General features: G+C 70.6%; 58 protein-coding genes (2 of these 58 only partly in view). 35 read left to right on the forward strand and 23 right to left on the reverse strand.

Translation table 11 applies throughout. The features are described from left to right. A protein-coding gene (locus QRX60_RS12505; RefSeq protein ID WP_286000941.1) for a DUF7507 domain-containing protein crosses the window boundary here: on the forward strand, positions 1–19 show its final stretch. Its footprint begins 4,445 nt before the window's first position; the window shows 19 of its 4,464 coding nt (coding positions 4,446–4,464); its start codon lies beyond the left edge, outside the window; it ends in the stop codon at positions 17–19. A gap of 160 nt (positions 20–179) precedes the next feature. Further along, a complete protein-coding gene (locus QRX60_RS12510) occupies positions 180–863 on the forward strand; it encodes a CAP domain-containing protein (protein ID WP_408630228.1) in 684 nt (227 codons plus the stop codon). 6 nt (positions 864–869) lie between these two features. Here QRX60_RS12510 and QRX60_RS12515 read toward each other — a convergent pair whose 3' ends face one another. The 3 genes from QRX60_RS12515 to QRX60_RS12525 form a co-directional block, all read right to left on the reverse strand. Beyond that, positions 870–1,874, reverse strand: a complete 1,005-nt coding sequence (locus QRX60_RS12515; protein ID WP_286000943.1) for a cation diffusion facilitator family transporter — start codon at positions 1,872–1,874, stop codon at positions 870–872. 17 nt (positions 1,875–1,891) lie between these two features. Beyond that, entirely contained in the window at positions 1,892–2,350 is a 459-nt protein-coding gene (locus QRX60_RS12520) for a DUF742 domain-containing protein (protein WP_286000944.1), read from the reverse strand. Positions 2,351–2,778: 428 nt separating this feature from the next. Continuing rightward, a complete protein-coding gene (locus tag QRX60_RS12525) occupies positions 2,779–5,007 on the reverse strand; it encodes a (Fe-S)-binding protein (protein ID WP_286000945.1) in 2,229 nt (742 codons plus the stop codon). 153 nt (positions 5,008–5,160) lie between these two features. Between QRX60_RS12525 and QRX60_RS12530 the strand changes: the two genes are divergently transcribed. The 3 genes from QRX60_RS12530 to QRX60_RS12540 are packed head-to-tail and all read left to right on the forward strand — an operon-like array spanning position 5,161 to position 6,503. Continuing rightward, positions 5,161–5,490: a DMT family transporter gene (locus tag QRX60_RS12530; protein WP_286000946.1), complete on the forward strand. Its 330-nt coding sequence runs from the start codon at positions 5,161–5,163 to the stop codon at positions 5,488–5,490. Next, positions 5,487–6,047 carry a TetR/AcrR family transcriptional regulator gene (locus QRX60_RS12535; protein ID WP_286000947.1) on the forward strand — a complete coding sequence of 187 codons (561 nt, stop codon included), beginning with the start codon at positions 5,487–5,489 and terminating at the stop codon, positions 6,045–6,047. The genes QRX60_RS12530 and QRX60_RS12535 overlap by 4 nt, the downstream gene beginning before the upstream one ends. Positions 6,048–6,068: 21 nt before the next feature. After that, positions 6,069–6,503, forward strand: coding sequence for a GNAT family N-acetyltransferase (locus tag QRX60_RS12540; protein WP_286000948.1), 435 nt, complete (start codon positions 6,069–6,071; stop codon positions 6,501–6,503). On the opposite strand, the gene QRX60_RS12545 is transcribed toward QRX60_RS12540, so the two are convergent. The 4 genes from QRX60_RS12545 to QRX60_RS12560 form a co-directional block, all read right to left on the reverse strand. Then, positions 6,481–6,828, reverse strand: coding sequence for a GNAT family N-acetyltransferase (locus tag QRX60_RS12545; RefSeq protein ID WP_286000949.1), 348 nt, complete (start codon positions 6,826–6,828; stop codon positions 6,481–6,483). The two genes, QRX60_RS12540 and QRX60_RS12545, sit on opposite strands and share 23 nt — an antisense overlap. Further along, entirely contained in the window at positions 6,825–6,986 is a 162-nt protein-coding gene (locus tag QRX60_RS12550) for a DUF397 domain-containing protein (RefSeq protein ID WP_286000950.1), read from the reverse strand. The genes QRX60_RS12545 and QRX60_RS12550 overlap by 4 nt, the downstream gene beginning before the upstream one ends. Before the next feature lies 1 nt (position 6,987). Next, positions 6,988–7,827, reverse strand: coding sequence for a helix-turn-helix domain-containing protein (locus tag QRX60_RS12555; RefSeq protein WP_286000951.1), 840 nt, complete (start codon positions 7,825–7,827; stop codon positions 6,988–6,990). Positions 7,828–7,910: 83 nt separating this feature from the next. Next, entirely contained in the window at positions 7,911–8,444 is a 534-nt protein-coding gene (locus tag QRX60_RS12560; protein ID WP_286000952.1) for a YbhB/YbcL family Raf kinase inhibitor-like protein, read from the reverse strand. Between the two features lie 174 nt (positions 8,445–8,618). On the opposite strand from QRX60_RS12560, the gene QRX60_RS12565 reads away from it, so the two are divergent. The 7 genes from QRX60_RS12565 (at position 8,619) to QRX60_RS12595 (ending at position 15,639) form a co-directional block, all read left to right on the forward strand. Next, positions 8,619–9,389, forward strand: a complete 771-nt coding sequence (locus QRX60_RS12565) for a DUF4097 family beta strand repeat-containing protein (protein WP_286000953.1) — start codon at positions 8,619–8,621, stop codon at positions 9,387–9,389. Between the two features lie 28 nt (positions 9,390–9,417). Continuing rightward, positions 9,418–9,651: a hypothetical protein gene (locus tag QRX60_RS12570; RefSeq protein WP_286000954.1), complete on the forward strand. Its 234-nt coding sequence runs from the start codon at positions 9,418–9,420 to the stop codon at positions 9,649–9,651. 67 nt (positions 9,652–9,718) lie between these two features. After that, positions 9,719–11,170, forward strand: coding sequence for an alpha/beta hydrolase (locus QRX60_RS12575; RefSeq protein ID WP_286000955.1), 1,452 nt, complete (start codon positions 9,719–9,721; stop codon positions 11,168–11,170). Between the two features lie 256 nt (positions 11,171–11,426). Further along, on the forward strand, positions 11,427–13,295 hold the full coding sequence (gene dnaK / locus QRX60_RS12580) for a molecular chaperone DnaK (RefSeq protein ID WP_286000956.1): 1,869 nt from the start codon (positions 11,427–11,429) through the stop codon (positions 13,293–13,295). Beyond that, entirely contained in the window at positions 13,292–13,999 is a 708-nt protein-coding gene (grpE, locus tag QRX60_RS12585; protein ID WP_286000957.1) for a nucleotide exchange factor GrpE, read from the forward strand. Before dnaK ends, grpE begins: the two co-directional genes overlap by 4 nt. A gap of 36 nt (positions 14,000–14,035) precedes the next feature. Beyond that, positions 14,036–15,208 carry a molecular chaperone DnaJ gene (gene dnaJ, locus QRX60_RS12590; protein ID WP_286000958.1) on the forward strand — a complete coding sequence of 391 codons (1,173 nt, stop codon included), beginning with the start codon at positions 14,036–14,038 and terminating at the stop codon, positions 15,206–15,208. A 5-nt stretch (positions 15,209–15,213) separates the two neighbouring features. Further along, positions 15,214–15,639: a heat shock protein transcriptional repressor HspR gene (locus QRX60_RS12595; protein WP_286000959.1), complete on the forward strand. Its 426-nt coding sequence runs from the start codon at positions 15,214–15,216 to the stop codon at positions 15,637–15,639. A gap of 64 nt (positions 15,640–15,703) precedes the next feature. On the opposite strand, the gene QRX60_RS12600 is transcribed toward QRX60_RS12595, so the two are convergent. The 6 genes from QRX60_RS12600 to QRX60_RS12625 form a co-directional block, all read right to left on the reverse strand. After that, positions 15,704–17,263, reverse strand: a complete 1,560-nt coding sequence (locus tag QRX60_RS12600) for an ABC-F family ATP-binding cassette domain-containing protein (RefSeq protein ID WP_286000960.1) — start codon at positions 17,261–17,263, stop codon at positions 15,704–15,706. Positions 17,264–17,507: 244 nt separating this feature from the next. Continuing rightward, the gene (locus QRX60_RS12605; RefSeq protein ID WP_286000961.1) at positions 17,508–18,041 is read right to left on the reverse strand and encodes a DUF305 domain-containing protein; all 534 of its coding nucleotides are present in this window, start codon (positions 18,039–18,041) and stop codon (positions 17,508–17,510) included. Further along, complete coding sequence (locus tag QRX60_RS12610; RefSeq protein ID WP_286000962.1) at positions 18,038–18,787, reverse strand: lytic polysaccharide monooxygenase; 750 nt, start codon at positions 18,785–18,787, stop codon at positions 18,038–18,040. The genes QRX60_RS12605 and QRX60_RS12610 overlap by 4 nt, the downstream gene beginning before the upstream one ends. Positions 18,788–18,932: 145 nt before the next feature. Further along, complete coding sequence (locus tag QRX60_RS12615; protein WP_286000963.1) at positions 18,933–19,649, reverse strand: dienelactone hydrolase family protein; 717 nt, start codon at positions 19,647–19,649, stop codon at positions 18,933–18,935. 53 nt (positions 19,650–19,702) lie between these two features. Next, positions 19,703–20,806 carry a globin domain-containing protein gene (locus tag QRX60_RS12620; RefSeq protein WP_286003572.1) on the reverse strand — a complete coding sequence of 368 codons (1,104 nt, stop codon included), beginning with the start codon at positions 20,804–20,806 and terminating at the stop codon, positions 19,703–19,705. Between the two features lie 352 nt (positions 20,807–21,158). Continuing rightward, positions 21,159–22,334: a globin domain-containing protein gene (locus QRX60_RS12625; RefSeq protein ID WP_286000964.1), complete on the reverse strand. Its 1,176-nt coding sequence runs from the start codon at positions 22,332–22,334 to the stop codon at positions 21,159–21,161. Positions 22,335–22,656: 322 nt separating this feature from the next. Between QRX60_RS12625 and QRX60_RS12630 the strand changes: the two genes are divergently transcribed. From QRX60_RS12630 to QRX60_RS12645, 4 genes are all read left to right on the forward strand, one after another. Further along, complete coding sequence (locus QRX60_RS12630) at positions 22,657–23,142, forward strand: MarR family winged helix-turn-helix transcriptional regulator (protein WP_286000965.1); 486 nt, start codon at positions 22,657–22,659, stop codon at positions 23,140–23,142. 100 nt (positions 23,143–23,242) lie between these two features. After that, entirely contained in the window at positions 23,243–24,430 is a 1,188-nt protein-coding gene (locus QRX60_RS12635; RefSeq protein WP_286000966.1) for an MFS transporter, read from the forward strand. Positions 24,431–24,526: 96 nt separating this feature from the next. Continuing rightward, complete coding sequence (clpB, locus tag QRX60_RS12640; RefSeq protein WP_286000967.1) at positions 24,527–27,121, forward strand: ATP-dependent chaperone ClpB; 2,595 nt, start codon at positions 24,527–24,529, stop codon at positions 27,119–27,121. 189 nt (positions 27,122–27,310) lie between these two features. Further along, the gene (locus QRX60_RS12645; RefSeq protein WP_286000968.1) at positions 27,311–28,075 is read left to right on the forward strand and encodes a type III secretion system chaperone family protein; all 765 of its coding nucleotides are present in this window, start codon (positions 27,311–27,313) and stop codon (positions 28,073–28,075) included. Here QRX60_RS12645 and QRX60_RS12650 read toward each other — a convergent pair. Then, positions 28,072–28,773 carry a hypothetical protein gene (locus tag QRX60_RS12650; RefSeq protein WP_286000969.1) on the reverse strand — a complete coding sequence of 234 codons (702 nt, stop codon included), beginning with the start codon at positions 28,771–28,773 and terminating at the stop codon, positions 28,072–28,074. The genes QRX60_RS12645 and QRX60_RS12650 overlap by 4 nt on opposite strands. Positions 28,774–28,844: 71 nt before the next feature. Here QRX60_RS12650 and QRX60_RS12655 point away from each other — a divergent pair, with 71 nt between their 5' ends. The 11 genes from QRX60_RS12655 to QRX60_RS12705 all read left to right on the forward strand — a co-directional run bounded on the left by QRX60_RS12655 (position 28,845) and on the right by QRX60_RS12705 (position 37,282). After that, on the forward strand, positions 28,845–29,678 hold the full coding sequence (locus tag QRX60_RS12655) for an SDR family NAD(P)-dependent oxidoreductase (protein WP_408630229.1): 834 nt from the start codon (positions 28,845–28,847) through the stop codon (positions 29,676–29,678). 75 nt (positions 29,679–29,753) lie between these two features. Continuing rightward, positions 29,754–30,494, forward strand: coding sequence for an ABC transporter ATP-binding protein (locus tag QRX60_RS12660; RefSeq protein WP_286000971.1), 741 nt, complete (start codon positions 29,754–29,756; stop codon positions 30,492–30,494). Further along, a complete protein-coding gene (locus tag QRX60_RS12665; protein WP_286000972.1) occupies positions 30,494–32,941 on the forward strand; it encodes an ABC transporter permease in 2,448 nt (815 codons plus the stop codon). The genes QRX60_RS12660 and QRX60_RS12665 overlap by 1 nt, the downstream gene beginning before the upstream one ends. 27 nt (positions 32,942–32,968) lie before the next feature. Then, positions 32,969–33,532, forward strand: a complete 564-nt coding sequence (gene pyrE / locus QRX60_RS12670) for an orotate phosphoribosyltransferase (protein WP_286000973.1) — start codon at positions 32,969–32,971, stop codon at positions 33,530–33,532. Between the two features lie 80 nt (positions 33,533–33,612). Further along, positions 33,613–34,176 carry an RNA polymerase sigma factor gene (locus QRX60_RS12675; protein ID WP_286000974.1) on the forward strand — a complete coding sequence of 188 codons (564 nt, stop codon included), beginning with the start codon at positions 33,613–33,615 and terminating at the stop codon, positions 34,174–34,176. Further along, positions 34,167–34,751: an Asp23/Gls24 family envelope stress response protein gene (locus QRX60_RS12680; protein WP_286000975.1), complete on the forward strand. Its 585-nt coding sequence runs from the start codon at positions 34,167–34,169 to the stop codon at positions 34,749–34,751. The genes QRX60_RS12675 and QRX60_RS12680 overlap by 10 nt, the downstream gene beginning before the upstream one ends. Next, positions 34,748–35,104: an Asp23/Gls24 family envelope stress response protein gene (locus tag QRX60_RS12685; protein ID WP_286000976.1), complete on the forward strand. Its 357-nt coding sequence runs from the start codon at positions 34,748–34,750 to the stop codon at positions 35,102–35,104. Before QRX60_RS12680 ends, QRX60_RS12685 begins: the two co-directional genes overlap by 4 nt. Beyond that, positions 35,101–35,412 (forward strand): hypothetical protein, encoded by a 312-nt coding sequence (locus QRX60_RS12690; protein WP_286000977.1) that lies wholly within the window; start codon positions 35,101–35,103, stop codon positions 35,410–35,412. Before QRX60_RS12685 ends, QRX60_RS12690 begins: the two co-directional genes overlap by 4 nt. 69 nt (positions 35,413–35,481) lie before the next feature. Then, on the forward strand, positions 35,482–35,919 hold the full coding sequence (locus QRX60_RS12695) for an Asp23/Gls24 family envelope stress response protein (RefSeq protein WP_286000978.1): 438 nt from the start codon (positions 35,482–35,484) through the stop codon (positions 35,917–35,919). Between the two features lie 299 nt (positions 35,920–36,218). Then, complete coding sequence (locus tag QRX60_RS12700; RefSeq protein WP_286000979.1) at positions 36,219–36,611, forward strand: DUF2784 domain-containing protein; 393 nt, start codon at positions 36,219–36,221, stop codon at positions 36,609–36,611. A 14-nt stretch (positions 36,612–36,625) separates the two neighbouring features. Further along, positions 36,626–37,282, forward strand: a complete 657-nt coding sequence (locus tag QRX60_RS12705) for a TrmH family RNA methyltransferase (protein WP_286000980.1) — start codon at positions 36,626–36,628, stop codon at positions 37,280–37,282. Here the strand turns inward: QRX60_RS12705 and QRX60_RS12710 are convergent, their stop codons facing one another. Beyond that, positions 37,283–38,257 (reverse strand): cellulase family glycosylhydrolase, encoded by a 975-nt coding sequence (locus tag QRX60_RS12710; RefSeq protein ID WP_286000981.1) that lies wholly within the window; start codon positions 38,255–38,257, stop codon positions 37,283–37,285. It lies immediately after the preceding gene. Positions 38,258–38,339: 82 nt separating this feature from the next. Continuing rightward, the gene (locus QRX60_RS12715; RefSeq protein WP_286000982.1) at positions 38,340–40,478 is read right to left on the reverse strand and encodes a molybdopterin-dependent oxidoreductase; all 2,139 of its coding nucleotides are present in this window, start codon (positions 40,476–40,478) and stop codon (positions 38,340–38,342) included. A 71-nt stretch (positions 40,479–40,549) separates the two neighbouring features. Here QRX60_RS12715 and QRX60_RS12720 point away from each other — a divergent pair, with 71 nt between their 5' ends. After that, on the forward strand, positions 40,550–41,548 hold the full coding sequence (locus tag QRX60_RS12720) for a glycoside hydrolase family 76 protein (RefSeq protein ID WP_286000983.1): 999 nt from the start codon (positions 40,550–40,552) through the stop codon (positions 41,546–41,548). A 9-nt stretch (positions 41,549–41,557) separates the two neighbouring features. On the opposite strand, the gene QRX60_RS12725 is transcribed toward QRX60_RS12720, so the two are convergent. The 3 genes from QRX60_RS12725 to QRX60_RS12735 all read right to left on the reverse strand — a co-directional run bounded on the left by QRX60_RS12725 (position 41,558) and on the right by QRX60_RS12735 (position 45,169). Then, entirely contained in the window at positions 41,558–43,072 is a 1,515-nt protein-coding gene (locus QRX60_RS12725) for a hypothetical protein (protein WP_286000984.1), read from the reverse strand. A gap of 123 nt (positions 43,073–43,195) precedes the next feature. Further along, on the reverse strand, positions 43,196–44,062 hold the full coding sequence (locus QRX60_RS12730) for a LacI family DNA-binding transcriptional regulator (RefSeq protein WP_286000985.1): 867 nt from the start codon (positions 44,060–44,062) through the stop codon (positions 43,196–43,198). 69 nt (positions 44,063–44,131) lie between these two features. After that, the gene (locus QRX60_RS12735) at positions 44,132–45,169 is read right to left on the reverse strand and encodes a LacI family DNA-binding transcriptional regulator (RefSeq protein WP_286000986.1); all 1,038 of its coding nucleotides are present in this window, start codon (positions 45,167–45,169) and stop codon (positions 44,132–44,134) included. 107 nt (positions 45,170–45,276) lie between these two features. Here QRX60_RS12735 and QRX60_RS12740 point away from each other — a divergent pair, with 107 nt between their 5' ends. The 7 genes from QRX60_RS12740 to QRX60_RS12770 all read left to right on the forward strand — a co-directional run bounded on the left by QRX60_RS12740 (position 45,277) and on the right by QRX60_RS12770 (position 50,913). After that, on the forward strand, positions 45,277–46,293 hold the full coding sequence (locus QRX60_RS12740; RefSeq protein ID WP_286000987.1) for a substrate-binding domain-containing protein: 1,017 nt from the start codon (positions 45,277–45,279) through the stop codon (positions 46,291–46,293). A 14-nt stretch (positions 46,294–46,307) separates the two neighbouring features. Continuing rightward, a complete protein-coding gene (locus QRX60_RS12745; protein ID WP_456298885.1) occupies positions 46,308–47,285 on the forward strand; it encodes an ABC transporter permease in 978 nt (325 codons plus the stop codon). Then, positions 47,282–48,091 carry an ATP-binding cassette domain-containing protein gene (locus QRX60_RS12750; protein WP_286000989.1) on the forward strand — a complete coding sequence of 270 codons (810 nt, stop codon included), beginning with the start codon at positions 47,282–47,284 and terminating at the stop codon, positions 48,089–48,091. Before QRX60_RS12745 ends, QRX60_RS12750 begins: the two co-directional genes overlap by 4 nt. A gap of 2 nt (positions 48,092–48,093) precedes the next feature. Next, a complete protein-coding gene (locus QRX60_RS12755) occupies positions 48,094–48,948 on the forward strand; it encodes a PfkB family carbohydrate kinase (protein WP_286003573.1) in 855 nt (284 codons plus the stop codon). Further along, entirely contained in the window at positions 48,945–49,580 is a 636-nt protein-coding gene (locus QRX60_RS12760; RefSeq protein WP_286000990.1) for a nucleoside/nucleotide kinase family protein, read from the forward strand. The genes QRX60_RS12755 and QRX60_RS12760 overlap by 4 nt, the downstream gene beginning before the upstream one ends. A 2-nt stretch (positions 49,581–49,582) precedes the next feature. Beyond that, on the forward strand, positions 49,583–50,323 hold the full coding sequence (locus QRX60_RS12765) for an SDR family oxidoreductase (RefSeq protein ID WP_286000991.1): 741 nt from the start codon (positions 49,583–49,585) through the stop codon (positions 50,321–50,323). 176 nt (positions 50,324–50,499) lie between these two features. Next, the gene (locus QRX60_RS12770) at positions 50,500–50,913 is read left to right on the forward strand and encodes a VOC family protein (protein WP_286000992.1); all 414 of its coding nucleotides are present in this window, start codon (positions 50,500–50,502) and stop codon (positions 50,911–50,913) included. A 2-nt stretch (positions 50,914–50,915) separates the two neighbouring features. Here the strand turns inward: QRX60_RS12770 and QRX60_RS12775 are convergent, their stop codons facing one another. From QRX60_RS12775 to QRX60_RS12790, 4 genes are all read right to left on the reverse strand, one after another. Next, on the reverse strand, positions 50,916–51,584 hold the full coding sequence (locus QRX60_RS12775) for a DedA family protein (RefSeq protein WP_286000993.1): 669 nt from the start codon (positions 51,582–51,584) through the stop codon (positions 50,916–50,918). A 141-nt stretch (positions 51,585–51,725) separates the two neighbouring features. Then, on the reverse strand, positions 51,726–52,547 hold the full coding sequence (locus QRX60_RS12780; protein WP_286000994.1) for a YceI family protein: 822 nt from the start codon (positions 52,545–52,547) through the stop codon (positions 51,726–51,728). Further along, positions 52,544–55,150, reverse strand: coding sequence for an MFS transporter (locus QRX60_RS12785; RefSeq protein ID WP_286000995.1), 2,607 nt, complete (start codon positions 55,148–55,150; stop codon positions 52,544–52,546). The genes QRX60_RS12780 and QRX60_RS12785 overlap by 4 nt, the downstream gene beginning before the upstream one ends. After that, positions 55,147–55,398 carry the end of a MarR family winged helix-turn-helix transcriptional regulator gene (locus tag QRX60_RS12790; protein ID WP_286000996.1) on the reverse strand. The gene runs 279 nt beyond the window's last position, so 252 of the gene's 531 nt are visible here — the last part of the coding sequence; the start codon falls outside the window, past its right edge; the stop codon is at positions 55,147–55,149. Before QRX60_RS12790 ends, QRX60_RS12785 begins: the two co-directional genes overlap by 4 nt.

Genomic DNA, 55,398 nt, shown 5'->3' on the forward strand with positions numbered 1-55,398 from the left:
CACCGTCCGAAGCGGCTGAACGGAGTAACGCCGAAGCGTCCGATTGCCGCGGAATTCGTGTCGGTCGTCGAATGCCCGGCGAAGAAATGTGACCAGTGCGTTCGCAGGGTTCTCGCTGTAATCGTTCCGTGATACGTTCTCGCGCCGTGTCCCCCATTGGTGAACGTGCTCGCGTGGTGATGGTGTCACTCAGTGTGCTGCTCGGCGTTTTCTCCGCCGCGACAGGCACCTGGATGGCGACCGCCGAAGGAAACACCGCTGAGCTCGGCGCCGCGGCCCTGGTGCTGCCCGACGCCCCGGCCGGCTCCGGGGGCGGCAGCGGCACCGACCTGGAGGGCGGCAAGGCGCCGGCCCCGAAGCAGGCCACGACCGACGCCCCCGCGTCGACGACGTCCAGCGCGGCACCGGCTCCGACCGAGACGTCCGAAGCGCCGCAGCCGACGACGTCCGAAGCGGCTCCGCCGCCGAGCACCAAGCCCGTGGCCCGCGTCGCGTCCTCGACCGTCGAGCAGGTGATCTCCCTCGTCAACGACGAGCGCTCGCAGGCGGGCTGCAAGCCGCTGGCCGAGGAACCGCACCTGACCGAGGCTGCGCAGGACTACAGCGACGACATGTCGGCCCGGAACTTCTTCGCCCACACCAACCCCGAAGGCGTGACGTTCGACCAGCGCATCAAGAACGCCGGCTATTCGAAGCCGGGCGCGGAGAACATCGCGAAGGGGCAGACGTCCGCGTCGCAGGTCATGACCGCGTGGATGAACTCCGAGGGCCACCGCGCGAACATCCTGAACTGCTCGCTCACCAAGATCGGCGTCGGCTTCACCAAGGCCGGCAACTACTGGGTCCAGGACTTCGGGTACTGAGCGCCGCTAAGCCGGCTTGTTCCACCGCTCCGCGATGTCGCCGTAGCGGGCCAGCACGGTCGCGCGCAGGTCGGGATCCGTCCGCGGCACCGGCTCGATGAACACCTCGGTGACGTCGTTGAACGAGTCGGTCAGCTCGGCCGCGATCCGGACGCAGGCGCGTTCGACCTCCCCGGCGCCGAGGGAGTCGTCGAAGTCGACGCGGGTGCAGACCAGCACCTGGTCGGTGCCCATCAGCATGGTCTGCAGGTCCACGACGGCCTCGATCTCCGGCGCGGCCGAGAGGTGGTCGCGGACGCCGCGGACGATTTCCGGGTTGGCCTGGCGGCCGATGAGCAGGCCGCGGTTGGTCCGCCCGAGCAGGTAGGCGACGAAGGCGAGCAGCACGCCGATGACGATCGACGCGGCGCCGTCCCAGACCTCCGAGCCGGTGAGCTGGTGCAGCCCGATGCCGCCGAAGGCGACCAGCAGGCCGATCAGCGCGGCCGAGTCTTCGAAGAGCACGGTCTTCGGCGTCGGGTCGTCGATCAGGCGGAGGTATGCCCAGAATGACCGGTTCTCGGCACGGGACTCCCGGACGGTCTGGCGCACCGCCTGCACCCACGAAGTGCCTTCGAGCAGGAACGCCACCGCCAGCACGATGTAGCTGAGGATCGACGTGCTCTGCGCCTCGCCGTGCCCGAACAGCGTCGAAACGCCCTCGTAGAGCGCGAACATCGAGCCCGACGCGAAAATCGACACCGCCGCGAGCAGCGACCAGAAGTAGCGCTCCTTGCCGTAGCCGAAGGGGTGCACGCGGTCGGCCGGCCGGTCGGAGCGTTTCAACGCCGTCAGCAGCAGGACTTCGGTGAAGGTGTCCGCGACCGAGTGCGCCGCTTCGGAGAGCATCGCGCCCGAGCCGGTGATGATGCCCGCGATCAGCTTCATGATGGCGATCGCCAGGTTCACCCCGCCGGCGAGCAGGACGGTCAGCGTGCTTTCGCCGCCGGAGTTTTCGGGTTCCTCGCTCACCCTGGTGAGCGTAATGGTCAGAGGCGGCGCAGGCCGTGCAGCACGCGTTCCATGAGCGCCACCGCCGGACGGCCGTCGGTGTTCACCCGGTTGTCGTGGATCGTGATCAGGCCCTGTTCCGCCATGTCGTCGAGCAGCACCCGGGCGACGCCGAGCGGCACGCTGAGCCTGGCGGCGACCTCGGCGACCGAGCGCGGGTGGTGGCACAGGGTGCGCACCGAGCGGAACTCGCCGCTCAGCCGGGCGCCGTTCCAGTGCGAGCCGGTCCGGGTCGAGACCATCGCCTCGATCGCCAGGTGCCGCCGCGACTGCGTCCGGCCGCGCGTGAGGACGTAGGGGCGCACGAGGGTCCGCTGCATGGGGAGCTGGCCGGCCGGCTCCATGCGGAGCTCGCCGACGGGCGGGATATCGCGGAGGGCGTGCCGGCCGGTGGCTTCCCCGAACCCGGTTGCCGTGGTCCGCAGGTCCTCGCCCATCCGCGCTGCCCCCTGATTCCGTGATCGTCGACATGGCCTCGCTGGCAGCGATGGCGGCGAGGAAAAGCCAGGATACGCCGGATGACGGGGCTTTTGGCCAAGGTTTCTTCTTGGCCTGATGGGCCATTTCGGTGAATATCGTGAACATTATTCGGGTAATCGATTGCCGTTACGAAATCCCAGCTAGTGGACGTGTTCGGCGGCTGGTGACAACCCGTAGCCCGACGGCTACGAGAATGAGAACGGACTGCTCGATTATCGCCGTTGTCCCGTGGGAATGGTCGAATTCATGCCGACCTGGCAATAAGTCAGCAATGCGCCCGCGGCCAGCGGGAACGTGGGCGGGCGAAGCCGGAGGACGACAACCACGGCAGGCTGGTGGCCGACGGCCCGGCCAGGACATCCGTCGTGGCCGGGCCGTGAGTGCGTCAGGCTTCTTCGGAGGCCGTCTCCGCCAGTGACGGCGCGCCGAGGGCGATCGGCTTCGGCTCCGGCTTGCGCTTGACCGACTCCAGCAGCATCTGCGCGACGTCGACGATCTCGACCTTCTCGCTCGCGGTGCCGTCGGCCTGCCGCGCGGTGAGGCCGTCGTTCAGCATCACCTTGCAGAACGGGCAGCCGGTCGCGATCTTCGACGGCGCGGTGCCGAGGGCCTCGTCGACGCGCTCGACGTTGATCCGCTTGCCGATCTTCTCTTCCATCCACATGCGGGCGCCGCCGGCACCGCAGCACATCGATTTGTCGCCGTGCCGCGGCATCTCGCGCAGCTGCGCGCCGGTCGCGCCGACGAGCTCGCGCGGTGCCTCGTACACCTTGTTGTGGCGGCCGAGGTAGCACGGGTCGTGGTAGGTGACGTCCTCGGCGACCGGCGCCACCGGCACCAGCTGCTTCTCCCGCACCAGCCGGTTCAGCAGCTGCGTGTGGTGCACGACGTCGAACTGGCCGCCCAGCTCCGGGTACTCGTTGGCGAGGGTGTTGAAGCAGTGCGCGCAGGTCACGACGACCTTGCGTGTCTTGCGCTCCCGGCCCTCGAACACCGAGTTCAGGATCTCGACGTTCTGCTGGGCCAGCATCTGGAAGAGGAACTCGTTGCCCGCGCGGCGGGCCGGGTCACCGGTGCAGGACTCCTCCGAGCCGAGCACCTTGTACTTCACGTCGGCCATGTGCAGCAGCTCGGCGACCGCGCGCGTCGTCTTCTTCGCGCGGTCCTCGAACGCGCCGGCGCAGCCGACCCAGAACAGGTACTCGGCGTCGCCCATGTCGCCGTCGAACACCGGGACCTCGAAGTCCAGGTCCTCGGTCCAGGCCAGCCGGTCCTTGGCGTTCTGGCCCCACGGGTTGCCCTTGTTCTCCAGGTTCTTGAACATGCCGTTCAGCTCGCTGGGGAACGACGACTCGATCATCACCTGGTAGCGGCGCATGTCGACGATGTGGTCGACGTGCTCGATGTCGACCGGGCACTGCTCGACGCAGGCGCCGCAGCTGGTGCAGGACCACAGGACGTCGGGGTCGATGACGCCGCCGTCGTCGCCGATCAGGGCTTTCTGGGACTCCGCGATGGCAAGGACGTCGATGCCCGCGTACATGTTGTCGCCGGACAGGCCGACCTCGTCGCCCGCCATGTCGCGCTTGCCGCCGGCCAGCAGGTACGGCGCCTTCGCGTAGGCGTGGTCACGCAGCTGCGTGATCAGCAGCTTCGGCGACAGCGGCTTGCCGGTGTTCCACGCGGGGCACTGCTCCTGGCAGCGGCCGCACTCGGTGCAGGTGGAGAAGTCCAGCCAGCCCTTCCAGCTGAAGTCCTCGATCTTGCCGACGCCGAAGGTGTCCTCGTCCGGGTCGGCTTCCTCGAGGTCGAGGACCTGGCCGCCGCTCATCATCGGCTTGAGCGCGCCGAGGGCGACGCCGCCGTCCTGCTCGCGCTTGAAGTAGATGTTGAAGAACGCGCTGAAGCGGTGCCAGGCGATGCCCATGGTCATCGTGCGCGCGACGACGATCAGCCACACGGTGGCGCTCATCAGCTTGACGAACGCGAAGACCGTGACCAGGTTCGGGCTGGCCGGCAGCAGCTCGCCGATCGGGTTCGAGACGAAGGCGGCCCAGGTCGGCGTCTCGTGCGCGCCGAGCGCGGCCTTCGCGGCGCGGACGCCGATGATGCCGATGCCCTCGATCAGGACGACGGCCTCGATGAAGTACGCCCACTTGAAGTTCGAGCCCTGGAAGCGGCTCTGGCGGTCGGCGCGGCGCGGGTGGTTGCGCTGGCGGATCGCCATCAGCACCAGGATGCCGACGATCGTCCCGACCCCGAGCAGCTCCATGAGCAGCTGGAACGGCGGGAAGTCGTCGAGGACCGGCCAGCCCCAGCTCGGGACGAAGACCTCGCCGTAGGCCTCGAACAGGGCGAGCGAGCCGAGCAGGAAGCCCCACATGACGAGCCAGTGCGCGGGGCCGACGCTGCGCTTGCGGTTCATCCGCGTGTGCGCGGCGAACTCCTTGATCAGCGTCTTCATGCGCGGCACGAACGGCCCGTTGCGCGTCGAGTCGGGCTGCCCGAGGCGGATCACCCGCACGAAACGGGCGATCGTCGCGGCGAACATGCCCCAGGCGACGAGGCCGAGCACGACGGAGATCCCGCCGAGCGTCAGTTGCAGAGCGCCCATCGTTCGGGTGCCTTTCGTCCGGATAAAACTGTGGTGGTGCGGGGAGACTAACCTTTCTTACTGATGAGTAACCCGTTGAGTGGCCCTAAGTCCCACCGATGTGGTGTACGTCGCTCTTTGTTTCGGGACGATCGTTCAGGTAGTTTTCACCCTATGGGTGCGTACCTTCTCCTCGCGCTGGCGATCGCCGCCGAGGTCTCCGCGACGGTCTCGTTGAAGCTCTCCGAGGGCTTCTCCAAGCTCGGGCCGTCGATCGTCGTGGTGGCCGGGTACGCCGTCGCGTTCGTCGCGCTGTCGTACGTGCTGAAGAGGGGGTTGCCGATCGGCGTCGCGTATGCGATCTGGGCCGCGGCGGGCGTTGCCCTGGTGGCGATCGTCGGCGTCGTGTTCCTCAAGGAGCCGGTCAACGCGGCGATGATCGCGGGGCTGGCGCTGGTCATCGGCGGCGTGGTGCTGATCGAACTCGGGAGTGCATCGACGTGAAACTGCAGGTCGACGGCCGCAAGGCGCGCGGGGACAAGCGGCGCGCGGAGATCATCGAGGCGACGCTGCGGGTGATCGAGCGAGACGGCGTCGCGGGCGTCACGCACCGGATCGTCGCGGCCGAGGCCGGGGTGCCGACGACGTCCACGACGTACCACTTCTCGTCCCTGGACGACCTGCTGATCGCGACGCTCATCTCGTGCGCCCGCGACATGGCGACCGAGGTCTACTGGATGATCGACCGGGCCCGCTCTCGCGGCTCGCGCGGGGCCGAGGAGGTCGCCGGCCTGCTCGCGGAGGCCCTGGGGCCACGCCGCGGGCGCACGATGGCCGAGTACGAGCTGTACCTGCTGGCGGCACGGAAGCCGGAGCTGCGCCCGGCCGCGCGCCGCTGGCTGGACGTCCTGACGTCGATGGTCCGCCACGACGACGAAGTGGCGTTCCGGGTGTTCCTCGCGGGCATCGACGGGCTGCTGATCCAGGGCCTGATCGACGACGAGCCGCCGTCGGCGGAAGAGCTGCGCCCGGTGGTGGACTACCTCATGAAACCGCGTTGACGCCCGGCTTATTTTCGGATCATGCGGACCTTCGGTGACTACGAGCTCGACGACGACCGGACGCGGCTCGACCTCGATGTGGTGTGGAAGTTCCTCTCGACCGAGGCCTACTGGGGCCGGTGGCGCACCCGCGAGCAGGTCGAAGCCGCGATCGGCGGTTCGTGGCGGGTCGTCGGTGCCTACCGCGGGGACGAGCTGGTCGGCTTCGCGCGCGCCTTCTCCGACGGCGTCGGGTCGGCCTACCTCGCCGACGTCTTCGTCGTCGACTCCGCCCGCGGTACCGGGCTCGGCAAGGAACTCGTGCGGGAGATGATCGACAACGGGCCCGGCGCCGGCTTCCGCTGGATGCTGCACACCGCCGACGCGCACGGGCTGTACCGGCAGTTCGGCTTCGGCGAGCACACCAAGGGCCGCTACCTGGAGCGCGAAGGCGTCAACCAGGAAGCCCTGCGCTGACCAGACGGCCGTCGCCGGTGAACCCGAGCCGCCGGTAGAGGCTCGCGGCATCGCGGTTGTCGGCGGCGACCTGCAGTGTCACGGGTTTCGTCCCGGCCCGGTCGAGGATCGCGCGGACCAGCGCCTCGCCGACCCCGCGCCGCCGAGTGTGCGGTGCGACCCACATCGAGCCGAGTTCGACGGTGTCGCCGCGCGGGAAGCCGGTCGCCATTCCCACGGCTCGGCCGTCGGATTCGGCGATGACGTTGTGGGTGCCTGCGAAGCGGTCTCGCCAGCGCTGCTCGGGTGCGCCGGCCCAGTCGTCCGGGCCGGCGACGCGGATCACCGGGTCAAGCCGCGTACGAGCGCATCCCACGATCGGGTGGAGATTTCGAGCGTGCCGCCCGGGCGGTCCTTGGTGTCGCGGATCCGCACCACCGGAGCGAGTGCCACTTCCACGCATTCCGCCTCTTGCCCGCTGTAGCTCGACTTCCGCCAGATCACGTCAGGCCTCCAGTTCGGCGATCACCCCCTCGATGAACGCGCGCGATCCGGCTGCGTCCAGGGCGAGGGATGCCACGGTTTTCGCGGCGGACTTGTAATCCGCCACCTGATCGTCATCGTAGATGTAGGCGCTGCCGCGATGCTGGTCCAAGAAGACGATGGCGGGCAGGTCGGAATACTCGAAGACGCTGAAGGAACCGTTGAGCCCGGGATGGAAATCGCCGCCGAAGCGAACCACCCGCACCGCGAGCCTGCGTGGGAGATCGAGCAGGTGCCGGAGCTGGCCGATCAGCGTTTCGGTCCCGCCGATCCGCTGTCGGAGCGCAATTTCGCCGAGCAGGATGGAACATTCCGGCGCGGGATGCTCGCGCAGAGCGGCCTGGCGGATCATGCGCACCCGCATCCGCTGCTCGACCAGGTGCGTGGGAGAACCGCCGTACGCCAGGATCGCCCGCGCGTAGTCCGGGGTCTGCAGCAGCCCGTGCACGACCATCGGCTGCCAGCTGAAGATCGAGGCCGCCGTGCGCTCGTACTCGGCCAGCGTCGTCAGGATTGCCGGCGCGTTGGGCATCTCCTTCTCGAGCCAGTTCGGCTCCCGCGCGTGCCCGGCCAGTTCGAGCAGCCGCTTCCGTTCCTCCGCCGGCACCCGCAGTTGCCCCAGCAGGACCGCGACCTCCTCGACCTTCGGCACCCGGCTGCCCAGTTCCCAGTTGGACAGATCGGCCGGGTGCACGTCCGCGGCTCGCGCGAGTTCGCGCACGCCGTACCCGCGCGCCGTCCGCGCCTTCCGCAACCCGAACCCCAGCGCTCTCGACCGGGGTGTCGCTATCGGTGGTGGCATGACCGCAGTGTGTCATCGGCCACCGACGAAAACGGGCCCGGCACCGTTGCCGATCCGCAACAGCGCCGGGCCCGTTTTCGAACTCAGCCCTTGTTCTCGTACACCGGTGTGATCACCGCACGAGCCAGGGTGTGCCCGAACATGTTGAAGCCCAGGAACGCCGGCGTCGCGTCCTCCGGCACGTCCAGCTTGTCGACGTCGAGCGCGTGCACCGCGAAGTAGTAGCGGTGCGGGCCGTGCCCGGGCGGGGGCGCCGCGCCGAGGAACTGCTTGACCCCGCCGTCGCCCTTCAAGGTGACCGCGCCGGCCGGGAGGCCGGAGCCGTCGCCCGCGCCGGACGCCAGCTCGGTCACCGACGGCGGGATGTTGAACACCGCCCAGTGCCAGAACCCGCTGCCGGTCGGGGCGTCCGGGTCGTAGCACGTGACCGCGAAGCTCTTCGTCTCCGCCGGGAAGCCTTCCCACGCCAGCTGCGGCGAACGGTCCTCGCCGCCGGCGCCGAAGATGCCGGAGAGGTGGGGGGTGGCGAGGGTTTCGCCGTCGGCGACGTCGGTGCTGCGGAGGGTGAAGGACGGCACGTCGGGCAGGGATTCGTACGGGCCGGGTGCTTGCGGCATGGATCCTCCTGATCACGGAACTGGAGCCTGGCGCCAGGTTAGGCCCCCCGAGCCACCCCTGCGTGTCAGGGACGGATCTCAGGGTCTTTCGGGGGGTTACCCCCATGTGCTGCCCCCGCACGTGGCCATAACGTTTCTCACGCAGAGGAAACATCACTGAGGGGACCAACGACCATGGCGCGCCCGCTTCTGGCTCTGGGTGGCATCGTCCTGATCGGCGTCGGCCTGGCGACCGCGTTCGGCTGGGGCTGGGGATCGGACTTCGAGAACACCAAAACCCTTTCGGAGACCATCCGCAGCGTGAAGCTGGAAGGCGACTCGGGGTCGGTCAAGATCCGCACCGGCACGGGATCGTCGACGGTGCACGAAAAGGTCAATTACCACTGGCGGAGCAAGCCCGGCGACACGTTCTTCCGCGTCGACGGCGACCAGCTCGTGCTCACCGACTGCGGGAGCAACTGCTCGGTCGACTTCGAGGTGGTCGTGCCCGCGGGCGTGCCGGTCAGCGGCCGGATGGACTCGGGCGGCCTGGACGTCGCCGGGGTGGCGAGCGTGGACGTCCAGTCGGACTCCGGCCACGCGCGCGTCGAAGACGTGCCCGGCCTGGTGAAGCTGCGGCTGGAGAGCGGCGGGATCGACCTGCGGGACGTCGGCGAGGTCCAGGTGCACGCGGACTCGGGCAGCATCAAGGGCACCGGGGTGCGCGGGCCGGTCGACGTGACGTCGTCGAGCGGGAGGGTCGACTTCACGCTGGCGCAGGCGAACAACGTCAAGATCAAGGCCGACAGCGGCAGCGTCGACGTCGAGGTGCCGGGCGGGCCGTACCGGGTCGTCGGCGACAGCGACAGCGGGCACCGCAGCATCGACGTCCCGACCGACGGCTCCGCGCCGAACACGCTCGACCTCACGACCGACAGCGGCAGCGTCACGGTCCGCGCGGCCTGACTTTTCCTTACTACGGGGGCTTTTCACCATGAGCAAGATCGAACGGCGCGTGCTGGCGGCCGCGCTGCTGGGGGCCGTCGCGATGTTCGGCGTCGTGGGGTTCGCGCGGGGGGAGGAGTCCGCGGCGCCGGCGCAGGGGGTGCCGGTCGCCGCGGATTCCCACTATCGAGTGACTTCCTGGGTGGGTGCTCCGGCGGAAGTCGTTGTGCAGCAAGGAAACCCGGATTTCTTCCTGTCTTCCTGGACCGGCCGCCGCTCCTGAACCGTCGGTGGTCGCTGTTAGGAAGGAAGCACGCCGAAGGCCGGCGTGCAGGGGGAGGAACCAGATCATGGACGTGCGCCGGGTCGTCGCGGTCGTCGCGGCGGTCGTGGTCATGGCGGCGGTACCGGCGGTCGCTTCAGCGTCTTCGCTGACGTGGCAGCCATGTGCGACCCAGCAAGAACCGGCAGCCGAGTGTGCGACGGTCGACGTCCCGATCGACCGGGCGCGGCCGGAGCTGGGGTCGGCGCGGCTCGCGCTGGCCCGGCTGCCCGCGCTCGATCCGGGCCGGCGGATCGGCTCGCTGCTGGTGAACCCGGGTGGGCCGGGCGGCTCCGGCGTCGGGTTCGTCCAGTTCGGCGGGCTGGCATCGCCGGACCTCGCGCGGCTGCGGCAGCGGTTCGACGTCGTGGGCTTCGACCCGCGCGGCGATTGGTCCAGCACGCCACGGATCACGTGCGGCCCGGGTTTGTGGGATCCGGCGCTGAACCGGTTCCCCTCGTCGAGGCCGGAGTTCGATGCGCTGGTGGCGCACAACCGGGCGGCGGGCGAGGACTGCCTGGCCCGCACCGGGCCGTTGCTGGCGAACGCGGACACGCAGAGCGCGGCCGAGGACATCGAGACGATCCGCGCGGCGCTCGGCGAGCCGAAGATCTCGTGGCTGGGCCTGTCGTACGGCACCGAGCTGGGCGCGGTCTACGCGTCGAAGCACCCGGACCGGGTCCGGACGATGGTGCTCGACGGTGCCGTCGACCACGCCCGGCCGCTGCGCCGGGCGATCCTCGAAGAGGCCGCGGCGACCGAAGACACGCTGGTCCGGTTCGCGGACTGGTGCCGCGGCTCGGCCGAGTGCACCCTGCACGGCCGGGACGTCCTCCGCTTCTACGACGACGTGGTGACGCGGGCCGCGCACGGCGCGGTGTGGGCGAGCGATCTGGGCCGCCCGGCGACGGCCGACGAGATCTCGGCCGGCGTCTACAACCACCTCTACATCCGGGACGAGTGGCCGGCGCTCGGCAAGGCGCTGGCCGCGGCCGGCGGCGAGTTCCCCGACGCCAAGGGGCTGACCGAGCGGAACCAGTTCCTGTCCCCGCTCTACGGCGCGTACCGGGCGATCGGCTGCCACGACTTCCCGTCGCCGTTCACCGGGCCGGCGGACATGGGGATCACGGCCGGCCTGCTCCGCGCGCTGGCGCCGCACAGCTGGCGGTACTCGGAGTTCTGGGACTTCACCAGCGGCTGCACGGGCTGGCCGGTCCCGCCGAAGAACCCACCACAGCCCCACCCGGTCCACGGGGCTCCGCCGATCCTGGTGGTCGGGGGCGCCCACGACCCGGCGACGCCGTTGGCCTGGGCCCGCGGCCTGGCGGCGAGCATCGACGGCGCGGCCCTGCTGACCCGCACCGACGACGGCCACACGGGGCTGTTCAACTCCGCGTGCGCCCGCGCGGCGGAGGTGGACTACCTGGTGAGTGGGGTCACGCCCGGTCGTGGGGCGGTCTGCCGGTGGAGCGGCGAGTGACGCTGTCGGGTCGCCTGAGCAGCGCGAACTGCCTGGTGAGCGGCGTCACACCCGGTTACCGCGCACTCCACCGAGGAACCCGGGAACAAGAACCCGCACCGCCTCGTTAGGCTGGGTACGAAGGTTGAGTGCACTCGGCTCAAGTCCAGCTTGACGAGATGCGCGAAGCCCGGATAAAACTTGCCAGAGCCTCGCTCAAGGCGAGGAAGAACGTGCAGGTCACGAACATAGCAGGCTTACACAGGAGGAAAGCACCATGGCGCGAGCGGTCGGCATCGACCTCGGCACGACCAACTCGGTCGTCGCCGTCCTTGAGGGCGGCGAGCCGACGGTCATCGCCAACTCGGAAGGCTCCCGGACCACCCCGTCGATCGTCGCCTTCGCCAAGAACGGCGAAGTGCTGACCGGTCAGCCGGCGAAGAACCAGGCCGTGACGAACGTCGACCGGACCATCCGGTCCGTGAAGCGGCACATCGGCACCGACTGGAAGACCGAGATCGACGGCAAGAACTACACGTCGCAGGAGATCAGCGCGCGGGTGCTGATGAAGCTGAAGCGCGACGCCGAGGCGTACCTGGGCGAGACGATCACCGACGCGGTGATCACCGTCCCGGCGTACTTCGAGGACGCGCAGCGGCAGGCCACCAAGGAGGCCGGGCAGATCGCCGGCCTGAACGTGCTCCGCATCGTCAACGAGCCGACCGCCGCCGCGCTGGCCTACGGCCTGGACAAGGGCGAGAAGGAACAGACCATCCTGGTCTTCGACCTCGGTGGCGGCACCTTCGACGTCTCGCTGCTGGAGATCGGCGAGGGCGTCGTCGAGGTCCGCGCGACCTCCGGTGACAACCACCTCGGTGGTGACGACTGGGACGAGCGCATCGTCAAGTGGCTGGTCGACAAGTTCAAGGCCACGAACGGCATCGACCTCACCAAGGACAAGATGGCGCTCCAGCGCATCCGTGAGGCGGCGGAGAAGGCGAAGATCGAGCTCTCCAGCTCGAACTCGGCCGGCATCAACCTGCCGTACATCACCGTCGACGCGGACAAGAACCCGCTGTTCCTCGACGAGCAGCTCTCGCGCGCCGAGTTCCAGAAGATCACCTCGGACCTGCTCGACCGGACCAAGGCGCCGTTCAACAACGTCATCCGGGACGCGGGCATCTCCGTCGGCGACATCGACCACGTCGTGCTCGTCGGTGGTTCCACCCGCATGCCGGCCGTCGCCGAGCTGGTCAAGGAGCTGACCGGCGGCCGCGAGCCGAACAAGGGCGTGAACCCGGACGAGGTCGTCGCGGTCGGCGCGGCGCTGCAGGCCGGTGTCCTGAAGGGCGAGGTCAAGGACGTCCTGCTGCTGGACGTCACGCCGCTGTCGCTGGGCATCGAGACCAAGGGTGGCGTGTTCACCAAGCTCATCGAGCGCAACACCACGATCCCGACCAAGCGCTCGGAGATCTTCTCCACCGCGGACGACAACCAGCCGTCGGTGCAGATCCAGGTGTTCCAGGGTGAGCGCGAGATCGCCGCGCACAACAAGAAGCTCGGCATGTTCGAGCTGACCGGCCTCCCGCCGGCCCCGCGTGGCGTGCCGCAGATCGAGGTCACCTTCGACATCGACGCCAACGGCATCGTGCACGTGACCGCGAAGGACCTGGGCACGAACAAGGAACAGTCGATGACGATCACCGGTGGCTCCGCGCTGCCGAAGGACGACATCGAGCGGATGGTCAAGGACGCCGAGGCGCACGCCGAGGAAGACAAGACCCGCCGCGAAGAGGCCGAGACCCGCAACCAGGCCGAGACGCTGGTCTACCAGACCGAGAAGTTCCTCAAGGACAACGACGACAAGCTGCCCGAGGACCTCAAGGGCAAGGTCAAGTCCGCGATCGACGAGTCGAACGAGGCGCTCAAGGGCACCGACTCGGCGAAGATCCGCGAGTCGATCGAGAAGCTGAACACCGCTTCGCAGGAGCTGGGCACCGCCCTGTACGCCAACGCGAACGCCGACGCGGCGGCCGGTGCGGCCGGTGCTTCGGGCGCGGCCGGGGACGCCGGTGCGGCCGGCGGCCAGGCCAAGGCCGATGACGTGGTGGACGCCGAGATCGTCGAAGAGGACGAGAAGAAGTGACCCACAGCTACGACGAATCCGAGAACCAGGGCCGCGGCCCCGAGGAGCCGGTGGTCGTGCGGGATCGGCGGCGGGTGGACCCCCAGACCGGGCAGGTTCGCCCGCCCGGTCCGGCCCACGCCGCGCCGGAGCCGGAGGAAGCGCCCGTGGAGCACGCGGGCCCCTCGCTCGGGGAATCCATTGTGGACGATTCGGTGTCGGTCGTCTCCGACGTGGAGAAGGAGCTGGCCGAGCGCACCGCCGACCTCCAGCGCCTGCAGGCGGAGTACGCCAACTACCGCAAGCGGGTCGAGCGCGACCGCGAGGCGGTCGTCCTCGGTGCGAAGGCGACCGTGGTGAACGACCTGCTGCCGCTGCTCGACGACCTCGAGCGGGCCGAGCAGCACGGTGACCTCACCGGCGCGTTCAAGGCGGTCGGCGACAAGCTGATCAGCGGCCTGCAGCGCGCGGGGCTCGAGTCGTTCGGCACCGAGGGCGAGGTCTTCGACCCGAGCGTGCACGAGGCCGTGCAGCACAACACCTCGCCGGACGTGGCGGGCCCGACGGTCACCGTGGTCATGCGCCGCGGCTACCGCTTCGGGGACCGCGTGCTGCGGGCGGCGCTGGTCGGCGTGACCGACCACGAGCCCGGCGCGGCCCCGGTGGACCCGTCCGTCGGTGGCGAGCTGCCGCTCGACGGCGGACTCGATGACCAGCAGCAGTAAGCAGAATCCGGTTCAAGTGGGAGGAGGAGACGCCCGATGAGTGCACGGGAATGGATCGGTAAGGACTTCTACCGTGAACTGGGCGTCTCCTCCGACGCCACGGCGGACGAGATCAAGAAGGCCTACCGGAAGCTGGCCAAGGAGAACCACCCGGACGCGAACTCCGGCAACGCGCAGGCGGAGCAGAAGTTCAAGGCGGTCTCCGAGGCCTACGGCGTGCTCTCCGACGCGAGCAAGCGCAAGGAGTACGACGAGGCGCGGCGGCTGTTCGGCGGCGCCGGGGGCGGGTTCAACTTCCCCGGTGGCGGTGGCAGCGGCAGCTTCGACGTCGGCGACATCTTCGGCCAGGCCGGCGCCGGTCAGCAGGGCGGCTTCGGCGGGCTCGGCGACATCCTCGGCGGGCTGTTCGGCCGTGGCCGGACGACGGCGGGGGCGACGGCGAACCGGCCCCAGCGCGGGGCCGACGTCGAGACGGACGTCCGGATCGACTTCGTCGAAGCGGTCAAGGGCGCGACCCTGCCGCTGCGGCTGTCGAGCCCGGCGACCTGTTCGACGTGCGGCGGCAACGGCGCGAAGCCGGGCACGTCGCCGCGGACCTGCCCGACCTGTTCCGGTTCGGGGCTGGTCAGCCGCAGCCAGGGCGCGTTCGCGTTCTCGGAGCCGTGCCGCGACTGCCGTGGGCGCGGGCAGATCATCGACGACCCGTGCCCCGAGTGCGGCGGCGAAGGCATCAGCACGCGGACCCGCACGCTGACCGTCCGGATCCCGCCGGGCGTCGACGACGACCAGCGGATCCGCCTGGCCGGCCAGGGCGAGCCGGGCCGGGGTGGCGCGCAGGCGGGCGACCTGTACGTCCGGGTGCACGTGGCCCCGCACGCGCTGTTCGGGCGCAAGGGGCTCGACCTGACGATCACCGTCCCGGTGGACTTCACCGAGCTCGCGCTCGGCACGACGATCACGGTGCCGACGCTCGAGGGCAAGGTCTCGCTCAAGGTGCCGCCGGGCACCGCGAGCGGCCGGGTGCTGCGCGTGCGCGGCAAGGGCATCGCCAAGCGCGACGGTTCGCAGGGTGACCTGCTCGTCACCCTCCAGGCGGCGATTCCCGCCAAACTGGACGACAAGGCACGCGAGGCACTGCAGGCGTTCGCCGAGTCGATGGCCGGGCACGACCCCCGGCCCGAGATCACTGAGCTGCTCGAAGGCAGGTGAGCGGGATGTTCGGCGGGATCCCCCAGGAAGGCGACGAAGAGACCCCGGTGTTCGTCATCTCGGTGGCGGCACAGCTGGCCGGGATGCACGCGCAGACGTTGCGCACCTACGACCGGCAGGGCCTGGTGTCGCCGGGCCGCACCTCCGGCGGCGGTCGCCGCTATTCGATGCGGGACATCGCGCTGCTGCGCGAGGTCCAGCGCCTGTCACAGGAAGACGGCGTGAACCTGGCCGGGATCAAGCGCATCATCGAGCTGGAGAACCAGGTCGACGCGCTGCGGGCCCGCCTGCAGGAGCTCACCGAAGAACTGGCCGCGGCGTACGCGGCCGGGGAACAGGCCGCGGCGGCGGCGCACGCGTCCTACCGCCGGGACCTGGTCCCGCTCAACCAGCAGACGGCAATGGTGGTCTGGCGCCCCAAGCGCCGCTGAGACCGCAAGTCCGTGAAGGCCTCCTTACCGGCTCTTATGGCCGGGAAGGAGGCCTTCACGGCTTTCAGCCCCCGAGAGCCAGGCGGGGCCAGGACGCGAGATCCGTCAGCATCCGGCGGTCGTGCGTCGCCACGACCACCGCGGCCGGCGTGGCCAGCAGTGCCTCGGTCAGCTCCTCGACGAGCGTCGCCGACAGGTGGTTGGTCGGTTCGTCGAAGACGAGCACGTCGGGCCGTCCGGCCAGGCGCAGGGCCAGGTCGAGCCGTCGCTGCTGGCCCTGGGACATCCGGCCCACCGGCGTCCGCAGGGCCTCCGCGTCGAGCAGTCCCATGGCCGAAAACGGCACGGCGGCGCGTTCGAACAGCTGACGAGCGGTGAGGTCGTCCGGCCACGCCGGGACCTCCTGGCCCACCAGTGCGATCTGCGCGCCGGGAGCGTGCCGGACCGTGCCGCTCGTCGGCGTCAGTTCGCCGGCGAGGACCGACAGCAGCGTGGACTTCCCGGCGCCGTTGCCGCCGGTGACCAGCAGCCGGTCGCCGCTGTCGAGGTTCAGCGTCACCGGGCCCGCGAGGCGGCCGGCCACGCCGACGCCGTGCAGGCCGGCCAGCGACCGGCGGGCGCCCGCGCCGAGATCGGGCCACCGCAACGACAACGGCGGCTCGGGCACGGTCACGCGGTGCGCCTCCAGCGCCGCCCGCTCCCGGTTGAGCGCCTGGACGACGCCGGGGGCGCGGGACTGGCGCTGGTGCCGTCCGGTGCCCTTGTCCGGACGCCAGCCGGTGCTGAGCCGGTCGCGTGCCTGCGTCACCGCGAGCGTGAGCTGCCGGTGCGTGTCCTGCTGCTCCTCGAACTCCTGGACCCAGCGTTCGCGGTCGCGGCGGCGGCCGTCCTGCCAGGCCGCGTAGCCGCCGGCGTAACTGCGCGGGCGGCCGTCCTGGCTGGGGTCGAGATCGAGGAACTCGGTCGCGACGTCGCTGAGCAGCGCGCGGTCGTGGCTGACCAGCGCGACGCCGCCGTCGTGGCCGCGCAGGCGGTCGGTGAGGAAAGCGAGGCCGCCCGCGTCGAGGTGGTTGCCGGGCTCGTCGAGCAGCAGGAAGTCGTGCCGCGCGCCGAGCAGGCAGGCCAGGCGCACGCGGTAGCGCTGCCCGACCGAGAGCGTGCTGAGCTCGCGGGTCCGGTCGCTGCAGGCGGCGAGGGCTTCGAGGGCGACGTCGACACGGCGTTCGGCGTCCCACGCGTCGAGCCGCGTGGCCGCGTCGAGTGCCGCGGCGTAGCGGTCTTCGGCGAAGTTCTCGGTCGCCGCATCGAGCGCTCGCAAGGCCTCGTCGGCTTCGCGCAAGGCCTCGGTGGTCAGCGTGCCGACGGTTTCGCCGGACCGGAACGGCAGCGCCTGCCGGGCGACGCCGACGGTGCCCGTCCGGTGGACGGTGCCGTGGTCGGGCGCCCGGAGCCCGGCGAGGACGTGCAGCAGCGTGGTCTTGCCGCGCCCGTTCTCGCCGACGATCGCCAGCCGGGACCGGGCCGAGACGGTGACGCTGACGTCGTGCAGGACCCGGCGGGAGCCGAGCGTGACGCCGACGCGGTCCGCGCGCAGGTGGGTGTGTTCGGGCAGGAGGGAAGTCAAGGGATGCTCCGCAGCTCTGGAGGGAGCCGGGCAGCACGAGAAGGCCGCCCGGCGAAGGCCGGAACGGCGGGCAGGGAAAAGAGCTCGGTGCGCCGCCGTCAGCGGCGGATCCGCAACCTCATGAAGACGGGGCGCGCGTACATGATCGGAAGGCTAACTGCCGCACGCGGACACGGCCAAGCGAATAACCGCAGGCCGCGAGCAGCCGGGCAGGGGGCTGCTCGCGGTCCGCGCCGCGGGGACGTCACACCTTGAAGTTCAGCAGCTGCTCGACCTCGGCCGTCCGCGACTCGATGACGCGCCGGGCCAGGTCGCGGGCCTGGGCGTTGACCCCGCCGCCCGTTCCGTTCTCCGTCTGGGCCAGCTCGACCGCTCCCTGCTGCTGGCCGGTCAGCACGTCGAGGAACTTGCGGGAGAACTCGGCGTCGGGAGCCGTCCGAAGCGCTCCGACCAGGTCCGGGGACGTCATCTTCAGACCGCCGTGGCCCGCGTGGGCCTGGGGGTTCGTGTCCATCGTCTCGGGCTGACCCCAGGCGCGCAGCCAGCTCTTCATGTCGTCGATCTCGGTGCGCTGGGTCGACTCGATCGCCGCCGCCAGCACCTTCAGGTCCGCGGGCAGCGGGCGGTCCTTCGCCAGCCGGACGATCTCGATGCCCTGCTGGTTCTGGGGGATCAGCATCTGCAGGAACATCACGTCGGCCGCGTTGTACGCGGGCGGGGCCGCCGTCGCGCTGCAGCCGGCCAGCAGCAGCGCGACGACGGCGAGCAGCACTCTCACTGACGCTGCCAGAGGGCCGGCGTGTTCGGCGGCTCCCAGCCCGCGATCGCCGTGTGCGGCTGGAGGCAGCGGTAGCTCACGCCGTTGTAGGTCACCACGTCGCCGGCCTTGTACGCCGTTCCGGCCGCCCAGGTGCCACTCGACGGCGGCGTGGTCGGGGTCGTCGTCGGCGGGTGGGTCGTGGTCGGCGGGGGTGTCGTGGTGGTGGGCGGCGGGGTTCCGCCACCGCCGATCTGGAGGTCGACGCAGCTGTAGAACGCGTTGGTCGTGTCGGAGATGTTCCAGATCGCCAGTACCTTCACCCGGCCCGAGTAGCCGGCCAGGTTCACCGTGTGCGACACCGTCGCCGGGGGCTGCTGGTTGTTGCCGGCGATGTTCGCGACGCGCGTGTTGCCGATGTAGTACTCGTAGCTCGCGGTCGCGTGCCGGGCGGTGAACACCCAGTTGAACGTCACCGTCGTGCCGACCGACTTGGCCGGCCACGGCTTCGACTCGTCGGTCAGCTGCGAGAAGCGGGAGTTGCCGCCGTCGCAGCTGCGCAGGCCCTTCGGCCCTTCGACGCTCTGGGGTTCGTAGACGATGCTGCCGCAGTCCGGCACCTTCCCGGCCGCGCAGTTGGCCTGCCGGCTGGGTGGGTCCGAGATGTAACCGTGGGCGCTCGCGGTGGTGGCGGGGAGGACGACGACCAGCACCGGGGCGAGCAGGACACCGGCAGCGGCCGCGAAGAGCTTTCTGTTCCAGGTCATTTCGGCTCCTCGAGGGGGAACAGCGTTGTTCCGGAGGGAGGACGAACGAGCACATCCGGGGAAGATGTGGTCTAGACCATAAGATGATTCGGGCACAACGGTCAACGAACTACCGCCGTTCGGCGAAAACGCTCGCCCGCTCGGCTCAGTGCGAAGGTCGGGCCGGTTGCCGCAGGTGTTCGCCGAAGAACGACGTCACCCGGCGCCACGCGTCCTCGGACGCCTCGTGGTGGTAGGTGAACCCGACGACCTTGAGCAGCAGGTTCAGCGGTGCCGCGACCTCGATCTTGTTGGCGAACCCGTGGCTCGCACCGTCGTACTCCTTGACGTCGTGCGGGATTTCACGCTCGGTGAGCGCCGTCTCGAGCTTCGCCGCCGCGCCGCGCAGCGAGAAGTCCTTCTTGCCGAAGCTCGCGACGATCGGGCACGCCTCGTCGAGCACCGACAGGTTCTTCGGCAGCTGTCCGTAGTACGGCGCCGACGCCTCGAAACCGCGTGACGCCGCGACGAGCGCGAAGCCGCCGCCCATGCAGAACCCGGCGATGCCGACCCGGCCCGAGCAGTCCGCACGGCCGGCCAGGAGCGCGCGCGACGCCTCGATGTCGTCGAACGCCCGGCCCTGGTTCGCGAACATGTCGGAGAACACGCGGCGTACGCACCGGCGCATGCCACCGCGCGAGTACAGGTCGGGGCTGAGCGCGAGGTAACCCTCGGCGGCGAAGCGGTCGGTGATGTTCTTCGTGTCCTGGCTCAGCCCGAACGCGTCGTGGATGAGCACCACGCCCGGGTGCGGTCCCTCGCCCGCGGGCTCCGCCAGGTAGCCGCCGATGGTCCCGTCCGTAACCGGAATAGTCATCTCCATATCGGTGAAGATAGCGAGAATCCGGCTGGTGCGCGCGGGCCGCTGAGAGTTCCTCAGTCCAGGGTGAACGGGTCGAAACGGATTTGCTCGAGCTCGACGCCGACGCTCAGCAGCTTCGCGATCGTCGCCCGGATCATCGGGGGTGAGCCGGCGACGAGGATGTCGTGGTCCTTCCAGGAACTGCGCTGGGTCACCGCGTGGGCGAGCGTGCCGCGGTCGCCGCCCGGTATCGCTCCTTCCTCGGTCACCGGGGTGACCGTCAGCCACTTCGAAACCGCGGTCAGCCGCCGGAGGTCGTCCAGCGCGTACAGGTCCTCGGGTCTTCTGCCGCCGAAGAACAGGTGCACCGGGGGGTTGCGCTTCCAGTGCGCCAGATCGTCGAGGATCGAGACGAACGGGGTCACCCCGGTCCCGCCGGCGATCATCAGCAGCCGCTTCCTGGTGGCGGTCGGGCGCACGTTGAGCGTGCCCATCGCCGGTCCGAGCCGCCAGGTGTCCCCCGGCTTGGTGTGGTTGACGATGGCGCCGCTGACCCAGCCGCCGGGCACCGTGCGCACGTGGAACGTCATCTGGCCGTCGCCGCGCGGCGCGGTCGCCGGGGAGAGGTAGCGCCACATCCGTGGCCGCTGCGGGACCTCCACGCTCACGTAGCTGCCCGCGCGAAAGGGCAGCAGCCCTTCGGTCTGCACCCGCACCATCGCGACGTCCCGGGACAGCTTGCGGTGGTCGAGCACCCGCGCCGTCCACGACGCCGGCCCGGTCTCCGCCTGCGCGGCCTCGCGCATGGTCTTGGCGATGAGTCCGTAAGCCGTCGTCCACGCGCTCTCCACCTCGGGCGTCCACTTCTGCTTGAGGAACCGCTTCAGCGCGGACAGCAGCGCGATGCCGACGGCGTCGTAGTGGCGGGAGACGACGGCGAACTTGCGGTGGTCACGGCCCAGTTGCGCGAGGAAGGTGGTGAGCTCGTCGGGCCGGTCGACCATCTGCACCACGTACACGATGGCGCGCAGCAGGCGGCTGCGCTGGTTCGCCATGGAGACCGGGAACAGGTCGCGGCAATCCGGTGCGACCACGAACAACGCTCCGTAGAAGTACTGCGCCAGTTCGTCGGCTTTCGGTTCGATCTCCGCAAAACTTTCACGAATCAGCCGGGCCAGTTCGCGACCTTCCACGGCCGAAACGGGAACGGTCTGGGGCGGCGCGGAGATCTTCAGTGATTCAGCACTCATCGGGAACGGTAATCTCCAGTCGTGCAAAAGGGTTTTGCGACGTGCATGCGGCGTCGCTGTGGCGGTGCCGCCCCCGAGGGTTCCCGACTGTATGCGAATTCCCGTGCAGATGCGCGCGATTCCGCATGGTCCGCTCGAACGGAGCAATTCAGCCACGCCGGGTCAACCCCGTCTGTCGCTGCGTAAAAACGATCACCCAGACGGTTTACGCAACTCGCGTAACAATTCCCACTGTTCGTTCGATTCGTGCACCGGGCCGCTGTGCCCGCAATTGGAGGTGCTAGTCGATCGTGAACGGGTCGTACTGGATCTGGTCCAGCGCGCTGCCCGCGACCAGCATGCGCGACACCGTCGCGCGGATCATCGCCGGCGAGCCGGACACGAGGATGTCGTGGTCCGGCCAGGCGCCGTACCGCGTGATCGCCTCGGCCAGGGTGCCCTGCTCGAACCCGGGGACGTCGCCGCCGCGCTCCACCACCGGCGTCACGCTCAGCCAGGGGTTGACGGACGCGAGGGCACGCAGTTCCTCGAGGTCGTAGAGGTCTTCCCGGGCCGGTCCGCCGTAGAACAGGCGCGTCTTCGGGTTCTCGCCCCACAGCGCGAGGTGGTCGAGGATCGACCGCAGTGGCGCGATGCCCGTCCCGCCCGCGACCATCAGCACACCCCGTGACGATTCGCGATTGACCGTCATCCGGCCGAGTGGCGGGCCGAGCCGCCAGACGTCCCCGGGCTGGGTGTGGCTGACTATCGCCCTGGACACCCAGCCGCCTTCGATCGCGCGGACGTGGAACTCGATGCCGCCGTCCTCGCGCGGTGCGTTCGCCGGCGAGAGGTAGCGCCACAGCCGCGGCCGCTGCGGGACTTCGACGCTCACGTACTGGCCGGGGTGGTAGGGCACGGGCTGGTCGGGTACCAGCCGCACCAGGGCGAGGTCCCAGGTCAGCCGCCGGTGCTCGACCACGGTCGCCTGCCACGACGGCGGGTTCGTGTCCGACGCGGCCGCGTCCTGCATGGCCCGCGCGGCGATGGTGAACGCCTCGGCCCAGGCCCGTTCGACCTCGGGGGTCCACTCCGGGCCGAGGTGGTTCTTGAGCGACGCCAGCAGCGCGGTACCGACGGCCTCGTAGTGCCGGGGCACCACGCCGAACTTCCGGTGGTCGCGGCCCAGCTGCCGCAAGAACGGCGCGAGGTCGTCGGGCCGGTCCACCATCTGCACGATGTGCACCAGCGCGCGCACCAGCCGGCCGCGCTGGATCTCCATGTTGATCGGGAAGAAGTCGCGCGTGGTCGGCGCGAGGGTGAACAGCATCCCGTAGAAGAACTGGGAGATCTCCGCGATGTACGGCTCGGACTTCGCCCAGCTGTCCCGGATGAGCTGCACCATCGCCGCGACGGCCGCGGGGGCTTCACGCGGGGCCGAGGACCTGGGGAACGGGCTGATCGAATCGGCTGTCATGGGCAGGAGTTCGCTGGTCGGGGACGGTGGGGCGGCAACACCCGGTCATTCACCGCCGGCTCGGGCGCGGAGACGGCATTTCCGCTCACGGCCGCCTCCTGGGTCCATCGCCACTGCATCCACCTCGTCGCTCGTCCGGGCCGCCGCGCGGCCCGTCCGCAGGGTAGCCGCCGGGCAGCCTTTTGCCCGCATTGTTGCTCCGACCGGGTGTATTACCGCCGGCTCCGGCGTGGGCGACCTCACCGGGGTGATCCTTGCTCGCGCAAGCGATCGGCAATAAACTTGTATTACACAAGTAATGGCCGTGGCAGGAGGGGTCCCGATGGGCTTCGACGACACCGACGACGACGTCCGGGTCGAGCTCATGCGCGAGCTGAAGACCGCGTCGCAGCTCCAGCACGCCTGGGTCATGCAGGCCTGGCAGGACCAGCCGGGGTTGCACCCGGCGGCCGCGATGCTGCTGTCGGACCTCGCGAAGAACGGCGAAGCCAGGCCGTCCGAGCTGGCCAAGCGCCGGTTCGTCGACCTGTCGGTGGTCAGCAGGCAGATCACGCAGCTGTCCGCCGCCGGGCTGGTCGACCGCCGTCCCGCGCCCGAAGACGGCCGCGCGTCCCTGGTGAGCGTGTCCGAAAAGGGCCGGGCCGAGCTCGCCCGCTGGCGGGCCAACTACCTGGAGTTCATGGAGACGGCCCTCGGGGGCTGGGACGACGAGCGCGTCACCGACCTCACCGCCCGGCTCGCCGAAATGAACACCGACCTCCGCCGCGCCCTCGGCAGTACCGCCTGCCTGGCCGACACGGCCAAGTGACACACGGCCGCGCCGGTGACACCGGCAGTGGCATTTTGCATTCCGGAATGTGTCCGTTCGGGCCTGACTTGGCGGCGTGCCACCGGGTTAACTTCGGTAGGTGACGCGTAGCCGGGTCGCACTGCTGTGCGCGCTGGGGATCGACAACTTCGGCTCAGGTCTGTTCCTCCCGTTGGCGCTGGTCTACGTGACGCAGGTGGTCGGCGTGCCGCTCGCGATGGCGGGCACGGCCGTCACGCTCGGTACCGTCGGCGGCCTCGTCGTCCCGCCGCTGGCCGGCCGCCTCGTGGACCGCGTCGGGCCGCGGGTCGTGGTCATCGGGGCCCAGCTGCTGCAGGCCGCCGGTGCGGGCGCGTACCTGCTGGCGGACGGCGCGGGCACGGTCGTGGTCGCCGCGGTCCTGCTCGCCACCGGGCAGCAGCTGTTCTACAGCTCCCTGTTCGTGCTCATCGCCGACGTCGCGGGCGACGTCCCGAAGGACCGGCCGTTCGCCGAGGTGGGGATGGTGCGGGCCGCCTGCTTCGGTCTCGGCGGGCTCGTCGCGGGCGCGCTGCTGACCTGGCTCGGCTCGACCGGCTACCGGATCGCGCTCTTCCTGGACGTCGTGACGTTCTTCGCGGCCGCGTCGATCCTCGCCTCGTTCGTCCACCTCACGCGGCCGCGCAGGCAGCACGGCGAACGCTCGGCCAAGGTGCTCCGCGACCGGCCGTACCTCGCCTTGATCCTTTTCAGCGGGCTCTTCGGGCTTTCGCTCGACTTCTTCCTCATCGGCACGCCGGTGTTCGTGATCGACCGGCTGCACGGCCCGGCGTGGCTGCCCGGCGCGATCCTCGCGCTGCTGACCGTGCTGACCAGCGTCGGCGGGACGCTCGCGCTGCGGCTCACCGCGCGGCTGACCCGGATCACCGCGATGCGCGCCGGCTCGGCGTTGTTCGCCGCGTGGTGCTTGGTCAGTCTCGGCGTGCTGCTCGTGCCCAGCGGCTGGCGGGTGGCGTACCTGCTGGTCTCGACGCTGGTGTTCGCCGCCGGCGACCTGGTCTTCGGTCCGCGTTCGGGTGCTCTGGCCGAAGCCGCGGCACCTCCGGTCGCCCGCGGACGTTATCTCGCTGCGTACCAGTACGCGTTCACCGTGGCGCAGGTGCTCGCGCCCGCGGTCGTCGCGTTGTTTTCGGTCGCCGACTGGTTACCCTGGGTGCTGGTCGGGACGTGCGCCGGCCTCGCCGTGGCCGGGCTCGGCACGCTGGGCCACCGGTTGCCGGCGGGTGCTGTCGCACCTGGTCAGAGTTGAGCGGAACAGACTCAAGTTTTCGTGCGTTAAGCATAGTGTCAGGTCTCGGTCAGGCCTGTCACCTGGACTTTTGATGTATCGAGCATGAGGTGAGGGATGGACGCTTTCAACCCGACCACGAAGACCCAGCAGGCGATCTCGTCGGCGGCGCAGGCGGCCACGATGGCCGGCAACCCGCACGTGTCCGCCGCCCACCTGCTGGGCGCCCTGCTGGCGCAGGGTGAGGGACTCACCGCGCCGCTGCTGACCGCGGTCGGGGCCGACCCGGAGGTGGTGCACAAGGAGCTGGAGCCGCTCATCGCGGCCCTGCCGTCCGCGACCGGCGCGACGGTGTCGAGCCCGCAGTTCGACACCTTCGCCGTCAAGTCGCTGACGCGCGCCCAGAAGCTGGCCACCGAGCTGGGCGACGAGTACGTCTCGACCGAGCACCTGCTCGTCGGGCTCGCCACCGAGGGCGGCCAGGTCGCCGACCTGCTCAAGCGGCACGGCGCGACCCCGGACGCGCTGCAGGAGGCGTTCGCCAAGGTCCGCGGCTCCGCGCGGATCACCAGCGCGGACCCGGAGAGCACGTTCAAGGCGCTGGAGAAGTACGGCGTCGACCTCACCGCCCGCGCCCGCGCCGGCGAGCTCGACCCGGTCATCGGCCGCGACACCGAGATCCGCCGCGTCGTGCAGGTGCTGTCGCGGCGCACGAAGAACAACCCGGTCCTGATCGGCGAGCCGGGCGTCGGCAAGACGGCCATCGTCGAAGGGCTGGCCCAGCGCATCGTCGCCGGGGACGTCCCGGAGTCGCTGCGCGGCAAGCGCGTCGTCGCCCTCGACCTCGGGTCGATGGTGGCCGGCGCGAAGTTCCGCGGCGAGTTCGAGGAGCGGCTGAAGGCCGTGCTCAAGGAGATCACCGACTCCGCGGGCGAGGTCGTCACCTTCATCGACGAGCTGCACACGATCGTCGGCGCCGGCGCGACCGGCGAGGGCGCGATGGACGCGGGCAACATGATCAAGCCGATGCTCGCCCGCGGCGAGCTGCGGATGGTCGGCGCGACCACGCTCGACGAGTACCGCCAGCACATCGAGAAGGACGCCGCCCTGGAGCGGCGCTTCCAGCAGGTGCTCGTCGGCGAGCCGTCGCCGGAGGACACCATCGCGATCCTGCGCGGGCTGAAGGAGCGCTACGAGGTGCACCACGGTGTCCGGATCACGGACGCCGCGCTGGTGGCGGCCGCGACGCTGTCCGACCGCTACATCACCGCGCGCTTCCTGCCGGACAAGGCCATCGACCTGGTCGACGAGGCCGCGTCCAAGCTGCGCATGGAGATCGACTCGCGGCCGGTGGAGATCGACGAGGTCGAGCGCGCCGTCCGGCGGCTGGAGATCGAGGAGATGGCGCTCGCCAAGGAAAGCGACGCCGCTTCGAAGGACCGGCTCACCGCGCTGCGTGCCGAGCTGGCCGAGAAGCGCGAGACGCTGACCGCGCTCACGGCGCGCTGGCAGAACGAAAAGGGCTCCATCGAGAAGGTCCGCGAGCTCAAGGAGCAGCTGGAGCAGCTGCGCGGCGAGTCCGAGCGCGCCGAGCGCGACGGCGACCTGGGCAAGGCCGCCGAGCTGCGCTACGGCCGGATCCCGGCGCTGGAGAAGGAGTTCGAAGCGGCCACCGCGGCGAACGAGGCCAGCCAGCAGAACGTGATGCTGAAGGAGGAGGTCGGTGCGGACGACGTCGCCGACGTCGTGGCCGCGTGGACCGGCATCCCGGCGGGCCGGCTGCTCGAAGGCGAGACCGGCAAGCTGCTCCGGATGGAGGAGGAGCTGGGCCGGCGGGTCGTCGGGCAGAAGGACGCCGTGCAGGTCGTCGCGGACGCCGTGCGCCGCGCCCGGGCCGGCGTCGCCGACCCGGACCGCCCGACCGGTTCGTTCCTGTTCCTCGGCCCGACCGGCGTCGGCAAGACCGAGCTGGCCAAGGCGCTGGCGGGGTTCCTGTTCGACGACGAGCGGGCGATGCAGCGGATCGACATGAGCGAGTACTCCGAGAAGCACTCGGTGGCGCGCCTGGTCGGCGCCCCGCCGGGCTACGTCGGGTACGACCAGGGCGGGCAGCTGACCGAGGCCGTCCGGCGCCGGCCGTACTCGGTGGTGCTGCTCGACGAGGTCGAGAAGGCCCACCCCGACGTCTTCGACGTGCTGCTGCAGGTCCTCGACGACGGGCGGCTGACCGACGGCCAGGGCCGGACGGTGGACTTCCGGAACACCATCCTGATCCTGACCTCGAACCTCGGCTCGCAGGCCATCGCCGACCCGTCGCTGGACGAGCGGCAGCGGCGTGACGCGGTGCTGGAAGTGGTCCAGCGGCAGTTCAAGCCGGAGTTCCTCAACCGGCTCGACGACATCGTCGTGTTCCACTCGCTCGGCACCGAGCAGCTGACGTCCATTGTGGACATCCAGGTGGCCCGGCTGGCCGCGCGGCTGGCCCAGCGCAGGCTGCACCTGGAGGTCACCGACGGCGCCCGCGAGTGGCTCGCGCTCAACGGCTTCGACCCGATCTACGGCGCCCGTCCGCTGCGGCGGCTGGTCCAGTCGGCGATCGGCGACAAGCTCGCGAAGGAACTGCTGTCGGGCGAGGTCCGGGACGGCGACACGGTCCGCGTCGACATCCCGGAGCTGGAAGCGGGCGACTCGTTGACGGTCACCCGCGTCTGACCCCAAGTCCGTGAAGGCCTCCTTACCGGCTCTTATGGCCGGGAAGGAGGCCTTCACGGCTTTCCGGCCGTCCAAAGTGGCTTCTCGTGACGATTTGTCGACCCGGGATCGGGAATTGGCCCGAACGGGCCCGGCGACACGGGTACCGGCGCTCATCTCTTCGGCGTAGCAGGCGATACCCTGCACGTCGTGGGTATTCCGGCGTGGATCTGGTTCGTCATCGCCGCCGTCGCGCTGGTGGCGGGGCTGGGGCTGCTCGCGGCCGACCGGGCGAAGGAGGGCTCGCGCAACCGCGAGCGAATGCGCTGGGCGCAATTGCGCGGCTGGCAGTTCGTCGAGGAGGACGAACGGCTGCCGCAGCAGTGGGCAGGCGGCGCGATCGGCTACTTCGGCGCGGACGCCGCGGTGAACGTCGTCGCGGGTTCGACCTTCACCTCCGACGGCCGCCGTCCCGTGTTCATCTTCGACATCGAGTCCGAGGGGCAGATCCCGGCGGTCGTCGTCGCGGTGCGCTGCAACAAGAAGCACCGGATCCCCATCGAGATGTGGCTGTCCAGCGTGCCGTTCCAGCGCACCGACATGCCCGAGATGCTCGGCCCGATCGGCTCGCGCTACGCCTTCGCCGACGACGCCGACGGCGCCCGCGCGGTGATCACCCAGGAGCTCGTCGACGCCGCGGACCAGCTCGGCGGCGACGTCGGCGTGGCCTGGCTCGAGAACGAGTGGGTGCTCGCCAGCGTCGTCCCGACCGCCGGGCCGTCGCGCCTCGAGCGCCTGCTGCGCGACCTGGGCGAGATCGCGGACATCGTCGACCCGTTCGACGAGGACTACGACGCGGGCCGCCACCAGGCGAGCGCGCCCATCCCGTCCAGCGGGGGCAACCCGCCCACCCCGGCCGCGGGGACGCCGGTCCAGCAGCCGCCCGCGGACCCGCCGCCGGCGCCGCAGGGCTAGAGGTCGAGCGCCGGCCGGTCGAGCACGCTGACCGCCGCCGACGCGAGGGTCCCGCGCACGGTGGTCGTGCCGCCCTGGACGTGGACGACGTGGTCGACGCCGAGGTCGCCGCTGATCGAGCCCGACGACAGGCTCTGCGACGTCTTGACCAGGCCGGACGCCGGTCCCAGCTGGCCGCCCAGCTCGTGGCTCTGCTCGACGTCGAGGTCGAGGTCGCCGGCGAAGCTGCCGATGGCGTGCTGCTCGGACGCCACGCCGACCGCGCCCAGCCGGCCGAGGTCGACGGCCTGCCCGGACGACCGGCGGGCGGCGACCCCGCCCGTGAGGTCTCCCGCGAAGAGCCCGGTGTCGAGCTGCTCGGCGTTCTCGCTCAGGACGTCGACCCCGTGGGGCAGCCAGACGCCCTGGTGGGCCCGCCCGAGGACGCCCGCGCGGTCGCCGCGCGTGGCGACGGCCTCCGTGAGGTCGGACGCGAGCCGGGCGTCGCCGAGCTGCTTGGCCACGACGTCGCGGCGGCTCGCGGAGAGCGTGTCACCGTCGCTGTCGAGCGTGGTGGTGTGCCGGTGGTCGAGGGGCAGGGTGAGTTCGGCCGGGGACGCGAGCGCCGCCGCGGGGGACGCGAACAGGAGGGCCACGGGCGCCGCGCCGGCGGCGATCTTGGGCAGGTAGCCGCTCTTGCGCCTGCTGTGCTTACCCATGATCGGGACGATAGCCCGGGCTCGAAACGGCTGCACCCGGAGGCCCTGACCTGTGGGTATCGTTCACCCACATGACCACCACCAACTTCTTTGCCGGGGGTCCGGGTGGCGGAGCCCCCGGCTCGGGGCGAAGCCCCGGAAGTCACACCGCTGTGATCACCGGAGCCACTGCGGGCATCGGCGCGCAGTTCGCGCGCACGCTCGCCGCCGAGAAGTACGACCTCGTGCTCGTCGCCCGCGACACCGCGCGCCTGGAGGCCTATGCCGCTGAGCTGCGGGAAAAGTACGGCGTCGCCGTCGAGGTGCTCCCCGCCGATCTGTCCGAAGTGGACGGACGAACGGCGGTCGAGGAGCGGCTCGCCGCCGGTCCGGTCGACCTGCTCGTGAACAACGCCGGGTTCGGGCTGAACGGCGACTTCTGGACGATCCCGCCGGACGCGCTGCAGCGCCAGCTCGACGTGAACGTCACCGCGGTGCTGCGACTGACCCGGGCCGTGCTGCCCGGCATGATCGAGCGCGGCCACGGCGACATCATCCAGGTCAGCAGCGTCGCGGGCTTCTTCAGCGGTCGCGGTTCGACGTACACGGCCAGCAAGAACTGGGTCACGTCGTTCACCGAAGGCATCGCCGCGTCGCTGCCGAAGGGCGTCCGGATGATGGCGCTCTGCCCCGGTTTCACGGCTACCGAGTTCCACCAGCGAGCGGGCATCGGCAAACCGGGCCCGAAAATCGCCTGGCTGGGTGTCGAACAGGTGGTCGGCGAAGCGCTCGCGGACCTGCGCCGTGGCAAGGTGATCTCGGTGCCGAGCCTGCAGTACAAGGCCGTCGTCGCGATCGGCGGGCTGCTGCCGCGCACGGTGCTGCGCCGGATCAGTGGCGGCTTCGGCGGCAAGGGCCGCACCTGAGTAGGGCTGTCCCTACCCCGAAGACGCGCGTGCGCACCAGGGTCATCGAGGGGCTGCCTGCCTAGCGTTTTCCCCATGACGAATGAGGCGGTTCGGCTCGAGGCCGTGCGCAAGGAGTACGACGGCGTGGTCGCGCTGGACGGGGTCTCGATCTCGTTCCCGCGCGGCGGTTTCACGGCCGTGATGGGCCCGTCGGGCTCGGGCAAGAGCACGTTCCTGCACTGCGCGGCCGGGCTCGACCGGCCGACGTCGGGCCGCGTCGTGCTCGACGGCCAGGACCTCGCCGGCAAGAGCGAGACGTACCTGACCAAGCTGCGCCGCGACCGCGTCGGCTTCGTCTTCCAGGCGTTCAACCTGCTCTCGGCGCTGACGGTCGAGCAGAACGTCGTGCTGCCGCTGCAGCTGGCCGGGAAGCGTGCGGACAAGCGGCTCGTCGCGCGGATCCTCGAGCACGTCGGGCTCGACGGCCGCCGCAAGCACCTGCCCGGGCAGCTCTCCGGCGGGCAGCAGCAGCGCGTCGCGATCGCGCGGGCCCTGGTCACCGACCCGGCCGTGCTGTTCGCCGACGAGCCGACCGGGGCGCTCGACACCCGCACCGCCGCCGACGTGCTCGGCCTGCTGCGCGACTCCGTCCGGTCGTCGGGCCAGACGGTGATCATGGTGACGCACGACCCGGTCGCCGCGTCCTACGCCGACGAGGTCGTGTTCCTGGCCGACGGCCGGATCGCCGGCCGGCTCGCCCGGCCGACCGCCGAAGCCGTCGCCGAACGGATGACCCACCTGGGGGCCTGGGACCGGCCGGCGGTGCGGGCCTGATGTTCAAGCTCGCGATGCGCACCCTCCGCCTGCGCAAGGGCGGGTTCCTGGCGACGTTCGTCGCCGTGTTCTTCGGCGCGCTGATCGTCTCGGCGTGCGGTGGCCTGATGGAGACGGGCATCCGCTCCGAGACGCCGGTGCAGCGGCTGGCCGCGGCGCCGATCGTCGTCGGCGGGCAGCAAACGCTTGCGCTGCCCGAAGAGGACCCGGCGACCCTCGACCCCGAGGACAAGCACAAGGTCAAGAACGCGACGCTGCCCGAGCGCGTCCGCGTCGACGCCGCGCTGGCCGACCGCCTGCGCGCGGTCCCCGGCGTCACGAACGTCGTCGGCGAGGTCAGCTTCCCGGCGCAGGCCGGCGCCGCGAGCGCCCTCGGGCACGCGTGGGATTCCGCCGCGCTGACGCCGTACACGCTGAAAGGTGAAGCGCCGAAGCCGGGCGAAGTCGTGGTCGACGCCGGGCTCGGGCTCGCCGTCGGGGACACGCTGCCGGTCGCCGCGCACGGCAGCGTCGGCCAGTACCGGATCTCCGGCATCGCCGAGGCGCCGCAGGTCATGCGGGATTCGGCGCTGTTCTTCTCCGCTTCCGACGCGGAAAAGCTGTCCGGGCACCCGGGGCAGTTCGACGCCATCGGCGTCTTCGGCGGGGACGTCGACGCGGTGACGGCGGCCGTCGGGGACGCCGGGATCGTGACGACCGGGACCGACCGCGGTGCCCTCGAGTTCCCCGAGGTGACCAAGAGCGGTGAGGACCTCATCGTGCTGGCCGCCGTGTCGGGCGGGCTGTCGGCGATGGTCATGGTGTTCGTCGTCGCGGGCACGCTCACGCTGTCGACCCAGCAGCGCCAGCGCGAGCTCGCGCTGCTGCGCGCGATCGGCACGACCCCGCGCCAGCTGCGGCGGATGGTCCTCGGCGAGGCGCTGGTCGTCGGCGTGCTCGCGGTCGCCGTCGCGGTCGTGCTCGGGCCGCTGCTCGGGAAGTGGCTGTTCGGCGAGCTCGCGGCCCACCACGTCGTGCCGGACGTGCTGGAGTTCGAGCAGGGCTGGCTCCCGGCGACGGTCGCCGCGGGCGCTTCCCTGCTGGCCGTCGTCGCCGCGTCCTTCGTCGCGGGCCGCCGGGCCTCGAAGGTCCGCCCGACCGAGGCGCTGGCCGAAGCCGCCGTCGAACGGCGCTGGGTGACCCCGATCCGGGTGATCACCGCGATCCTGTGCTTCGCGGGCGGGACGGCGCTGGCCATCGTCACGGTCGCCGTGATGACCGGCCCGGTCGCGGCCAGCACGGCCGGCCCCGCGGTGATGCTGTGGGCGTTCGGGCTCGCGGCGATCAGCCCGGGCGTCACCAAGGTGACGGCGATGCTGCTGCGCTGGCCGGTCCAGGCGGTCACCGGCGTCACCGGCCGGGTCGCGCTGCTCAACACCCGCGTCGGCGCGGTGCGGACGGCCGGCGCGGTCACCCCGATCATGCTCGCGGTCGGCATCGCGACCGCCAACATCTACCTGCAGACCACCCAGGAAGCCGTCTCGAACCAGGCGTACACGGAGGACCTGCGGGCGGACGCGGTCGTCGCCGGGCCGGGCGGGCTCGACCCGTCGGTGCTCGGCCGGGTCGCCGCGGTGCCGGGGGTCGCGAGCGCTTCGGAGTACGTCACGAGCTCGGTGTTCGTCGAGAAGCCGTACGATTCGAACAACGACCAGGACGGCTGGCCCGCGCTCGGCGTCAGCGAGCTGACCGGGAACGCCGTCGAGGTGCCGACGACGCTCGGGCGCCACGTCGGCGACACGCTGTCGCTGAAGCTCGGCGACGGCACGCCGGTGGACGTGCGGGTGACGGCCGTCGTGAGCCAGCGCGCCGGGTTCGAACGGCTCGTGCTGCCCGCGTCCCTGCTCGCACCGCACACGACGCTCGGGCTGGCTCCGCAGCTGCTGGTCCGCGCCGCTCCCGGCGTCGACCCGGCGACGCTGGCTTCGCGCCTTCGCGAGGCGACGGCCGGAATGCCGGTGATGGTCGGTGATCGTGCCGCGCTCATCGCGGCGCACGCGAAGGGCAACGAGATCGGCGCGTGGGTCAACTACCTGCTCGTCGGGATGATCATCGCGTACACGGTGATCTCGGTCGTCAACACGCTGGTGATGGCCACGGCCAAGCGGCGCCGCGAGTTCGGGCTGCAGCGGCTCGGCGGGTTCACCCGCGGCCAGGTGCTGCGGATGGCCGGTGTCGAAGGCGGGCTGATCGCGACCATCGCGGTGCTGCTCGGGACGCTGGTCGCGGCGGGCTCGATCGTGCCGTTCTGCCTGGTGGTGAGCGGATCGCCGCTGCCGTCCGGGCCGCCGGCGATCTACCTGGTGGTGCTCGCGATCGCCGTGGTCCTCTCGCTCGTCGCGATCCTCGTCCCGGCCTGGGCGGCGACGCGCGGGCGTGCGGTCGACGCCACATCCATCGGGGAGTGAGAACGGCCGTGTGTAAGACTCTCGGCCGTGGCGAACCCCGGGTTGGATCAAGCGGCGAAACTCGAACTGGCCAGGCTGGTCACCGATCTTTCCGTGGTGCACGGAAAAGTGACCCTGGCGTCCGGCAAGGAAGCCGACTACTACATCGACCTCCGGCGCGCGACGCTGCACCACGCGGCCGCACCGCTGATCGGCAAGCTGCTGCGCCAGCTCACCGCGGACTGGGACTACGTCGCCGCGGGCGGCCTGACGCTAGGCGCCGACCCGGTCGCGCTGGCGATGCTGCACTCCGCGGCGACCGAGGGTGTCGTGCTCGACGCGTTCGTCGTCCGGAAGTCCGTCAAGGAACACGGCATGCAGCGGCGCATCGAGGGCATGGAGGTCCGCGGGCAGCGCGTGCTGGCGGTGGAGGACACCTCCACGACCGGCGGCAGCGTCCTGACGGCGGTCGAGGCCCTGCGTGAAGCGGGCGCGAACGTCATCGGCGTGGTGACGGTGGTCGACCGCGACACCGGGGCGCGCGAGGCCATCGAGAAGGAAGGTCTGGAGTACCGCTACATCCTCGGCAAGGACGACCTCGGCCTGGACTGATTCGCCCCGGTGACCCAAGTCACCGACAATCACCCCGTGACGATTCCCGCGCTTCTGTGTCCTCCTGTCGAGGAGGTGCCGTGACGACCAGCGCGGAGCCAGGTACGCCGCTCGACGACGCGACCCTCGTCAGTCGCGCGAAAGACGGCGATGTCCAGGCGTACGAGCAGCTCGTGCTGCGCTACCAGGGGCCGATGTTCCGGCTCGCCGTGAAGATGCTCGCGCACCGCGGCGACGCCGAGGACGTCGTGCAGGAGGTCTTCCTCAACGCCTGGCGCAAGCTCGGCCAGCTCGGCGAGGACGCGGCGTTCGTCGGCTGGCTCTACCGGGCCACCACGAACCGCTGTCTCAACGCGATCCGCGCGCGCAAGCCCCAGGCGGACGTCGACCTGGACACCGCCGAGTCGCCGCGGGTGGACCTCCAGCCGGAGCGGGCCGTCCAGGTCAGCGGCCAGCTCGCGGCGTTGAACGCGGCACTGGCGCAGCTGACGCCCGAACAGAGAGCGTGCTGGCTGCTGCGCGAAGTGCACGGCCGGTCCTACGACGAGATCGGCGAAGTCGTCGGCGCGAACGCGACCGCGGTCCGCGGCCGGATCGCGCGGGCCCGGGCTCAGCTGGCGGAGGTGATGAAGCCATGGCGATGACGGACTACGAGCTGCCCTGCGAACGCGACGTCGAGCAGGTGTGGGAGCGGCTCGACGCGGTCGGCGCCGGGCTGGCCGACGAGCACGAGCTGACCTGCCCGCACTGCCGGGCCGCGCGCGAAAGCCTGCTGGCCCTGCGCGAGGCCACCGCGGAGCTGGTGGCCGAGGAGGACGTACCGCCGGCCTTGTTCGGCCGGATCATGTCGGCGGTGCGGGCCGAGGTGCGGCGCGGCTCGATGGTGGCGCTGCCGACCCCGGAACCGGGGTTCGTCGAGATCAGTGAGCAGGCCGTGGCCGCGGTGCTGCGGTACGCGGCGGACACGGTCGACGGCGTCCGGGCGCGCCGCTGCCGGGTGCGGACGGGCACCGGCGGCGTCGTCGAAGTCGAACTCACCCTCGCGGTGAGTCTCCGGAACGTCACCGGCGGTGCAGCGTTGGCGCTGGTGCGGGAACGGGTGACCGCGGCGGCCGCGGCCCGGGTGGGGCTGACGCTCGCGAAGCTCGACCTGCTGGTGGACGACCTCTTCGAGGAAGACACTGTTGCGGAAGACACTGTCGGGGAGCCAGGGGAATGAGGGTGGACTACGTCATCGCCGATCCGGTGATCGCCAGCGTGGCGGCCAGGGCGGCGATCGGGACGCCGGGCGTCGTCCGGCTCGAGCCGGGCCTGCGCGGCCTGGTGACGGCGTGGACGCGGGCCGCGCGCCAGCGGTGGAAGGGCCTCGACCCGGCGCCGGCGGACGGCGTCCGGGTCCGCACGATCGACGGCCGGGTGACCGTCGAGATCGACCTGGTCACGGCGGCGGCCGACCAGGCCGCGGCGGTCGGCCGGGCCGTGCAGCGCGCGGTCCGGCGGTTCGTGACCGAGCAGACCGGCTTGGTCGTCGACGAGGTTTCGGTGTCCATCATGGACATCGAGGCCCGGTGACCGCGGCCGAAGCCGTCGCGAAGATCGTCGGCGCCCTCGCGGCGGTGGACGGTCTCCGCCCGGCGACCCCGATCTCCCCCGAGGCGACGTGGCTACCGGTCGACTGGGCCGGCCTGGCGGTCGACCTGACGGCCGATGTGGTCGAGCTCCGCCTGATCGCGACGCGGTTGCCGATCCCGCCGTTGCTGGAGCAGGCCACGGCGGTGGTGCGTCCCCTGCTGGCCGGAACGGAGTGGGAGAACGCGCGGCTGCGGCTGGTCGTCACGGACCTCGACGGCGCGGCGTTCGCGAGACCCACGTCACAGTGATCCTCTCCCCTCCCGCGGGTCCTCACCTACGAAAAGCCTTGGGGCTCAGCACATTCAGGGAGGACCTCCATGACCGCGACGGCCGAGAAGACCACTGAGAAGGCCGAGACCGCCGCCCTCGTCACCAAGCAGGGCACGACCACGATCGCCGACACCGTGGTGCAGAAGATCGCCGGGCTCGCCGCGCGCGAGGTCAGCGGCGTGCACGATCTCGGCGGCGGCGCGGCGCGGGCGTTCGGCGCCCTGCGCGACCGCATCCCGGGTGCCTCGGCCAGCGTCGGCCAGGGCGTCTCGGTCGAGGTCGGCGAGCGGCAGGCGGCCGTCGACCTGCAGATCCTGGTCGAGTACGGCGTCGCCATCGCCGATCTCGCGCGGTCGGTGCGCCGCTCCGTCATCACGTCGATCGAGCAGATGACCGGGCTGGAGGTCGTCGAGGTGAACATCACCGTCAGCGACGTCCACCTGCCCGGCGACGAGGAGCCCGCGCCGAGCGACCGGGTGCGCTGACCCCGCCCGGCGTACCGTCGAGGCATGGATGAGCCGTCGAAGCCCGACGAGCCGCCGGAGCGGCCCGGGCACCAGCCGCCGTGGAAGAAGCCGCCCGAGCAGTACCCGCACGAGGAGCCGACGAAGTACCCGGCAAAACGCCCGCCGGAATTCCCACCGGGTGTAACGCCTCCGTCACCGCCCAGGTGAATGGGTTGCTCCGGTGGGTTAAACATCACACGGCCGGGCATTCTCAGGGGCGGCCGAACTCGATCAGCGGAGTAAAGTCGCTGGTAGGGGGTCGGTGAAGGGGGCGTGTGATGGCGAAGTTCCTGGCGGAAGTGACTGTCGCGGTACACATCTTGGCCCTGCTTCTCATCGGTTTCGGCGGTTTCATCGCCTGGCGCTGGCCGAAGCTGATCTTCGTCCACCTCGCCGGGGTGGCCTGGGGCATCCTGGTCAACGTGGCGCCGGTGCCGTGCCCGTTCACCGCGCTGGAGAACTACTTCCGGCACCAGCAGGGCCTCGGCGACCTGCCCGGCGGGTTCAACGCCTACTACCTGTACGGCACGGTGTTCCCGCAGTCGTGGCTGCCGGCGATCGGCATCGTCGCGATCGCGGTGGTCGTCTACTCCTACGTCGGCCTCTACCACCGCTGGCGCCACCGCGACCACACCGAGGACGCCCGGACGCACCGGGTGCGCCTGGGTTAAGCGACAATCGGGGGGTGAGCACCTCCCCCGACGCCGGACCCACCGAGTGGGTGAGCCGCGAAGAGGTCGGCGTCGGCCCGTGGCCGGGTGACTGGCCCTCGGACGAGCGGTACGACCCGGACCTGCTGCGCGACGGCGACCGCCGCAACGTCGTCGACGCGTACCGCTACTGGCGCCGCGAGGCGATCGTGTCCGATGTGGACCGCCGGCGGCACCCGTTCCACGTCGCGATCGAGAACTTCCAGCACGACCACAACATCGGCACGGTGGTCCGCACGGCGAACGCCTTCGCGGCGGCGGAGGTGCACATCGTCGGCCGCCGCCGCTGGAACCGCCGCGGCGCGATGGTGACGGACCGCTACCAGCACCTCCGTCACCACGACGACGTCTCCGGACTGGTGTCGTTCGCCTCGGAAAACGGCCTCGCCGTCGTGGCGGTGGACAACACCCCGGGGTCGCAGCCGGTCGAGACGGCGGAAATCCCGCGCGAGTGCGTGCTGCTGTTCGGCCAGGAAGGGCCGGGGCTGTCGCCGGGCGCGCAGGAGGCGGCGTCCCTGGTGGTGTCGATCGCCCAGTTCGGGACGACGCGCTCGATCAACGCGGGCGTGGCGGCGGGGATCGTCATGCACGCTTGGGTCCGGCAGCACGCCGATCTGTCGACGGCCTGGTAGTCAGAGCCCCCAGCCCCAGCGCAGCTGCACCACGCCGGACGCGTTGTTGGTGGCCAAGCCGCTCCCGCTCTGGCGCGTGATCGAGTAGGTGTCGCCGGAGCGCAGGCCGGGCCAGTAGACGACGCCCATCTGTCGCGACCTCGCGAGATCGGTGGTGGCGGCGAAGTACGCGGTGAAGGTGTTGCCGTCCTGGTGGCCCGCGGAGTAGTCCAGTCCCGTCGTCATCGGGGCGCCGGCCTCGTCGATGATCGTGCGCGAGGAGTACGACCCGAGCCGGTTGCTCAGGTTGGCCGTCCACGCGGCGCGGGTGGTGTCCGAAGCCCAGAAGCCGTAGAAGTGCAGCGACAGCAGCGTGCCGCTCAACGCGCCGGCGGCGCCGACGCCGGTGACGTTGTCGTTGTAGCCGGTGCCGCTGATCAGGACCCGGCCGCGCGGGACGGCCGAGTGCCGGGACAACCAGGTCGAGCAGAGCGACACCCAGGCGTTCAGGCTGTAGCCGAACGGCTCGTTCATCGGCTCGAAGTAGACGTTCCCGTTGCCGCCGTAGTCGCCGGTGACCTTGTCCCACATGGTGTTCCACGCGGTGACGTCGTCGACGAAACCGTCCTTGTCCGCTTCCCAGTACCCGAAGATGACCTTCATCCCGTGGGCCAGCGTCGAGTCGGCGGCCCCCTTGTAGCGCGCCCACCAGTCGGAATTCACGCTCTGCGGGTTGATCGGCAGCCGCACGGTGTTCGCGCCGAGCTGCTGGAAGCCGGTGATGATGCCGTCCGCCTTGGCGCGGACGACGTCGTAGCTGTCGCCCGCGGTGAGGCCGGTCGGGATGACCCAGCCGTCCACGTAGTTGTCACGGGCGTCGGCCCAGTTCACGCCGCGGAAGGCGTTCGTCGCGGCGGACGCCGGCGGGACCGTGAGCAGGGGTGCGGCGAGAACGGCGAGCAGGAGGATGCGCAGGCAGTGACGAAGGCGGGTCATGCGAACTCCGATGTCCGATGATCGATGTTGACGTCAACATGCCTGGCCGAGAATCCTCTCGGACCGGGGCCGGTGTCAAGCGTCAGGCGGGGGCGACCTCGACCGGGATGCCGTTCAGCACCGAGGTTCCCGATGGCACGTCGAGCAGCGTCTCGTCCGCGACGAGGTTCGAGTTGACGCCGGGGTTCGCGCTCGCCACGCGGGTCCGCGCGCCGTCGACATCGTGGCCCCAGCCGTGCGGGATGCTGACCACGCCCGGCCGGACCTCGTCCGTCACCTCCACCGGCACCTCCAGCTTGCCGGCGCGCGAGCTCACCGACGCCAGCGAGCCGTCGGTGAGGCCCAGGCGCGCCGCGTCGGCCGGGTGCACCAGGACCGTGCAGCGGTTTCCGCCGCGGACCAGCGGCTTCAGGTTGTGCATCCACGAGTTGTTCGAGCTCAGGTGGCGTCGGCCGATCAGCACGAGACCCTCGTCGAGCGGGCGGTCCAGCTCCGCGCGCAGCCGGGGGACGTCGGCGACGACCGGCTCCGGCGCCAGCTCGATCCGGCCGGACGCCGTGCACAGCATCTCGGGGATCCGCGGCTTCAGCGGCCCGAAGTCCATCCCGTGCGGCGCGGCTTCGAGGTCGGCGAGCGTGACGTCGTACGGCCCGGCGCGCAGCAGCAGGTCGACCAGCCGCGCGGGGCCGGTGCGGTCGGGGGTGACCTCGAGCTCGGCACGGCGGGCGACGTCGGCGGCGACGAAGTCGTCGAGCGCCGAGACGTCCGCTTCGGGGCCCTGACCGGTGACGATGCCGGTGAGCCGCAGCATCGTCTCCCACTCCTGCGGCAGCTCCGACGGCAGCGTCGCCGGCGTCCAGTTGGCGACGTTGCGCACCGAGAGCTGGTAGAAGGCCAGGTCGAAGTGCGGCCGCTCGAGCGGCGACGGGCCGGGCAGGATCACGTCGGCCTGGCGCGAGGTCTCGTTGAGGTAGACGTCGACGGAGATCATGAAGTCGAGCTTCTTCAGGGCTTCGCTCAGGCGCCCGGCGTTCGGCGTGCTGAGGCAGGGGTTGCCGCTGACGGTGATCAGCGCGCGGACCTGGCCCTCGCCCGGGGTTTCGATCTCGTCGGCGAGCGTCGCGACCGGCAGTTCGCCGACGACCTCGGGGTAGCCGCGCACGCGGCTGTGCCAGCGCCCGACGGCGAACGGCCGCCGGTTGCCGGTCGGCTGGCACGCGGCGAGGGGGAACATCGCGCCGCCCGGGGCGTCGAGGTTGCCGGTGAGCACGTTGAGGACGTCGACCAGCCAGCTCGCGACCGTGCCGAACGCCTGCGTCGTGGTGCCGATCCGCCCGTAGACCACGGCGTTTTCCGCGTCGGCCAGTTCGAGCGCCATCCGGCGGATCTCGGCCGCGTCGATACCGGTGCGCGGGGCGACAGCTTCCGGGGTGAACGGCCGGGCCAGTTCGCGGACCTCGTCGAGGCCGTTCAGGTGTTCTTCGAGACGGCCTGGTGCGACGCGGTTCTCCGCGAACAGGACGTTGACCAGGGCGAACAGCAGCAGCGCGTCGGTGCCGGGCCGGATGGCGTGGTGCTCGTCGGCGAACTGCGCGGTGCGCGTGCGGCGCGGGTCGACGACGACGATCTTGCCGCCGCGCTCGCGGATCCCGCGCAGCCGCCCGCGGATGTCCGGCGCGGTCATCAGGCTGCCGTTCGAGACGAGCGGGTTGGCGCCGAGGATCAGCAGGTGCCGCGTGCGGTCGAGGTCGGGCACGGGGATGGCGAGCGGGTCGCCGAACATCGTGCCGGACGAGTAGTGCTTCGGCATCTGGTCGACCGACGTCGCGCTGTAGAAGTTCTTGGTGCCCAAGGCTTTGTAGAGCACCCGGCCGTAGAGCGTCAGGGCGATGTTGTGCACGCCGGGGTTGCCCGCGTACACCGCGACGGCGTCCCGGCCGTGCTCCTCGAGGATCGGCGGGAGCCGGCGGTCGATCTCGTCGTAGGCCTCCTGCCAGCTGACCTCGACGAACTCGCCGTCGCGCTTCAGCAGCGGTGCGGTCAGCCGGTCGGGGTCGTGGTGCAGTGCGCCGAGCGACGCGCCCTTGGGGCAGATGTAGCCCTTCGAGAAGACGTCGTTCTCATCTCCCCGCACGCGCGTGACCTGCTGGTTTTCGTCGAGCGTGACCTCGAGCCCGCAGGTCGCCTCGCACAGCGGACAGGTGACGTGTGCTGTGGTCATGAGTACCTCGCAGGCCGTCGGGTCCTTCAACATACCGAGCGGTATGTCGATGGGCAAGGCAGGATTGCGCCATGGACGTCTCGGCTGCCGAACGCGCGGTGACTGCCCGGCATTTGCGGCGGGTGTGGGGGCTGCCCGGGACCGTCCTGGGCCGCAGCCGCTGGCCGGCGGCACTCGACCAGCGGCTGCACTGGCACTGGAACTACTGGTGGCAGGCGCACCTGCTGGACACCCTGGTCGACGCACAGCTGCGCTCACCCACTTCTTCCCGCATGACCCTGATCCGTTCTTTCGTGCGTTCGGTGCGGCTGCGCAACTTCGGCCGGTGGACGAACGAGTACTACGACGACATCGCGTGGCTCGGCCTTGCCCTGCAACGGGTTGCGTCGCTGGGCGTCGACACCGGCCCGGCGGTGGCGGCGATCGACACGCAGCTGCTTTCGGGCTGGACGCCCGCGGCGGGCGGCGGCATCTGGTGGCGCCGGGGCGACGACTTCAAGAACGCCCCGGCCAACGGTCCAGCGGCGATCTTCCACGCCCGGTCCGGGAATCTCACGCGCGCCCGGGAAATGACCTCGTGGATGTCGTCCACTTTGGTCGATCCTTCGTCCGGCCTGGTCTGGGACGGGATCCGAGCGGACACGGGCGAGCTGGTGAAGCACATTTTCACGTACTGCCAAGGGGTTTACCTCGGGGCGTGCCTCGAGTTGTCCTTAGTGGACGAAGCGGCCCGGACGGTGCGGGCGGTGGCTTCGCATTGTGCCCCGGGAGGGGTGATCCGCGGCCAGAGCGGCGGCGACGGCGGGTTGTTCGCGGCGATCCTGGCGCGCTACCTGGCGTTGGCGGCGCACGCGTTGCCCGGCTCGGAAGCCGCGGTGGCGCGGTCGCTGGTGCTGACGTCGGCCGAGGCGTGCTTGTCCGGTGCTGCCGAGGCGCCGGAAGGTCCGCTGTTCAGCGCGTTCTGGGACCGCCCGGCGCCGCCGTTGCCGCTACCGGAGGACGCGCCGGAGCGGGACATGTCGGTCCAGGTCGGTGGCTGGATGCTGCTGGAGGCGGCGGCGACGCTGTGAGCGGACGCGTCAGTGCTGGACGCCTTCCTTGCGCGGGTCGAGGTCGACCTTGGCGCCCTTGCGGTCCTCCCCGGTGTCGTGCCAATCGGCGATCGCGGCCTTGAGCCGGGCTTTCTGCTCCGCGTCGCTCGCCGCGTACTTCTCCGCGGCCTTCTTGATGCGGTCGGCCGCCATGAGGTACCGCGCGGTCGTCTTCTGGAAGAACGACTCGATGTCTTCCCGCAAGGCGATCAACGCCGTGTCCGCCGCGGTGGGCACGGCGCCGCGGCCCACGAGCTGCCCGTCGGCGTAGGACGCCTCGGCGACCTTGCTCAGCAGGCCGGAGTAGATCTCGGCGGCGTCGTAGCAGTGCTGGGCGATCTCCATGACCACGACGACGTCCACGGCGAACCGGCCGGACGCGGACGGGTCGCTGTCGTCGCCGTCGGGACTGCTCTTCGTGAAGTCGTAGAGTTCCAGCACCTTGTGGTCGACGCCGGCGATCCGCTGCCCGACCGCCGTGATGGCCTTCTGGTAGTCCGCTTCGGCTTCGTCCAGATCGGTGTGGAGGGCGCGGACGGCGGGGTCCAAGTGCGCGAAGAAGCCGCTCAGCTGCGGGAACCGAAGTCCTTCGTTCGTTTTCGCCTCGCCGACGTTCGCCACGACGTCGACCACGAAGCCGATCAGGTTCAGCGCCTCGCCGACGCTGCCCGGAGCCTTCTCGCCCAGTGCCTTGGCGACCGTCGTGGCGATGCCCCACGCCTGGCTGGCGGCGTTCACCGCCACCTTGGCCTTCGGAGCTTCCTTCGCCGGCACCGGCGCGGTTTCGAAGAGCTCGCCGGTGGCCCGGGCGATGAGCTCGAGGATGTTGTTCCGGGTGGCCTGGATCGTCGTGGCCCGCAGGGAGTAGCAATTGGCCAGCCACCGCACGAGCACGCTTTGGTTCTTCAGCGTGGGGCCGACCGTCGAAAGGAAGCCGCCTTTGAGGCTGTCCGCCGCGAGCCCCGTCCACCCGGCCAGCCAGGCCCGGTTGTTGTTGCCGTCGTCCCGCACGGAGAGCTTCTCGACCATGCCGGGCAGGGTGTAGGCGTCGACCGACCCGTCCGGTCGCATCGTCCCGTCGACCTTCAGGAGACTTTGCCGGGCGTCGTCGAGGGACGAGAGCTCCGGTCCGCCCGCGAGATCCGGGATCGCGGCCGCCAGCTGGTCCCGCTTCGCCCACGCCCAGTCGCCGACCTGGGAAAAGACGTCGGCCGCCCGGCATTCGACGTACTTCGCGTCCGGGACGCTCCAGCCGTCGCAGGGGGCGGACGGCCGGTTGGCCGGCGTGCTGTCGGCGACGGCCCAGGCGACGACCGGGCAGGTCGTCAGATGACCTCGTGACTCGGGCGGGACCTGCCACCGGGCGGGCTCGGGCGCGCCGTCGATCTGGCTGGTGCCGCCGCGCAGGGTCTGCCCGGCGTCCCTGGTCCAGCGGCGTTCCAGCGCCTGCCAGTAATCGTTGAGCGCCGCCGAGAGGGAAGCCGAGTAAACGCTTCCGCTCATGTACTGACCGCTCATTCGCCACTTCCCCCGGTTCGTTTCCGTCGAGCGCGCCGAGAGTAGCAACGAAGTGACGCATTTAGACCAATTGTCACTCCCCGGTGTCCGGAAGTGGCCAGTGTCCGGTCAGCAGCCACAGGAGGCGCCGTGCAGGAACCGCGGGGTCAGCGACACCGATTCCGGCGGCCGGTCCGGATCGGCCATCCGGGACAACAACAGCTGCACTGCCCGGCGTCCGAGGTCCGCCACCGGCTGGGCCAGCGTAGTCACCGCCGGGCTCACCCGGCGCGCCCACTCCATGTCGCCGTACCCGACCACCGCCAGCTCCGAGCCGATGCGGATGCCGCGGCGGTGGGCTTCGTACTGGACGCCCACCAGCATCGACTCGTCCGCTACCACCAGCGCCGTCGGGGAGGGCCAGCCGTCCAGGAGCTTGGCCGTCGCCCGGGCCGCTCCGCCCGACGTCGACAACCCGCACTCCACCAGCTCGCGGTTGAACCGCAGCCCCGCCTGCTCCAGCCCCAGCCGGTAGCCGCGGACGCGCTCGCGGCTGATGTCCAGGCTCTCGTCGCCCGAAATCAGGCCGATCTTGCGGTGCCGGCCCTCGGTCAGGTGCTTCACCAGCGAAGCCACCGCGTACACGTTCTCCGTGCCCACCTGGTCGACGTCGTTGCGGGCGGCGACGCGGTCGACCAGCACCGTCGGCACGCCCATCCGGACCAGGCCGTTGATCACCGCTTCGTCGCCGGGCGAAGGCACCAGCAGCACGCCGTCCACGAGGTCCGCCCGCAGCGCGCGCACCAGCGCCGCCTCTTCACTCACCGTGTCGCCGGTGTCGGCCAGCGTGACATCGCAGCCCGCCTGGGCCGCGGCCGCCCTGATCGAGCGCAGCAGCTCGCTCGAGTAGGGGTTCGCGTGCGTACCCATCGCGACGCCGATCCGGTAGGTGACCGGGGGGTCCCACAACCGGAGCTCCGGCGAAAGTGCGGTCATAAGCCCTCGCAGACGCTCAGCCGAAAGGTATCCGCTGAGCGGCCACGCCGAGGCGCTCGCACCCCAGAATCACTGATGTGAGTGAACCGGCGGACAGCCGCACGATTCGCGGTGACGCAGAGTGGGTGCCAGCCGCACGGTCTCGGCCTTGCGCGCGGGGTCGTTGATCCGGGCCAGCAGCAGCCGCACCGCCTGCCGGCCGATCTCCTCGATCGGCTGCGCCATCGTCGTCAGCGGCGGGTCCACGAGGTCCGCCCACTCGACGTCGTCGTAGACCACCACCGGCAGGTCACGCCCGATCTTCAGCCCGCGCCGCCGCGCCTCGTGCAGCACCCCGACCATCATGCTGTCGTTCCCGACCACGAGCGCCGTCGGCGGCTCGGGCAGGGCCAGCAGCGTGCTCAACGCCAGCGCGCCCCCTTCGTGAGACGAGTTCCCGCAGGCCACGAGGTCGGACGACCACGTGAGCCCGGACCGGCCGAGGCCCAGCCGGTAGCCCAGCACGCGCTCCTCGCTGGTCGAGAGCCCCGGCGTGCCGCTGATCATCCCGATCCGCCGGTGCCCGAGCGTCGCCAGGTGCGCGGTCAGCGCCGACGTCGCCTGGATGTTCTCCGTGCCCACCTGGTCGACGTCGGCGCGGGTGGTCAGCCGGTCGATCAGCACCGTCGGCACGTCCAGGGAGACCAGCTCGCCGATCACCGGGCCGTCGCCCGGCGCCGGGGTGATGAGCAGGCCGTCGACGCGGCGGGAGCGCAACGCCCGCACCGTGTCGCGCTCGGTGCCGGCGGTGTCGTGCGTGTCGGCCAGCAGCACGGTGTACCCGTGCGCCGACGCCTCCCGCTCGATCGCCTGCATCAGCGTCGCGAAGTACGGGTTGGCCACCAGTGAGATCGCCATCCCGATCGAGCGTGTCCCGCCGGTGACCAGCGAACGGGCGATCGCGTCGCCGGTGTAGCCGGTCGTCTCGATCGCCCGCAGGACCGCCGCCTTGGTGTCCTCGGCGACCGCCCGCGTCCCGTTGACGACGTGCGAGACGGTCGTGATCGAGACGCCGGCGAGCTCGGCGATGTCCCGCTGGGTCGGCCGCGATGATCTCGGCTGGGGCATGCCAATCCTTTCCGGCAAGCGTTTGCGCAAACGCTTGCGTCACCGGTGCAGTCTGTCTACCTTCCCGACCATCGGCAAGCTTCGACACGAACAAAGGGTGGGAACCCATGAGACAGCGAAGTCTCACCGCAGTCGTGCTGGCCGCCGTCCTCGCCGCGACGACCGGGTGCACGGTCGAACGCCACTGGGGCGGCAACACCAACACGGGCGGGAGCGGCAAGGCGAAGGTCGGCCTGGTCACCAAGACCGACACCAACCCCTACTTCGTCGAACTCCGCAACTCCGCGAGAGCCGCCGCGCAGGCCAACGGCGCGGACTTCAACGCACTCGCCGGCCAGTTCGACGGGGACAACGACGGCCAGGTCCGCGCCATCGAGAACCTCATGCAGCAGGGCGTGAACACGATCCTGATCACGCCCAGCTCCTCGACCGGCGTGCTGAAGGCGATCAAGGACGCGCGTGACGCCGGGGTCCTCGTCATCGCGCTCGACACCGCCACCGAACCGCCCGACGCCGTCGACGCCACCTTCGCCACCGACAACTTCGCCGCCGGCGAACAGCAGGGCGCGTACGTCAAGGCCGCGCTCAAGGGCGTCCCGCCCAAGCTGCTCATGGTCGACGGCACGGCCGGCAGCTCGGTCGACACCCAGCGCCACGGCGGTTTCCTCAAGGGCATCGGGCTCACCGACGGCTCGCCGGAGATCAAGGGCCACACCGCGGCCAACGGCGACCAGAGCCTCGCCCAGCAGGGCATGGAGAACCTGCTGCAGCGCAGCACCGACATCAACGCCGTCTACTCGATGAACGAGCCGATGGGCCGCGGCGCGTACGCGGCGCTGAAGGCCCGCGGGCTCACCGGCCAGATCGTCATGGGCTCGATCGACGGCGGCTGCGAGGGCGTCCAGAATGTCAAGGACGGCCAGTACGCCGCAACCGTCATGCAGTTCCCCAAGAAGATGGCCGAACAGGGCGTGCTCGCCGCCGTCGAGTACGCGAAAACCGGCAAGAAGCCGACCGGCTTCGTCAACACCGGGTCCGCCGTGATCACCGACAAGCCCCTGCCCGGCATCGAAAGCCACGACACCGCGTGGGGCCTGCAGAACTGCTGGGGAGGCGCGAAGTGACGACAGCAACCGCAGTGTCTACCAAGGACCGTGAGTCGCTCGGCGAGTTCCTCCTCCGCGCCCCCGCGGTCGGCCCGGCGCTCGCGCTGGTCGTCGCGATCGTGGTGTTCTCGCTGGCCACGGACACGTTCTTCGACCTCGACAACCTGTCCACAGTGGTCCAGCAGTCGCTGGTCGTCGGAACGCTCGCCCTGGGCCAGACGCTCGTCATCCTCATCGCGGGCATCGACCTGTCCAACGCGTCGTCGATGGTCGTCGCGACGCTGATCATGGCGAAGCTCGCCGCGGCCGGCACCAACGGCTTTGTCGCGCTGCTCGCCGGTGTCGTGCTGACGATCATCGTCGGCATCTTCATCGGTTCGCTGGCGACGCGGATCAAGCTGCCGGCGTTCATCATCACGCTCGGCACGTTCACCATGCTGACCGCGGTGTCCAAGCTGATCGCCGGCGGCCAGGCCGTGCCGGTGACCGACGGGCTGCTGCAGTGGCTCGGCACCAAGCGCTACCTCTTCGGCGGCATCCCGATCACCTACGGCATGACGCTGGCGCTGCTGATGTACCTCGGGATCTGGTACGCGCTGACGAAAACCGCGTGGGGCAAGCACGTCTACGCCGTCGGCAACGCGCCGGAGTCCGCGCGGCTGTCCGGGATCAAGGTCAACCGCACGGTGCTGTCGGTGTACATCGTGGCCGGCCTGACCTTCGGCATCGCCGCCTGGCAGGCGCTCGGCCGGACGCCGAACGCCGACCCGAACCAGTTCCAGCTCGGCAACCTCGACTCGATCACCGCCGTCGTCCTCGGCGGGACGAGCCTGTTCGGCGGTCGCGGCTCGGTGCTCGGGACGCTGATGGGTGCGCTGGTCGTGGCCGTGCTGCGGTCGGGGCTGACGCAGATGAACGTCGACGGCAACTACCAGGACCTCGCCACCGGGGCCCTGCTGATCGCCGCCGTCGTGGTGGACCGGATCGCGAGGAGGCAGCAGCAGTCATGACCGATCCCATCCTCCAGGCCCGCGGGCTGGTGAAACGCTACGGCCGCGTCACCGCGATCGACGGCGCCGACTTCGACCTGCTCCCCGGCGAGGTGCTCGCCGTCGTCGGGGACAACGGCGCCGGGAAGTCGTCGCTCATCAAAACCCTGTCCGGAGCCGTGATCCCGGACGAAGGGGAGATCAAAGTGGACGGCAAGACCGTCCACTTCAAGTCCCCTTTGGACGCCCGGCACTACGGGATCGAGACGGTGTACCAGGATCTCGCGGTCGCGCCCGCGCTCGACATCGCGTCGAACATGTTCCTGGGCCGGGAAAAGCGCCTCAAGGGACCGTTCGGGCTGTTCCGGAAGCTCGACACCGCCACCATGCGGGCCGAAGCGCAGCGGATCCTCGACGAGCTGGGCATCAACATCAAGTCGATTTCCCAGCCCGTCGAGACGCTCTCCGGTGGTCAGCGCCAGGGTGTCGCTGTGGCCCGCGCGGCCGCGTTCGGGACCAAGGCGGTGATCATGGACGAGCCCACCGCCGCGCTCGGCGTCGCCGAGTCCGGCAAGGTGCTCGACCTCATCGGCCGGATCCGCGACCGCGGCCTGCCGGTGGTGCTGATCAGCCACAACATGCCGCACGTGTTCGACATCGCCGACCGCATCCACGTGCACCGCCTCGGCAAGCGCGTCGCGGTCGTCTCGCCGAAGACGCACTCGATGAACCAGGTCGTCGGCCTGCTCACCGGGGCGCTGCGGCTCAACGAGAACGGCGAAGTCGAAGAGGCCGCCGCGGCGACCCACGTGGCCGGCTTGAAGTGAGAGTGCTGCTGGCGGGACTGTGCACCGTGGACGTCGTCCAGCGGGTCACCGAACTCCCGGCGCCGGGCGAGAAGGTGCAGTCGCTGCAGGTGGACGTCGCGGCCGGGGGGCCTGCGACGAACGCCGCGGTGACGGCCGCCGCGCTCGGCGCCGAGGCGACCCTGCTGACCGTCCTCGGTGCACACCCGCTGGCCGCGCTCGCCCGCGCCGACCTCGAAACGCACGGCGTCCAGCTGATCGACCTGGCTCCCGGCCTGTCCGATCCGCCCCCGGTCAGCGCCGTCGCCGTCCGCGACCGCGACGGCGAGCGCACGGTCGTCTCCCGCAACGCCCAAGACCGCACTTTCCTAGGGAAAGCTCCGTTTTTTGGGGTTCCTGGGGTGGGTGGGGCTGATGTGGTGCTGCTTGACGGGCATCATCCGGAACTTGCGGTGGCCGTCGCGAAGGCCGCGAAAGCCCAGGGCGTGCCGGTCGTGCTCGACGCCGGGAGCTGGAAGCCGGTGCTCGACGAGCTCCTCCCGCTGGTCGACGTCGCCGCCTGCTCGGCGCACTTCACCGCGCCGGAGCCGGGGCTCCACGAGCGTGGCGCCGGCACCGTCATCACCACCGCGGGACCGCGCCCGGTGCGGTGGTCCACTGCGGACGGCGGCTCGGGTGAGGTGCCTGTTCCCGCCGTGGAAGCGCGGGACACACTAGGTGCGGGCGACGTCTGGCACGGCGCGCTCGCCGTGGCCGTGACCCGCGAACCGACGGTGACGGGCCGGATTCGCTTCGCCAACGAGGTGGCCGCCGAACGGGTGCGGCATGTGGGACCGCGGTCGTGGACGACCGCGATCGCAGGAAGGAACAGGACATGACGGCGTTCGACGACCTGCTGGCCCGGGCCGAGGGCCTGACCGTGCGCGGGCAGCGCAACGTGCTGGGCATCATCGGCGCGCCCGCGTCCGGCAAGACCACGCTGGCGTGGGCGCTGGCCAACGCGCTCGGTTCGCGCGCCGCCGTGGTCGGCATGGACGGCTTCCACCTCGCGCAGGTCGAGCTGCGCCGGCTGGAGCGCACCGAGCGCAAGGGCGCGCCGGACACGTTCGACGCGGCCGGCTACTTCCACATGATCAAGCGGCTCGCCGCGGGCCGCGAGACGGTGTACGCGCCGGAGTTCCGCCGCGAGATCGAGGAGCCGATCGCCGGGGCCGTCGCGGTGCCGCCGGAGGTCCAGCTGGTGATCACCGAGGGTAACTACCTGCTGTTGCCGGACGACCCGTGGAGCGGGATCCGGCCGCTGCTCACCGAGGCCTGGTTCCTCGCGCCGGACGAGCCCGAGCGGATCGAACGGCTCGTGTCGCGCCACCGCCGCTACGGCCGTTCGCTGGTCGAAGCCCGGCAGCGCGCGCTCGGTTCGGACCAGCGCAACGCCGACCTCATCTCGCAGACGCGCGACCGCGCGGACCTGGTGCTGGAGAACCTGCCGCTGGCCAACTTCGCGATCTGACGATGACGCTCATCGTCACCGGCGGCAGCCGGGGGATCGGGGCGGCGATCTGCTCGCTGGCGGGTGCGCGCGGCTACGACGTCGTCGTGAACTACTCCGGCGATCCGGAGCCCGCCGAGGCCGTCGCCGAGCAGGTGCGCGCGCACGGCCGTCAGGCGCTGGCGTTCCGCGCGGACGTCTCGGTGGAGGACGACGTCCGTGCGCTGTTCGACGCGGCCGCGGCGCTCGGGCCGGTGAACGCGCTGGTCAACAACGCCGCGACGGTCGGCAACACGCCCGGGCGGCTCGACTCCTACGACGTCGAGGTCGTCCGGCGGACCCTCGACGTCAACGTGACCGGGGTGTTCCTGTGCTGCCGCGAGGCGGTCCGCCGGATGTCGACGCGGCACGGCGGTGACGGCGGGGCGATCGTCAACATCTCCTCGACGGCCGCGCGGACCGGCTCGGCCGGGGAGTGGGTGCACTACGCGGCGTCGAAGGCCGCCGTGGACACGCTGACGTTCGGGCTCGCGCAGGAGGTCGCGGGCGAGGACGTGCGGGTCAACGCGGTCGCGCCGGGGATGATCCACACCGGTCTGCACGAGGCCGCCGGCCTGCCCGGCCGGCTCGAGAAGTTCGCGCGGCAGATCCCGATGGGGCGCGCCGGACGGCCGGCCGAGATCGCCGAAGCGGTGCTGTTCCTGCTGTCGCCGGCGTCGTCGTTCACCACGGGCGCGGTGCTCGACGTCGGTGGCGGCCGGTGATCGGCCGAGTACTTTCCGGAAAACCCGAATGACCTTCAGTGACCAGCGTCCGCCTGCTGGGACGCCCGGAGACGGCGAGATCACGATCGGACGGGGAACTTGGTCACCCTTGTTTCGGTAGGCGAACGCTGTGCAACTCTGGGGAGCCGCCACGAGAAAGGACGGCTTCGAGAGTCATGGCAAAACTCATGTCCGTGCATCACCTCGCGCTCACCGTGACCGACGTGGACCGCAGCGTGCCCTGGTACGTCCGCGTCCTCGACCTCGAGGAGGTCACCCGGCGCGAAGAGCCGGACACGGGTCTTCGCAAGGTCGTACTCCGGTCCGCCGGGGACGAGTTCTCCGTGGTGCTGGTCCAGCACGCGGACACCGGCAGACGCGGGTTCGACGAACGCAGAACCGGGCTCGACCACGTCGCGTTCCGGGTCCAGTCGACCGCCGAGCTGGCCGAGTGGGAGTGCCGCCTCGCCGAGTTCGGCGTCTCCTACCTGCCAGCCGCGCCGTCCCGCACCTTCGAAGGCTCGAAGGTCGTCGTGTGCCGTGACCCGGACGGCATCCAGCTCGAAATCTGGGCCGACCCGGAACCCTGAGCTCAGGCCCGCGCGTCGTCGGGTTCGTCCACCGGGCGGCGCATCTCCATGCGGTAGCGCAGTACGCCGTACCCCGTGCCGAACACGAAGAACGCGACGCTGATCCACAGTGCCGCCGTCTTCAGCCACGGCAGCGAGTCCAGCAGGCCGGCGCCGTAGTAGCCGAGCAGCACCAGCGTCGGCACCCAGAGCAGGCCGCCGAGCGCGGTCGCCGCCATGAAGCGGCGCGGGTCCATCCGGGCGGCGCCGGCGATCAGCGGGGCGAGCGTGCGGATCCACGGGATCCAGCGGGCCGCCACGATCGCGAAGAAACCCTTCCGGTCCAGGAACCGTTGTGCGCGTTCGAGGTTGTGCCGGTTCAGCACCTTCCCGTCGCGGCGTGCGATGAGTTTCGTGCCGCTGCCGCGCCCGATGTAGTAGCCGATCTGGTTGCCGAGCACGGCGACGATCAGCGCTGCTCCCGAGAGGAGCCAGGCGTTCGCGTCCGAACCGTGCTGGGCCAGCACCACGCCGGCCCCGAACAGCAGCGAGTCGCCGGGCAGGAACAGTCCGATGATCAGCGCGCATTCGACCAGTACGAAGCTCAGCACGATCACCCAGACGAGCACCGGCCCGGCGGTGTCCAGCCAGTTCACGCCGACGCCCGCGGCCTCGAAGCTCACGACGTTCACACAGCCAGCCTACGTGGCCGAGGTGAACGGCCCACGGCGAACGGTCGAATCCAGCTGCCCGGGATATTCAGCTCATACAAGCCGTGAAGGCCTCCTTACCGGCAGTAAGAGCCGGTAAGGAGGCCTTCACGGCTTTTCCGCTCAGAACTGCGGCAGCGACTCGCCCTGGACCGCCTCGACGTCCAGCTCGACCTTCACGGTCGTGCCGACCGCCGCCACGCCGGCCCGGACCATCGCGCTGTAGTTGATCGCGAAGTCGTTCCGGTGCAGCGTCGTCTCGGCGTGGAACGCGACGCGCACGCCGCCCCACGGGTCCGGGCCCCAGCCGCCGTAGGTCAGCTCGAGCTCGATCTCGCGGCGCTCGCCGTGCAACGTCAGGTCGCCGAGCAGCGTCCACGAGTCCGCGCCGCGCTGGCGCATCCCCGTGCTCACGAATGTGATCACCGGGTGGACGTCGACGTCGAGGAAGTCCGGCGAGCGCAGGTGGTCGTCCCGCATCCGGATACCCGTGTCGATGCTCGCCGCCTTGATCTCGGCGTGCACCGACGACCGCTCGGTCGGGCGGCCGATCTCGATCCGGCCGGACACGTCCGGGAACCGCGCCTTGATGCTCGCGATGCCCAGGTGCCGGGCGGTCGCGACCACCGACGAGTGCATCGGGTCGATCACCCACGGCCCGGCGGGCGGCAGCTCGATCGCCTCGGCGACCGGGGCCAGCACGACGTCGCCGAGCGAGCCGGAGCCGTCCGAGGCGACCTGCGCCATCCGGGCGACCGGGGTGTACCCGGCCGCCGTGACGACGGCGGTGTAGGTGCCCGGCGCGAGCGCGTCGGTGACGACCTCCCCGCGGACGTCGGCCGCCTGCCGGGCGACCTGCCGCCCGGCAGGGTCGGTCACGGTGAGCACCGCGTGCTCCACCGCCCAGCCCTCGGCCGTGCGGAAGGTCGCGCGCAAGCCGGTCATGACCGGTCGACCAGCTCGTCGAGGGCCTGGTCGTAGCTCAGCCGGACGTCGTGGCCGGCCTCGCCGCCGGTCAGCTCCACCTGGCTGGTCGCCGGCGGGTAGCCGCTCGCGACCACGGTGTACGCGCCCGCGGGCAGGTCGCTCACCAGGTACCGGCCTTCGCCGTCGGTCCGGGCCACGGCCGCGACGTTGCCTTCGGCGTCGAGGACGGTGATCCGCGCGTCCGGGACGACCCGGTCGCCCTCGGTCCGCGCCACCCCGGTGAGCTGCACCGAGCTGGACAGCTCGACGTCGTGGCGCAGCACGCCGCTGTCCGGCACGGTCAGCGTCACCGCGACGGGCCGGTAGCCCGCGCCGCTGGCGACCAGGGTGTAGGCCCCGGCGCCGACCCCGACGAAGGCGTACGTGCCGTCCGTGGTGGTGATGAACGCGCCGTTCACCTCGCCGCGGCCGTCGGTCAGCGTGACCGTGACGTTCGCCAGCGGGGAGCCGGTGGCGGCCGCTCGCACGGTGCCGGTCAGCTCGCCGGACCCGGTGAGCGTGACGTCGACCGTCGCGGGCCCGTTGCTGATCACGACGCTGGAGGCCTGCGGCTGGTGGCCGTGGGCCGACACGATGAGCACGTACGCGCCCGGGCCCTGGCTGGGCACCGAGTAGCTGCCGTCGGAGGCCCCGGTGGCCCGCGCGACCTGGCGGCCGCGCTGGTCGATCAGGGTCAGCGCGGCACCCGGCACGTGGCTGCCGTCCTGCCTGCGCACGTGCCCGACGACCGGCACGCCACCCGCGCCGACCGGGGTGTCGACCTCGGATTCGGCGACGGAGTTCGTGATCGGCATCGGCAGCGCGCCCGACACGGCCTGGTAGTCGCCGTGCCCGTTGGTGCTCAGGGCGTGCTTCCCGCCGCCGACCAGTGCCGGTTCGCGGTCGGCCGGCTTGACCGGCTCGACGATCTCGGTGGGCTCGTCGGTGAAGTCGTGCTCGTCCGCTTCGAGCAGCGCCTCGCCGCCCTCCATGGTCGCCGCGGCCGGGGCCGCGTTGGTCAGCGGGATCTCCTTCATGAACAGCAGCACGACCGTGGCCAGCAGGGCCACCGCACCCGCGATGTAGAACACCGTGGTGATCGAGTCGGTGAAGCCGATCAGCACCGGGGTGCGGATCGCCTCCGGCAGGTTCTGGATGCCGCTGGTGTCCCCGGAGAGGTCGCCGATGCCCGCGCCGGCCCCCGGCGGCAGCTGCCCGCCGAACGCCTTCGTGATGTTCGGCAGCAGGGTGTTGAACAGGACCGTCAGGAAGATCGCGACACCGGCGGTACCACCGATCTGGCGGAAGAACGTCGCCGACGCGGTCGAGACGCCCATGTCGCTGCGCGGGCCCGCGTTCTGCACGGCGATGATCAGCGTCTGCATGCACTGGCCGAGGCCGAGACCGATGATCGCGGCCGCGACCAGCGGGTGCCACAGCGGCGAGTTGTACTCGACCTGGGCGAAGAAGAACGCGCCGCCGGCGATCAGGACGGTGCCGATGATCGGGAAGATCTTGTAGCGCCCGGTCTTCCCGGTGAGCCGGCCGGACACGATCGAGCTGAGCATGATGCCCGCCATCAGCGGCAGCATCAGCAGACCCGACTCGGTCGGCGTGTAGCCCTGCACGACCTGCATGAACTGCGGGATCATCGTGATCGCGCCGAACATCGCCACACCGACGATGACACCGCCGATGATCGCCACGGTGAACGTCGAGTTCTTGAACAGCCGCAACGGGATCAGCGCGGCGTCCTTCATCAGCCGCTCGACCAGGATGAACGCGATGACGCCGACGCCGCCCACGACGTAGCAGAGGATCGCCTTGCCGTCGCCCCAGCCCCACTTCTGGCCCTGCTCGGCGACGATCAGGAACGGCACGACCGCGACGACCAGCGTCAGCGCGCCCCACCAGTCGATCTTGTGCTCGTGGCGCTGGTGCGGCACGTTCAGCACCCGGGCGACGACGAACAGCGCGAGGATGCCGATCGGGACGTTGATCAGGAAGACCCAGCGCCAGCCGTGGATGTCGTAGCCGAAGATGCTGCCGGCGTGCTCGATGCCGGCGAAGAAGCCGCCGAGCACCGGGCCGAGCACGGTGGACAGGCCGAACACGGCCAGGATGTAGCCCTGGTACTTGGCGCGTTCCCGGGGCGGCACGATGTCGCCGAGGATCGTCATAGCCAGCGACATCAGGCCGCCGGCGCCGAGCCCCTGCACCGCGCGGAACGCGGCCAGCTCGTACATGGACTGCGAGAAGGCCGAGGCCAGCGAGCCGATCACGAAGATCGTGATCGCGGCCAGGTAGAACGGCTTGCGGCCGTAGATGTCGGACAGCTTGCCGTAGATCGGCGTGACGATCGTCGAGGTGATGAGGTACGCCGTGGTCGCCCACGCCTGCAGGTCGAAGCCGTGCAGGTCGTTGGCGATCTTGACGATCGACGTGCCGACGATCGTCTGGTCGAGCGCGGCGAGGAACATGCCGCACATCAGGCCGCTCAGGATCGTGACGATCTGGCGGTGGCTCAGCCGGGGTGGTTGACCCACCTCGAGCTGTGCTGGTGCTTCGGTGGTGGAACTCATGCGTTGGCCCCCTTGGCCGGTGCAGCGGGTGACGCCTGCGCGTCGGCCAGCTGTGGAGAGTGGTTCTCGATACCTGTGTTGAGTCGGCCGAACAGCCGGTTCAGGGCCTGGATCTCCCCTTCGGTCCAGTCCCCGAGCACCTCGGCCAGCCATTGGTTGCGCTTCTTGCGGTTCTCTTCGAACACCCGCATGCCCTCGGCCGTCGGCGCGAGCAGGCAGGCCCGGCCGTCCTCGGGATCGGCCTGGCG

It is taken from the genome of Amycolatopsis mongoliensis (genome assembly GCF_030285665.1).
Classification (GTDB): Bacteria; Actinomycetota; Actinomycetes; order Mycobacteriales; family Pseudonocardiaceae; genus Amycolatopsis; species Amycolatopsis mongoliensis.

What these genes read in the sequence shown, in the direction of transcription:
- QRX60_RS12610 (WP_286000962.1), bottom strand. Translation starts at nt 18,787, where the DNA reads ATGACCTGGAACAGAAAGCTCTTCGCGGCCGCTGCCGGTGTCCTGCTC.
- clpB (WP_286000967.1), top strand. Translation starts at nt 24,527, where the DNA reads ATGGACGCTTTCAACCCGACCACGAAGACCCAGCAGGCGATCTCGTCG.
- QRX60_RS12780 (WP_286000994.1), bottom strand. Translation starts at nt 52,547, where the DNA reads ATGACCGGCTTGCGCGCGACCTTCCGCACGGCCGAGGGCTGGGCGGTG.
- QRX60_RS12715 (WP_286000982.1), bottom strand. Translation starts at nt 40,478, where the DNA reads ATGACCACAGCACACGTCACCTGTCCGCTGTGCGAGGCGACCTGCGGG.
- QRX60_RS12695 (WP_286000978.1), top strand. Translation starts at nt 35,482, where the DNA reads ATGACCGCGACGGCCGAGAAGACCACTGAGAAGGCCGAGACCGCCGCC.
- QRX60_RS12615 (WP_286000963.1), bottom strand. Translation starts at nt 19,649, where the DNA reads ATGGAGATGACTATTCCGGTTACGGACGGGACCATCGGCGGCTACCTG.
- QRX60_RS12655 (WP_408630229.1), top strand. Translation starts at nt 28,845, where the DNA reads ATGACCACCACCAACTTCTTTGCCGGGGGTCCGGGTGGCGGAGCCCCC.
- QRX60_RS12595 (WP_286000959.1), top strand. Translation starts at nt 15,214, where the DNA reads ATGTTCGGCGGGATCCCCCAGGAAGGCGACGAAGAGACCCCGGTGTTC.
- QRX60_RS12510 (WP_408630228.1), top strand. Translation starts at nt 180, where the DNA reads ATGGTGTCACTCAGTGTGCTGCTCGGCGTTTTCTCCGCCGCGACAGGC.
- QRX60_RS12560 (WP_286000952.1), bottom strand. Translation starts at nt 8,444, where the DNA reads ATGCCGCAAGCACCCGGCCCGTACGAATCCCTGCCCGACGTGCCGTCC.
- QRX60_RS12725 (WP_286000984.1), bottom strand. Translation starts at nt 43,072, where the DNA reads ATGAGCGGAAGCGTTTACTCGGCTTCCCTCTCGGCGGCGCTCAACGAT.
- QRX60_RS12630 (WP_286000965.1), top strand. Translation starts at nt 22,657, where the DNA reads ATGGGCTTCGACGACACCGACGACGACGTCCGGGTCGAGCTCATGCGC.
- QRX60_RS12720 (WP_286000983.1), top strand. Translation starts at nt 40,550, where the DNA reads ATGGACGTCTCGGCTGCCGAACGCGCGGTGACTGCCCGGCATTTGCGG.
- QRX60_RS12770 (WP_286000992.1), top strand. Translation starts at nt 50,500, where the DNA reads ATGGCAAAACTCATGTCCGTGCATCACCTCGCGCTCACCGTGACCGAC.
- QRX60_RS12530 (WP_286000946.1), top strand. Translation starts at nt 5,161, where the DNA reads ATGGGTGCGTACCTTCTCCTCGCGCTGGCGATCGCCGCCGAGGTCTCC.
- QRX60_RS12555 (WP_286000951.1), bottom strand. Translation starts at nt 7,827, where the DNA reads ATGCCACCACCGATAGCGACACCCCGGTCGAGAGCGCTGGGGTTCGGG.
- QRX60_RS12730 (WP_286000985.1), bottom strand. Translation starts at nt 44,062, where the DNA reads ATGACCGCACTTTCGCCGGAGCTCCGGTTGTGGGACCCCCCGGTCACC.
- QRX60_RS12680 (WP_286000975.1), top strand. Translation starts at nt 34,167, where the DNA reads ATGGCGATGACGGACTACGAGCTGCCCTGCGAACGCGACGTCGAGCAG.
- QRX60_RS12660 (WP_286000971.1), top strand. Translation starts at nt 29,754, where the DNA reads ATGACGAATGAGGCGGTTCGGCTCGAGGCCGTGCGCAAGGAGTACGAC.
- QRX60_RS12740 (WP_286000987.1), top strand. Translation starts at nt 45,277, where the DNA reads ATGAGACAGCGAAGTCTCACCGCAGTCGTGCTGGCCGCCGTCCTCGCC.
- QRX60_RS12575 (WP_286000955.1), top strand. Translation starts at nt 9,719, where the DNA reads ATGGACGTGCGCCGGGTCGTCGCGGTCGTCGCGGCGGTCGTGGTCATG.
- QRX60_RS12665 (WP_286000972.1), top strand. Translation starts at nt 30,494, where the DNA reads ATGTTCAAGCTCGCGATGCGCACCCTCCGCCTGCGCAAGGGCGGGTTC.
- QRX60_RS12735 (WP_286000986.1), bottom strand. Translation starts at nt 45,169, where the DNA reads ATGCCCCAGCCGAGATCATCGCGGCCGACCCAGCGGGACATCGCCGAG.
- QRX60_RS12525 (WP_286000945.1), bottom strand. Translation starts at nt 5,007, where the DNA reads ATGGGCGCTCTGCAACTGACGCTCGGCGGGATCTCCGTCGTGCTCGGC.
- QRX60_RS12540 (WP_286000948.1), top strand. Translation starts at nt 6,069, where the DNA reads ATGCGGACCTTCGGTGACTACGAGCTCGACGACGACCGGACGCGGCTC.
- QRX60_RS12570 (WP_286000954.1), top strand. Translation starts at nt 9,418, where the DNA reads ATGAGCAAGATCGAACGGCGCGTGCTGGCGGCCGCGCTGCTGGGGGCC.
- QRX60_RS12760 (WP_286000990.1), top strand. Translation starts at nt 48,945, where the DNA reads ATGACGGCGTTCGACGACCTGCTGGCCCGGGCCGAGGGCCTGACCGTG.
- QRX60_RS12685 (WP_286000976.1), top strand. Translation starts at nt 34,748, where the DNA reads ATGAGGGTGGACTACGTCATCGCCGATCCGGTGATCGCCAGCGTGGCG.
- QRX60_RS12650 (WP_286000969.1), bottom strand. Translation starts at nt 28,773, where the DNA reads ATGGGTAAGCACAGCAGGCGCAAGAGCGGCTACCTGCCCAAGATCGCC.
- QRX60_RS12710 (WP_286000981.1), bottom strand. Translation starts at nt 38,257, where the DNA reads ATGACCCGCCTTCGTCACTGCCTGCGCATCCTCCTGCTCGCCGTTCTC.
- QRX60_RS12785 (WP_286000995.1), bottom strand. Translation starts at nt 55,150, where the DNA reads ATGAGTTCCACCACCGAAGCACCAGCACAGCTCGAGGTGGGTCAACCA.
- QRX60_RS12700 (WP_286000979.1), top strand. Translation starts at nt 36,219, where the DNA reads ATGGCGAAGTTCCTGGCGGAAGTGACTGTCGCGGTACACATCTTGGCC.
- QRX60_RS12765 (WP_286000991.1), top strand. Translation starts at nt 49,583, where the DNA reads ATGACGCTCATCGTCACCGGCGGCAGCCGGGGGATCGGGGCGGCGATC.
- QRX60_RS12565 (WP_286000953.1), top strand. Translation starts at nt 8,619, where the DNA reads ATGGCGCGCCCGCTTCTGGCTCTGGGTGGCATCGTCCTGATCGGCGTC.
- dnaJ (WP_286000958.1), top strand. Translation starts at nt 14,036, where the DNA reads ATGAGTGCACGGGAATGGATCGGTAAGGACTTCTACCGTGAACTGGGC.
- QRX60_RS12750 (WP_286000989.1), top strand. Translation starts at nt 47,282, where the DNA reads ATGACCGATCCCATCCTCCAGGCCCGCGGGCTGGTGAAACGCTACGGC.
- QRX60_RS12625 (WP_286000964.1), bottom strand. Translation starts at nt 22,334, where the DNA reads ATGACAGCCGATTCGATCAGCCCGTTCCCCAGGTCCTCGGCCCCGCGT.
- dnaK (WP_286000956.1), top strand. Translation starts at nt 11,427, where the DNA reads ATGGCGCGAGCGGTCGGCATCGACCTCGGCACGACCAACTCGGTCGTC.
- QRX60_RS12520 (WP_286000944.1), bottom strand. Translation starts at nt 2,350, where the DNA reads ATGGGCGAGGACCTGCGGACCACGGCAACCGGGTTCGGGGAAGCCACC.